Here is a 57,671-nt window from a genome sequence, read left to right as displayed (position 1 = left end):
CGACGAACGGGACGGCGACGCCCTGGCGATCGGTACCCTGCGTCGGGACGACGGCGGCATGGACCGCTTCCTCGCCTCGGCGGGCGAACTGTTCACCCACGGTGTCGACGTCGACGTCACGCCCCTGCTGGCAGGCGGTCGCCAGGTCGACCTGCCGACCTACGCATTCCAACGTGAACGCTATTGGCTCCAGACGCCCAAGGGCTTCGCCGGTGATCTGGCCTCGATCGGGCAACAGGACGCGGGCCATCCGCTGGTGGGCGCCTCGGTCTCGATGGCCGACTCCGACGGCGTCGTGCTCACCGGACAGGTGTCGATCGAGACGCATCCGTGGCTGGCCGAGCACGCCGTCGCCGGCACCGTGCTGCTGCCGGGCACCGCCTTCGTCGAACTCGCCGTCCACGCAGGCGACCAGGTCGGCTGCAGTCGCGTCGCGGAGCTGACGCTGGCGGCCCCGGTCATCCTCCCGCCCCACGGCGGGGTCGCCGTGCAGGTACTGGTCGGAGCGCCGGACGAGTCCGGGCTGCGGCCGGTGAGTGTGTACTCGCGGCGCGCCGATGCCGAGAACGACGCATGGACGTGTCATGCGTTCGGGCAGCTCGGGGTCGACCAGCCGAGCCGCGACCTCGGCCTGACGGCGTGGCCGCCTGCGGCGACGGTCGTGCCGCTGGCCGGCGTGTACGAACGACTGTACGACCAGGGTTACCAGTACGGGCCGATGTTCCAGGGTCTGCGGGCGATGTGGCGGACCGAGGAGGAGATCTACGCCGAGGTCATGCTGCCCGCCGAGGCGACGACCGGGGCGACCGCCTTCGGCCTGCATCCCGCGCTGCTCGACGCCGCGCTGCATCCGGCCGGAGCGGTCGCGCAGACCGAGGAGGTCCGGCTCCCGTTCAGCTGGTCCGGCGTCTCGATACATGCCGCAGGCGCGCGCGTGCTGCGTGTCCGGCTGACGATGCGGGGCGAGGGCGTGGTCTCCCTCGACGCCGCCGACCAGACCGGCGCTCCCGTGGTCTCGGTGGACTCGCTCGCCCTGCGCCCGGTGACACCCGACCAGCTCGCCGTCGCCTCGACGGACTCGCTCTACCACCTCGACTGGACCGGACCGCAGGCACTCGCGACGGTCGGCGGCACCTCGGTAGCCTGGATCGGCCGAGACCTGGACCTGGACTCGCAGGCGGCGGACGGCTCCACGCCGGCCGTCGTGCTGCTGGACGCCGCCTGCGCAGGCAGCCAGGACGCGCCCACGCGGGCCCGCCGGGTCGTCGGCGCCGTGTTGGACGTCGTCCGCGCCTGGCTCGCCGACCAGCGCTTCGCCGACACCCGCCTGGCGGTGGTCACGAGAGGCGCGGTGCGTGCGGTCGACGGCGACGTGCCGGATCCGGCGTCGGCGGCCGTCTGGGGTCTGGTGCGGTCCGCGCAGTCCGAGAACCCGGACCGACTGATACTGCTGGACGCCGAGGAGCACACCGGTGACGCGGAGCTGTCGGCGGCGGCGGCCTGCGGCGAGCAGCAGATCGCCGTCCGAGCCGGGCAGCTGTTCATACCGCAGCTGGCGCGCAGCAGGACCACCGAGTCGGCGGCGCCCTCCTGGGACCCGGCAGGCGTCGTCCTGATCACCGGCGGGACCGGCACGCTGGGTGCCGCCGTGGCCCGACATCTGGTGCGGCGGCACGGGGTCCGCAACCTGGTGCTGGCCAGTCGTCGTGGACTGGACGCCCCCGGTGCCGTCGCGCTGCGCGAGGAGCTGACCGGGTGGGACGCCGAGGTCGCCGTGGTGGCCTGCGACCTGTCCGACCGTGCCGCCGTGGCCGCGCTGCTCGCTGCGCACCCGATCACCACGGTGGTGCACAGCGCAGGCGCCCTCGACGACGGGGTGGTCTCCGCGCTGACGCCGGAGCGGGTGGACACGGTGTTCCGCCCGAAGGTCGACGCGGCCTGGCACCTGCACGAACTCGCAGGCGACCTGTCGGCCTTCGTGATGTTCTCTTCGGCGTCCGGCGTGTTCGGGACAGCAGGACAGTCCAACTACGCGGCGGCCAACACCTTCCTGGATGCGCTCGCCGAGCACCGCAGGGCGCACGGCCTGCCTGCGCACTCGCTCGCCTGGGGCTGGTGGGAGTCGACCAGCGAGATGACCGCCCGACTCGGCGCCGCAGACCGATCGAGGATGACGCGGCGCGGCGTGGTGCCGCTGTCGACCGACGAGGGACTGGCCTTGTTCGACACCGCCGTGGCGGGACCACGACCCGTGGTGCTGCCGGTGCGACTCGACCTCCGGGCCACGCTGCCCGCCGTGTGCCGAGCACTGCAGCGGACCACGCGCCGCACCGCCGCCGCACCCGCAGCAGGCGAGGCGACCTTGGTCGACCGCCTGGTGCGTCTCGATCCGCCGGACCGTGCGGCAGCCCTGTTGACCCTCGTCCGATCGGCAGGCGCCGAGGTGCTCGGACACGCGACCGTCGGCGAGGTCCGGCCCACGCGGGCGTTCAAGGAGCTGGGCTTCGACTCGCTCATGGCCGTGGAGCTGCGCAACCGACTCCACCGCGAGACCGGCCTGCGCCTGCCCGCGACGCTGGTGTTCGACTACCCGACCCCGCAGGCGATCGTCGGACTCCTGGACGTGGAGCTGTTCGGCGCCGCCGTCCCCGAGTCTCCCGCATCCCCCGTGCTGGCCGACCTCGACCGGCTGGAAGCAGGCCTGACCGGCGATCTCGACGACGAGACGCGGTCGGCGGTCACCGACCGGCTGAAGGCCCTTCTCACCAGGTGGACCGGCGATGCGGCACACGGCTCCTTCGCCGACCAGCTCGACTCGGCGTCCGACGACGAGATCTTCACCCTGATCGACAACAGGCTCGGCCGATCCTGATCACACGCCTTGGGGGTTTCCTCTAGATGTCGAACGAAGCGAAACTGCGCGAGTATCTCAAGCGGGTGACGGCCGAGCTGCACGACACGAGCGACCGCCTGTACCGGCTGGAGGAGACGGCCAAGGAGCCGATCGCGATCGTCGGCATGGCGTGTCGATTCCCCGGTGGCATCGAGTCTCCCGAGGACCTGTGGCAGGTGCTCTCGACGGGCGGCGACGTGATCTCGGGCTTCCCCACCGACCGAGGCTGGGACGTCGAGAGCCGCTACGACCCCGGATCCGACCGGTCCGGCACCATCCACGCCCGCGAGGGCGGCTTCCTGCACGACGCGGCCGAGTTCGACGCTGAGTTCTTCGGGATCTCGCCGCGCGAGGCGCTGGCGATGGACCCGCAGCAGCGCCTGCTGCTGGAGACCTCCTGGGAGGTCATCGAGCGCGCGGGCATCGACGCGGAGTCTCTGCGTGGCAGTGCGACCGGGGTGTTCGTGGGTCTGATGCACCACGACTACGCGGCACGCCTGCCCGGACTGCCCGAGGACCTGGAAGGGTACGTCGGCAACGGCAACGCGGGCAGCGTGGCGTCCGGGCGGATCGCCTACACACTGGGCCTGGAAGGTCCTGCCGTCACCGTGGACACGGCGTGCTCCTCCTCGCTGGTCGCGCTACATCTGGCAGTGCAGGCCGTGCGGGCGGGCGAGTGCTCGACGGCGCTCGCGGGCGGCGTCTCGGTGATGTTCACCCCGGACGTCTTCGCCGAGTTCTCGCGGCAGGGCGGGCTTGCCCCGGACGGCCGCTGCAAGCCCTTCGCCGCCCGCTCCGACGGGGCGGGCTTCTCCGAGGGCGTGGGTCTCGTCCTGGTGGAGCGGCTGTCCGACGCACGGCGGCTGGGGCATTCGGTACTGGCGGTGGTGCGAGGTTCCGCGATCAATCAGGACGGCGCCTCCAACGGCCTGACCGCGCCGAATGGTCCCGCGCAGCAGCGGGTGATCCGGCAGGCCCTTGCCTCGGCCGGGTTGTCTCCTGCCGACGTCGACGTGGTGGAGGCGCACGGCACCGGCACGCGGCTCGGTGACCCGATCGAGGCACAGGCGGTCATCGCGACCTACGGCCAGGACCGCTCGCGGCCGTTGCTGCTGGGCTCGGTGAAGTCGAACCTCGGGCACACCCAGGCCGCCGCAGGCGTCGCCGGGGTGATCAAGATGGTGCTCGGCATGCGACACGGGATCGTGCCACAGACCCTGCACGTCGACGTGCCGACTCCGCAGGTCGACTGGTCGGCGGGTGCCGTGGAGGTGGCGTCTGCTGCCGTCGATTGGGAGTCGACGGGGGTACGGCGGGCAGGCGTGTCGTCCTTCGGAATCTCGGGCACCAACGCCCACGTGATCCTGGAGGAGGCACCGGCCGCCGACGCTGAACCGGCCCTGCCTGCTACGGAAGCCCCCCAGCCTCCCGCGACGTCGTTCTCCGGCGGAGCGACTCCCTGGCTGATCTCCGCGAAGTCGGCGGCCGTGCTGCGCGCCCAGAGCGGCAGGCTGCTGGCCCACGTCACCGCACGGCCCGAACTGCGGACCTCGGACGTCGCGTATTCGCTGCTGACGACGCGGTCGAGGTTCGAGCACCGGGCGGTGGCGATCGGCCGCGACCGCGCGGAGCTCGTCGAGGGACTCGACGCACTCCGGCAGGGCAGGCCCGCGCCGGGTGTGGTCACGGGCGTGGCCGACATCGAGGGCAGAACGGTCTTCATCTTCCCCGGCCAGGGCGCGCAGTGGTCGGGCATGGGCGTCGAGCTGCTCGACTCCGCACCGGTCTTCCGCGCCGCGGTCGCGGAATGCGAACGGGCCCTCGCACCCTTGGTGGACTGGTCGCTCACCGACGTGCTGCGGGGTGCGCCCGGCGCACCCGGCTACGAGCGGATCGAGGTCGTGCAGCCCGCGCTGTTCTCGGTGATGGTCTCGCTCGCCGAGATGTGGCGGGCGCACGGCGTGCAGCCTGCGGCGGTGGTCGGTCACAGCCAGGGCGAGATCGCCGCCGCGTACGTGGCGGGCGCGCTGTCCCTGGACGACGCGATGCGGGTCGTGGTGCTGCGCAGCAGGCTGTTCGCCGAGCGGCTCGTCGGCAACGGCGCGGTGGCCTCGGTGGCGATGCCCTCGGCCGACCTGCGGCTGCGGCTGGAGCGGTGGGACGGACGCCTGGCGCTCTCCGGCATGAACGGACCCCGGTCCTCGGCCGTCGCAGGCGCGGTCGACGCGCTTGACGAGCTGGTGGCGGAGCTGGTCGCCGAGGGCGTGCGGGCCCGCGTCGTGCCCGCCACCGTGGCCTCGCACTGCGCACAGGTGGACCCGCTGCACGACACGCTGCTCGAGCTGCTCGACGGGATCACCCCGCGCTCCAGCGCCGTCCCGTTCTTCTCGACGGTGACGGGCGGACTGCTGGACACCGCCGAGCTGACGCCCGAGTACTGGTACCGGAACGCTCGGATGCCGATCGACTTCGTCGGGGCGCTCGGCGAGCTGTTCGCCACGGGACACGAGACGTTCATCGAGGCCAGCTCCCACCCCGTGCTCATCGCCGGTGTCCAGGAGACCGCGCAGGACACCGAGACTCCCGTGCTGACCGTCGGCACCCTGCGGCGTGACGACGGCGGCCGGCGGCGATTCCTCACCTCGCTGGCCGAGGCGTATGTACGCGGGGTGGCCGTCGACTGGACCGTCGACGGTGACGCGCGACCGGTGGACCTGCCGACCTACGCCTTCGGGCGCGAACGATTCTGGCTCGACGCCGCCGCGCCGGAGCAGGCAGGCGGGGAGTTCGACTCCGAGTTCTGGGCGGCAGTGGAGAACGGCGACCTTCCCGCGCTGTCGACGTCGCTCGACGTCGCCGAGGGCCAGCTCGCCGCCGTCCTGCCCGCCCTCGCGACCTGGCGCAGGCGTGATCGCGAGGGCCGCGCCGCCCGGGAGTGGCGCTACGACATCGATTGGGTACCGCTGGCCGCCACCGGCTCGGACGTGCCCCCCGGTCAGGACGTGCTCACCGGCAGCTGGGTGCTCCTCACCGGGCCGCAGGGCGAGCCCGCTGCCGAGGCGTTGGCGCGGCGCGGCGCCGAGGTGACGGTGGTCCGCGTCGACGCCGCCGCCTCGGACCGGGCGTCGTTGGCGGAACAGCTGCACGCCGTGGCCGGTGGGCGGGTGGACCTCGCAGGCGTGGTGTCCTTTCTGGCCCAGGACGAACGGCCGCACCCCGTGCTGCCCGGCGTGTCCTGCGGCCTCACCGCCTCCGTCGCGCTCGTCCAGGCCATGGGAGACCTGGCCTCCGACGCCGTCATGTGGTGGGTCACCACGGGCGCCGTCGCTGCCGTCGACGGCCCGCCGCCCTCCCCGGTGCAGGCCGCCGCGTGGGGACTCGGTCGCGTCGTGGCACTCGAGCATCCCCGGCGCTGGGGCGGATTGATCGACCTTCCAGAGCAGGTGGACGACCGGGTCGCGGCGCGGTTCGTCCAGTCGCTCACCCGCACCGACGGCGAGGATCAGCTCGCGGTGCGCCGGTCCGGGGTGTTCGCGCGCAGGCTCCGCCATGCACGGCGCCCCGCGACTCGCCGGGTCTGGCGGCCCGAGGGCACCGTGCTGGTCACCGGCGGCACCGGCGGGGTCGGCGCCCACGTGGCGCGCTGGCTGGTCACCATCGGGGCGGATCACGTCCTGTTGACCAGCCGACGGGGCGAGCAGGCCCCTGGAGCGGCGGAACTCCGCGCCGAACTCGAGGGGCTCGGCGGCCGGGTCACGATCGCCGCCTGCGACGTCGCCGACCGCGAGGCGCTGGCGGCCCTGCTCACGGAGCAGCCCGTGTCGGCGGTCTTCCACACGGCGGGCATCGGCGACACGGGGTCGATCGAGGACATCACCCCCGCCCACCTCGCGGACCTCCTGCGCGCCAAGGTGACCGGCGCACTGAACCTCGACGAACTCACCCTCGGGCAGCAGCTCTCGGCCTTCGTGTTGTTCTCCTCCGGCGCCGGGGTCTGGGGCGGCAGCAATCAGGGTGCCTACGCGGCGGCGAATGCCTTCCTCGACGCGCTCGCCGAGCGCAGGCATGCCGAGGGACGCCTGGCGACCTCCGTCGCCTGGGGCTTCTGGGGCGGCGCAGGCATGGCCGAGGGCGAGGCAGGCGAACTTCTCAGCAGGTGGGGTTTCCGGCCGCTTCGGCCGGACCTCGCCGTGTCGGCCCTGCACACGGCACTCGACGGCGACGAGACGACGGTGACCGTCGCCGACGTCGACTGGGCGCGGTTCGCGCCCCAGTTCACCATCGCGCGGCCCAGCCCGCTGCTGGCGGATCTGCCGGAACTGCACACGACCGAGCCTGCCGACGACTCCGTGCCCGCCGGGCTGGCGGCGACGCTGACCGGGATGGGAGCCGCCGAACGGCGCGCTGCGGTGCGGGATCTCGTCCTCGCGCAGACGGCCGCCGTCCTCGGCCACCGCTCCGCCGATGCGGTCGCACCGTCGCGGGCGTTCAAGGAGCTCGGATTCGACTCGCTCACGGCGGTCGAGCTGCGCAATCAGCTGACCTCGGCCACCGGCCTGCCGCTGCCGACGACGGTGGTGTTCGACCATCCGAACGCCACGGCGCTGGCCGATCACGTCCTGGCGATGCTGTTCGGCGCCGAGGAGGCGGACCCTGCCGGGACGATTCAGGCGGCCGGACCCTCGGGGACCTTCGTGGCCGACGACCCCGTCGTGATCGTCGGCATGACGTGCCGGTTCCCCGGTGACGTCGACTCCCCGGACGATTTGTGGCGGCTGCTGCTCGACGAGGCCGACGTGATGTCGGAGTTCCCGACCGATCGAGGCTGGGACCTCGCGCGTCTACACGACCCGGACCCCGACCGCCTCGGCACGACGGTCGCCCGCCGGGGCGGGTTCCTGCGCGATGCGGCGCACTTCGACGCCGCGTTCTTCGGGATCTCGCCGCGCGAGGCGACGGGCATGGACCCGCAGCAGCGTCAGCTGCTGGAGACCTCGTGGGAACTGTTCGAACGGGCGGGCATCGACCCGGCGGCGATGCGCGGCTCGGACACCGGCGTGTTCATCGGCAACAACGGTCAGGACTACACGGTCGGCCTCCGCGACATCCCCGAGGAGGTCTCCGGTCATCTGCTGATCGGCAACGCGGGCAGCGTCGTCTCGGGACGCGTGGCCTATGCCTTCGGGCTGGAGGGCCCCGCGATCACCGTGGACACCGCCTGTTCCTCCTCGCTCGTGGCGATGCACAACGCGATCCGTGCGCTCCGCGACGGCGACTGCTCCCTCGCGGTCACGGGCGGCGTGACGGCGATGTTCACGCCTCGGGCGTTCGTCGAGTTCTCCAAGCAGGGCGGACTCGCTCCCGACGGCCGCTGCAAGTCCTTCGCCGCCGACGCCGACGGCACGGTCTGGTCCGAGGGCACCGCGCTGGTGCTGTTGGAACGGCTGTCCGACGCCCGGCGTCGCGGGCACACCGTGCTGGCCGTGGTGCGCGGCTCCGCCCTCAACCAGGACGGCGCGTCCAACGGGCTGTCCGCACCGAGCGGCCCCGCTCAACAGCGGGTCATCCGCCGGGCCCTGGCCGACGCGGGACTGTCCACATCGGACGTCGACGTGGTGGAGGCGCACGGCACGGGCACCCGCCTCGGCGATCCGATCGAGGCCTCCGCCCTGCTGGCCACCTACGGGCAGCACCGTTCACAGCCCCTGCTGCTCGGCTCGGTGAAGTCGAACCTCGGACACACCCAGGCCCCCGGCGGGGTGGCGAGCGTGATCAAGATGGTGCTGGCGATGCGCCATGGGGTGGTGCCCAAGACGTTGCACGTCGACGAGCCGACCCCGCACGTCGACTGGTCGGCGGGTGCGGTCGAGCTGGTGACCGAGTCGGTGGAGTGGCCTGCCACGGGCAGGCCGCGTCGGGGCGGCGTGTCGTCCTTCGGGGTGAGCGGGACGAATGCGCACGTAATCCTGGAGGAGGCGCCCGCTCTGGCATCGCCTGCCGACGGCGTCGCCGGGGCCGAGCCCGACGAGTCGACGTCCGCCGGGTCCGCCGCGGTCGTCCCGTGGGTGCTGTCGGCGCGATCGGACGCCGCGTTGCGCGCGCAGGCCGCCCGGCTGTCGGACTTCCTGCGGGATCGGCCCGAGCTGTCCCCGGTGGACGTGGGCCGGTCGCTGGCCTCGCGGTCGCTGTTCGAGCATCGAGCACTGGTCGTCGGTTCCGGGGTGGCCGATCTCCTGCCGGGCCTGTCGGCGGTCGCCGCCGGTGCGGTGGATTCGGGGCGGCGGGCCTCGGGCGGCGTGGCGCTCGTGTTTCCGGGTCAGGGTTCGCAGTGGGTGGGGATGGCGGCGGGTTTGTTGGGGTCGTCTCCTGTTTTCGCGGGTCGGATGGGCGAGTGTGCGGCGGCGTTGTCGGAGTTCGTCGGGTGGTCGTTGTTTGACGTTCTGGGTGATGAGCAGGCGTTGGGGCGGGTTGATGTTGTTCAGCCGGTGTTGTTTGCGGTGATGGTGTCGTTGGCGGAGTTGTGGTGTTCGGTGGGTGTGGTTCCGTCGGCGGTGGTGGGTCATTCGCAGGGTGAGATTGCGGCGGCGGTGGTGTCGGGTGGGTTGAGTCTGCGTGATGGTGTGCGGGTGGTGGTTCAGCGGAGCCGTTTGATCGCTGGTCTTGGTGGTGGCGGGGGAATGGTGTCGGTGGCGTTGCCTGCGTCCGAGGTGACGGAGCTGCTTCCTGACGGTGTGTCGTTGGCGGCGGTGAACGGTCCGTCGTCGGTGGTGGTGTCGGGTTCGGTCTCGGGTCTTGAGCGAGTGGTGGCCGATTGTGAGTCGCGGGGTGTTCGGGCGCGGTGGGTTCCGGTGGATTACGCCTCGCATTCGGTGTTGATGGATGCGCTGCGGGACGAGCTGGTCGAGAGCCTGGCGGATGTCGAGCCTCGGTCGTCGGAGATCCCGTTTTATTCGTCGGTGACGGGATCGGTGGTCGACACGGCGTCGTTGGATGCGCAGTACTGGTTCACGAATCTGCGGGAGACGGTGCGGTTCGATCGTGCGGTGGAATCGTTGCTGGTCGATGGTTTCGGTGTGTTCGTGGAGTCCAGTGCGCATCCGGTGACGACCTACGGCATTCAGGAGGTCATCGACGAACGGGACGGCGACGCCCTGGCGATCGGCACCCTGCGTCGGGACGACGGCGGCATGGACCGCTTCCTCGCCTCGGCGGGCGAACTGTTCTCCCACGGCGTCGACGTCGACGTCACCCCGTTCCTGGCAGGCGGCCGACGAGTCGAGCTGCCCACCTACCCCTTCCAACGCGAACGCTACTGGCTGGCGGCGTTGGACGGGTCGCTCGACGTGGCCTCGGCCGGAGTGGACACCGCCCATCACCCGCTGCTGAGCGCCGTGGTGCCGCTCGCCGACTCCGACGGCGTCCTGCTCACCGGACAGGTGTCGATCGAGACGCATCCGTGGCTGGCCGAGCACGCCGTCGCGGGCACCGTGCTGCTGCCGGGCACCGCCTTCGTCGAACTCGCGATCCGCGCGGGCGACGAGGTCGGCACCGGGACCGTCGACGAACTCACGCTGCACGCGCCGCTGATCGTGCCCGAGCGGGGCGGCGTGCAGCTCCAGGTCTCGGTGAGCGAGCCCGACGAGGCCGGGGTCCGACCGGTCGCCGTGCACTCGCGCGGTGCGGGAGGCCTCGCCTGGACGTGCCACGCGACGGGACACCTGCGGCCGATCGGCACCCGCGCGGTGTCGGGCCTCCTTCAGTGGCCGCCCGCCGCTGCGGAGCCGGTCGACGTGTCCGACTTCTACGCAGGCCTGGCCGAAAGGGGCTACGAGTACGGCGCGACGTTCCGAGGGCTGCGGCGGGCCTGGCGACAAGGCGACGAACTCTTCGCCGAGGTCGAACTGCCGACCGGTGAGGACGGCAGCGCGGGCCGGTTCGGCCTGCACCCGGCATTGCTCGATGCGGCACTGCACGTCGCAGGACTGCGCCCCCGAACGGACGCCGAGGTCCAGCTGCCGTTCACCTGGAGCGGCGTGTCCCTGTACGCGGCTGGCGCCTCGGCCCTGCGCGTGCGACTGCGGGCGACCGACGAGAACGAGATGTCGATCGACATCGCCGACCCGACCGGGGCACCCGTCGCGGTCGTGGACTCGCTGCGGCTACGGGCCGTCCGCACCGAACTGCTGACCGGGGCGGAGCGGCGCGAGGGACTCTTCCGGCTCGACTGGCGACCCGTCACGGTCGACGTCGACGCCCGCTGCGGACGGTGGGGGGTCCTCGGCGGCGCCGAGGCCAAGCCGCTCGCCGCCGTCGCGGGCGTCACCGCACACGCCGACCTCGCCGCACTGGCCGCTGCCCCGGACGAGGCGGCACCCGACACGATCGTGTTGTCCTGCCTGCCGAACCGGCTCGCGGACGAGAACCAGACTCCCGCCTCCGCGCGGGAGGCGGTGCTGCGGGTGCTCGCCGTCCTCCAGGAGTGGTCGGCCGCCGAGCGATGGGCGGCGACTCGGCTCGTCGTGGTGACGCGAGGCGCCGTCGAGGCGGGCGAGGATCTGGCGGGCGCCGCCGTCTGGGGGCTGGTGCGCTCGGCGCAGACCGAGCACCCGGACCGGATCGTGCTCGTCGACTTGGACGAGGACGCCGAACCGCCTGCACTGCTGCCCGCCGTCCTCGCCACCGACGAGTCGCAGGTGAGTGTGCGGGCCGGGCGGGTGCTGACCGCCCGGCTCGTCGCCGCGTCCACGCCGCAGGCCGTCGCAGGTACGGCGGAGTCCAAAGCACCGGAACCCGGCGAGCGGGGACCGTGGGACGCCTCGGGAACCACGCTGATCACCGGCGGGACGGGCATGCTCGGGGCGGCGGTGGCTCGGCATCTCGCCGGGGTGCACGGGGTACGGCGGCTGGTGTTGACCAGTCGTCGCGGGCAGGCCGCGCCGGGCGCGGCGGCGCTGTGTGACGAGCTGATCGGACTGGGCGCGGACCCGGTCGTGGTGGCGTGTGACGTCTCGGATCGTGCACAGGTCGCAGCCCTGCTGGCCGAACATCCGGTGACCTCCGTGGTCCACGCCGCCGGGGTCCTCGACGACGGCGTCATCTCGTCCCTCACCCCCGAGCGGGTGCGCACCGTGTTCGCCCCCAAGGTCGATGCGGCCTGGCACCTGCATGAACTGGTGGGCGAGGTGACCGCCTTCGTGTCGTTCTCCTCGGCGTCCGGGGTGTTCGGGGCGGCGGGGCAGGGGAACTACGCCTCGGCGAACACGTTCCTGGACGCTCTGGCCCAGCACCGCAGGGCGCGCGGACTCCCTGCTCAGTGCCTCGCCTGGGGGCACTGGGCGCAGCCGAGCGAGTTGACGAGCGGCCTGGACGGCGCCGACCTGTCACGGCTGGCTCGCGGCGGCGTCGTCCCGATGTCCGTCGAGGACGGCCTCGCGCTGCTGGACGCGGCGGTCGGCACCGACCACCCGACCCTCGTGACGGCGCAACTCGATCTGCGCACCGTGTCGGAACCGGTCCCGCAGCTGTTGCGCGACCTCGTGCCCGCCGCTCGCCGCCGGGCGGCCGCCGGGCGAGGCCCGGCGAACGGCGTACCGATCGCGGAGCGGCTCGCAGGCCTGTCGCCGGAGACACAGGCGCAGGAGCTGATCACCCTGGTGCGGACCACCACCGCGGCCGTCCTCGGACACCGGTCCGCCGACGTGATCGCGGTGGACAAGGCGTTCAAGGAACTGGGCTTCGACTCGCTCACCGCCGTGGAGCTGCGCAACAGGATGAATCGGGAGACGCGGCTGCGGCTTCCCGCGACGCTCGTCTTCGACCATCCGACCCCCGCCGCGCTGGCCGAGCACTTACGGGACCTGCTGCTGCCCGACGGGGCCGGGCCGTCGCTCGACCCGGAGGAGGTCGAGATCAAGAACATCCTGTCCGCCATTCCGGCGGCACGACTGCGACAGGCAGGCCTGCTCGACGTCTTGCGGAAACTCGCCGACGGCGAGGACCAGGCCGCCGAGACGCTCGGCTCGATTGACGAGCTGGACACGGAGGAACTGCTGCGGATGGCTCAGTTCGGCGGTGAAGCATGACGGACACCAACGGCAAGCTCGTCGAGGCGCTGCGCTCCTCGCTGAAGGAGGTGGAACGCCTCCGCGAACAGAGCAGGACGCTGGTCGCGGCCGCCACGGAGCCGATCGCGATCGTCGGGATGGCGTGCCGCTTCCCCGGCGGCGTGCGGTCCCCGGAAGACCTCTGGCGCCTGCTGCGCGACGGCGGCGAGGTGCTCGGCGGCTTCCCGACAGACCGAGGCTGGGACCTCGACCACGTCTATGACCAGGTCGATGGTTCGGGAATGCGCTCAGGGGGATTCCTGCCGGACGCGGCCGACTTCGACGCAGGCTTCTTCGGGATCTCGCCTCGCGAGGCGTTGGCGATGGATCCGCAGCAGCGGCTGCTGCTGGAGACGTCGTGGGAGGTGCTGGAACGCGCGGGCATCGACCCGTCGTCGTTGCACGGCAGCCGGACCGGGGTGTTCACCGGCCTGATGTACAGCGACTACTCCTCGCGGCTTGCCTCGGTGCCGCCGGAGCTCGCAGGTTTCGTCGGCAACGGCAGCGCAGCCAGCGTGGCATCCGGGCGGGTGGCGTATTCGCTGGGTCTGGAGGGGCCGGCGGTCACTGTCGACACCGCCTGTTCCTCCTCGCTGGTGGCCCTGCACTGGGCGATCCAGGCGCTGCGCTCCGGCGACGCCGATCTGGCGATCGCAGGCGGTGCCACGGTGATGTTCACCCCCGGCGTCTTCGTCGAGTTCGCCCGGCAGCAGGGCCTGGCAGGCGACGGCCGATGCAAGTCCTTCGCCGCCTCGGCCGACGGCACGGGCTTCGCCGAGGGTGTCGGGTTGCTGTTGGTGGAGCGGTTGTCGGATGCGCGTCGGTTGGGTCATTCGGTGTTGGCGGTGGTGCGGGGTTCGGCGGTGAATCAGGATGGTGCGTCGAATGGGTTGACGGCGCCGAATGGTCCGTCGCAGCAGCGGGTGATTCGGCAGGCGTTGGCGAATGCGGGTCTGTCCACCGGGGACGTGGATGTGGTGGAGGCGCATGGCACGGGTACTCGGTTGGGTGATCCGATCGAGGCGCAGGCGTTGATCGCGACGTATGGGCAGGACCGGGATCGGCCGTTGCTGTTGGGTTCGGTGAAGTCGAATCTCGGGCACACCCAGGCCGCAGCGGGGGCCGCCGGGGTGATCAAGATGGTGTTGGCGATGCAGCACGGGGTGGTGCCCGAGACGTTGCACGTCGACGAGCCGACGCCGCAGGTGGACTGGTCGGCCGGTGCGGTGGAACTGGCCGCCGAGTCCGTCCCCTGGCCGGACGCCGGCCGACTACGCCGCGCGGGCGTGTCGTCCTTCGGTGCCAGCGGTACCAACGCCCACGTCATCGTGGAGGAGGCGCCCGCGCCGGAGTCGTCAGAATCGGACCGAGCGCAGGGGGCACGGATTCCCGCCGCCGGGATTCCCTGGCCGGTGTCCGCCCGGTCCCCGGAATCGCTGCGTGCTCAGCTCGACCAGGTAGCCTCGCTGTCCGGCGATCCCGTCGACGTCGGTCACTCACTCGCGACCACCCGCGCCGCCCTGGAGCATCGCGCCGTCGTGGTGGATGGTGTGGAGGTTGCTCGGGGGCGGGTGGTGGATCGTGATCTGGTGTTGTTGTTTTCGGGTCAGGGTTCGCAGTTTTTGGGTATGGGTCGTGAGTTGTATGGTTGTTTTCCGGTTTTTGCTGAGGCGTTGGATTCGGTGTTGGGTTGTTTGGGTTCTGGTGTGCGTGGGGTGATGTGGGGGGGTGATGTTGATGTGTTGAGTTTGACGGGGTGGGCGCAGCCTGCGGTGTTTGCGGTGGAGGTTGCGTTGTTTCGTTTGTTGGAGTGGTGTGGTGTTCGGCCGGGTGTGGTGGTGGGGCATTCGGTGGGGGAGGTTGCTGCGGCGCATGTGGCGGGTGTTCTCTCGTTGGAGGATGCGTGTGTGTTGGTGTCGGAGCGGGCGCGGTTGATGCAGGCGTTGCCGGTGGGTGGGGTGATGGTTGCGGTGGAGGCGTCGGAGTCTGAGGTGGTGCCGTGGTTGACGGCGGGGGTGTCTGTTGCTGCGGTGAATGGTGTTGGTTCGGTGGTGTTGTCGGGGGTGGAGTCTGAGGTTGCGGGGGTGGTGTCTCGTTTTGGTGGTCGGCGGTCGTCGCGGTTGCGGGTGTCGCATGCTTTTCATTCGTCGTTGATGGATCCGATGTTGGCTGATTTTCGGTTGGCGATTGGTGGGTTGTCTTTTTCGGAGCCGCGGGTTCGGTTGGTGGCTGGTGGGGAGGTGGCTTCGGTTGATTATTGGGTTCGGCATGTTCGGGAGACGGTGCGTTTTCATGATTATGTGAGTGGGTTGGGGGATTGTTTTTTTCTTGAGGTGGGGCCGGGTGGTGCTTTGTCTGCGTTGGTGGCTGGTGCGGTTCCGGTGTTGCGGCGTGATCGGTCGGAGGTGTCGTCTTTTGTGGAGGCGTTGGCTCGGTTGCACGTCGCGGGTGGCGAGGTCGACTTCGCTGCGTTCCACACCGGTGGCAGGCGCGTGGACCTCCCCACCTACCCCTTCCAACGACAGCGCTACTGGCTTGACGCTCGACCGCGTGACGAATCACGGCATTCTGCCGACGTGCTGCGGTACCACGTCACCTGGTCTCCCTGGAACGTTCCGCCTGCGACGACCGCAGGCAGCCTGCTCATCGTGACGTCGCCGCAGGGCGACTCCGAGACCCTCGGCGCCTCGGTGCGCCGCCGGGGCGGTGCGGCGCGCACGATCGAGGCGGCCGAGCCGGACCGCGCGGTGCTCGCCGATCAACTCCGAGCAGCGCTGGGCGAGGACACCGTGTCCGGTGTGGTCTCGATGCTGGGCCTGTCCGGCACCGTCGCACTAGTCCAGGCGCTGGGCGACGCGGGCGTGGCAGCGCCGCTCTGGTGCGTCACCACGGCGGCGGTCGCGGTGGAGCCGGGGGAGACCCCCGACCCGGAGCAGGCGGCGGTGTGGGGCTTCGGTCGCGTCGCGGCACTGGAGCACCCCGAACGGTGGGGCGGCCTCGTCGACCTGCCCGCCGTCACAGGCGAACGCGGCCTCGGTCTCCTGCTGGACGTGCTCGCCTCAGGCGATGAGGACCAGGTCGCCATCCGCGCAGGCGGCGTGTTCGTGCGCAGGCTGGACCACGCGCCCGCGCCCGTCCCGGCCGGATCGTGGCGTCCCTCGGGCACCGTGCTCGTCACGGGCGGAGCGGGGGCGCTCGGCGCCCACGTCGCGCGCTGGCTGGTCGCCTCCGGTGCCGAGCATCTCGTCCTCGCGAGTCGCCGAGGAGATCGCGCTCCCGGCGCCGCCGAGCTGCGGGAGGAACTCCGGGCCGCCGGTGCTCAGGTGACGCTGGCCGCCTGTGACGTCGCGGATCGCGACGCGCTGGCCGCGCTGCTCGACGAGTATCCCGTCGACGCGGTCTTCCACGCCGCAGGACGGCTCGACGACGGGGTCGTCGATGCGCTGACCCCCGACCGGCTCGACGCGGTGTTCGCGGCCAAAGCCACGGCTGCCGCATACCTCGACGAGCTGACGCGTTCGCGCGAGCTGTCGGCCTTCGTGCTGTTCTCCTCGGGCGCCGCGGTGTGGGGCAGTGGCGGCCAGTCCGCCTACGCGGCGGCGAACTCATCCCTCCACGCGCTCGCCGTGCGCCGTCGGGCGGCCGGACTGCCCGCCACCGCCGTGGCCTGGGGCCCCTGGGCGGGCGGTGGCATGGCGGGCGGCATCGAACCGGACCAGCTGGAGCGCCTCGGCCTGCGCGGGATGGCGCCGGAGCGGGCGATCGTCGCCCTGCAACGGGTGCTCGATCTCGACGAGACGGACGTCGTCGTGGCCGAGGTGGACTGGACGCGGTTCGGGCCCGCCTTCACGGTGGCGCGGGGCAGCAGGCTGCTGGAACGGCTGGTGCCTGCCGAGGGCATCGTGGACATCCCCGACTACGCCGCGCTCCCCCCGGCCGAGAGCGTCCGTGCGTTGCAGGATCTCGTGCGCAGACACACCGCCCAGGTGCTCGGTCACCGGTCCGTCGACGAGATCCGGCCGGATCAGGCGTTCAAGGACCTCGGCTTCGACTCGTTGACCGCGCTGGAACTGCGCAACCGGCTCGGGGCGGCCACCGGGCTCACCATGCCCGCGACGGCCGTGTTCGACCATCCGACGTCGGCGACACTCGCGGCCCACCTCCACAGCGAGCTCACGGGGCACACGAAGCCGGTGTTCGACGAACTCGATCTCCTCGAATCCGCGCTGTCCGAAGCGGACCTGGACAGCAGGGCGCGGTCGGCCGTCGCCGCCCGGCTGCGGCGGCTGCTCGACACGTGCGCCGACGACGGCGGCCTCGGCATCGCCGATCAGTTGGAGGACGCCTCCGACGAGGCCGTCTTCGAGCTGCTCGGCAAAGAGTTCGGCATTTCCTGATCTTCTTCTCTCTGGGGGTTCACACGATGACCGGTGAGGACAACCTCCGGTACTTCCTCAAGCGGGTCACTGCGCAGCTGCACGACACGCGCGAGCGCCTCCGCCAGGCCGAACAGGCGAGCCGCGAGCTGATCGCGATCGTCGGCATGTCCTGTCGGTTCCCCGGCGGCATCGCCTCGCCCGAGGATCTGTGGCGCGTGCTGACCGACGGCCGCGACGTCCTGACGGGATTCCCGGCGGACCGAGGCTGGGACCTCGACCGCCTGCACGCCACGGGCAGGCCGGGCTCCAGCACGACGCACCGAGGCGGCTTCGTCGAGCGCGTCGCGGACTTCGATGCGGAGTTCTTCGGGATCTCGCCCCGGGAGGCGACGGCGATGGATCCCCAGCAGCGCCTGCTGCTCGAAGCGTCGTGGGAGGCGATCGAACGGGCCGGACTCGACCCGGTGTCGCTGCGGGGCGGCAACACGGGCGTCTTCGTCGGCACCAACGGCCAGGACTACGTCAGCGGCCTGCGTCAGGTGCCTGCGGCGGCCGCCGACCACCTGTTGATCGGCAACGCCGCCAGCGTCGTGTCCGGTCGCATCGCCTACACGCTGGGCCTGGAGGGTCCTGCGGTGACGATCGACACCGCCTGTTCCTCCTCGCTGGTGGCCCTGCACTGGGCAATCCAGGCGCTGCGCTCCGGCGAGTGCGATCTGGCCCTGGCAGGCGGTGCCACCGTGATGTCCACCCCGGCCGCGTTCGTCGAGTTCTCCCGGCAGGGCGGGCTCGCCCCGGACGGCCGGTGCAAGGCCTTCGCCGCCTCGGCCGACGGCACCGGGTGGTCCGAGGGCGTCGGACTGCTGCTGGTGGAACGACTGTCGGATGCCCGGCGGCGGGGCCACCCGGTGCTGGCCGTCGTGCGCGGCTCGGCGGTCAACCAGGACGGCGCCTCCAACGGGTTGACGGCGCCGAACGGTCCCTCGCAGCAGCGCGTCATCCAGCAGGCGCTCGCCTCGGCGGACCTGTCCACCTCGGACGTCGACGTCGTCGAGGCGCACGGCACCGGAACCAGGCTCGGCGATCCGATCGAGGCGCAGGCCCTGATCGCGACGTACGGGCAGGGCCGCTCGCGGCCCCTGCTGCTCGGCTCGGTGAAGTCGAACCTGGGGCACACCCAGGCGGCAGCCGGTGTCGCGGGCGTCATCAAGATGGTGCTCGCCCTTCGGCACGGGATCGTGCCCCAGACGCTGCACGTCGACGAACCCTCGCCCTATGTGACGTGGTCGGCGGGCGCCGTCGAGCTCGCGACCAGCGCCGTGTCCTGGCCCGTGTCGGATCGGACTCGGCGGGCCGCCGTCTCGTCCTTCGGGGTCAGCGGCACGAACGCCCACGTGATCCTTGAGGCGGCGATCGATTCGGAGTCCGCTGCCGAACCCGTTCCCGAGCGGGGCAGTGACCCCGAAGCAGCTGCCGCGCGGGCCACGGCCGCCGCGCTGCCGACCCCGTGGGTGGTCTCGGCGAAGTCCTCGGCCGCCCTGGACGAGCAGATCGAGCGGCTGCGCGCGAACGACGACGATGCTCTCGACGTCGCCTGCTCGCTGGCGACGACCCGGTCCCGATTCGAGCATCGCGCCGTCGTGGTGGATGGTGTGGAGGTTGCTCGGGGGCGGGTGGTGGATCGTGATCTGGTGTTGTTGTTTTCGGGTCAGGGTTCGCAGTTTTTGGGTATGGGTCGTGAGTTGTATGGTTGTTTTCCGGTTTTTGCTGAGGCGTTGGATTCGGTGTTGGGTTGTTTGGGTTCTGGTGTGCGTGGGGTGATGTGGGGGGGTGATGTTGATGTGTTGAGTTTGACGGGGTGGGCGCAGCCTGCGGTGTTTGCGGTGGAGGTTGCGTTGTTTCGTTTGTTGGAGTGGTGTGGTGTTCGGCCGGGTGTGGTGGTGGGGCATTCGGTGGGGGAGGTTGCTGCGGCGCATGTGGCGGGTGTTCTCTCGTTGGAGGATGCGTGTGTGTTGGTGTCGGAGCGGGCGCGGTTGATGCAGGCGTTGCCGGTGGGTGGGGTGATGGTTGCGGTGGAGGCGTCGGAGTCTGAGGTGGTGCCGTGGTTGACGGCGGGGGTGTCTGTTGCTGCGGTGAATGGTGTTGGTTCGGTGGTGTTGTCGGGGGTGGAGTCTGAGGTTGCGGGGGTGGTGTCTCGTTTTGGTGGTCGGCGGTCGTCGCGGTTGCGGGTGTCGCATGCTTTTCATTCGTCGTTGATGGATCCGATGTTGGCTGATTTTCGGTTGGCGATTGGTGGGTTGTCTTTTTCGGAGCCGCGGGTTCGGTTGGTGGCTGGTGGGGAGGTGGCTTCGGTTGATTATTGGGTTCGGCATGTTCGGGAGACGGTGCGTTTTCATGATTATGTGAGTGGGTTGGGGGATTGTTTTTTTCTTGAGGTGGGGCCGGGTGGTGCTTTGTCTGCGTTGGTGGCTGGTGCGGTTCCGGTGTTGCGGCGTGATCGGTCGGAGGTGTCGTCTTTTGTGGAGGCGTTGGCTCGGTTGCACGTCGCGGGTGGCGAGGTCGACTTCGCTGCGTTCCACACCGGTGGCAGGCGCGTGGACCTCCCCACCTACCCCTTCCAACGACAGCGGCACTGGCTCGACATCCCCGAATCGTCCGCCGACGTCGCCGCCGCCGGGCTGATCGCCGCCGGACATCCGCTGCTCGGCGCCGCCGTCATGCTCGCCGACTCGGACGGCGTGGTGTTCTCCGGCAGGCTTTCCTTGCGGTCACACCCGTGGCTCGCCGAACACCTCGTCGGCGACGTGGTGCTGCTGCCGGGCACCGGTTTCGTGGAACTGGCGTTACGGGCCGGTGACGAGGTCGGGTGCAGTCGGCTGCACGAGCTGACGATCCAGGCACCCCTGGTGCTGCGCACCGACGAGGCCGTGCAGGTGCAGCTCGCGATCGACGAACCAGACGAGTCCGGTCTGCGCCGCGTACGCGTCTACTCCCGCGTGGAGAGCGACACCTCGGACGAGCCGTGGACGTGCCACGCCGACGGAATCCTCTCGCCCGCCCGGCCCCAGCCTGCGCCCGCCCTCGAACGATCGCTCTCCGACGAGACGCCGATCAGCGTTGACGGGTTCTACGAGGAGCTGACCGACCGAGGTCTGCCGTATGGGCAGACCTTCCGCGGGCTGCGCGCCGCATGGCGGCGGGGCGAGGAGATCCTCGCCGAGGTGGCCCTGCCCGAGGACTCCCGGCGCGATGCGGAGCGGTTCGGCCTGCACCCGGCGCTGCTGGACGCCGCGTTGCACGCGAGCGCGTTCGTCGGCGCCGAGGACGACGCGGTCCGGCTGCCCTTCGCCTTCTCCGGGGTCACCCTCCACGCGAGCGGTGCCTCGACACTGCTGGTCAGGTTGCGCCCGACGGGGCCCGACGCGATGGCGCTGGAGCTGTTCGACCCGTCGGGACAGCCGGTGGCCTCGGTCGAGACGCTGCGGCTGCGCCCCGTCGCCCTCGACCGGGTGGCAGCGCGGCGGGTGGACGTCCGTGATGCGCTCTTCAGACTCGACTGGGTGCCCGTGCCGGCCGGCGAATCCGGCGTCCCGGTCCACACGGTGGACTGCACGGACCTGGGCACCGACCCGGTGGCGGCGGCCAGGAGCGGCATCGCGCGCGCCCTGGTCGCCGTGCAGTCCGACCAGCGGCTCGTCGTGCTGACACGAGGAGCGGTCGTGGTGTCCCCCGGCGAGGCCCCCGACCCCGCCGCTGCTGCCGTCTGGGGACTGGTGCGGTCGGCCCAGACCGAACGTCCAGGGCAGTTCGTGCTGGTGGACGCCGACACCGCGGTCGACGCGGAGCGCTTGGCAGGGCTCGGCGAGCCGCAGCTGGCGGTGCGGGGTGATCAGGTGTTCGCCGCGCGACTGAAGCGCGCGGCCGCCGAGGCGGCTCGAACCGACTGGGCTGCGTCGCAGCAGACACTGATCACCGGGGGAACGGGCACACTCGGCGCGGCGGTCGCGCGCCACCTCGTCACCGTCCACGGTGTCCGGCACCTGGTCTTGACGAGCCGCCGTGGGCTGACTGCGCCGGGCGCGGTGGAGCTGCGCGACGAACTCGCGGACCTCGGCGCCGCCGTCACGCTGGTGGCCTGTGACGTGTCGGATCGCGAGCAGGTCGCGGCCCTGCTGGCCGAACACCCGGTCGACGCCGTGGTCCACACGGCGGGCGTGCTCGACGACGGCGTGATCCAGTCGATGACGCCGGAACGGGTGGACACCGTGTTCGCCCCGAAGGCGGCCGCCGCGTGGCACCTTCACGAGCTGGCGGGCGACGTCTCGACGTTCGTGCTGTTCTCCTCCGCCGCCGGGGTGGTCGGCAGCGCCGGGCAGGGCAACTATGCGGCGGCGAACGCCTTCCTGGACGCGGTGGCCGAGCTCCGCCGGGCCAGGGGACTTCCCGCGCAGTCACTGGCCTGGGGACTGTGGGCCGAGGCCAGCGGCATCACCGGAGAACTCGGCACGGCGGACCACAGCCGCATGTCGCGTGGCGGCGTCCTCCCACTGAGCACGGCGGACGGGCTCGCGCTGCTCGACGTCGCCTCGGGAGTGGACTCGGCGGTCGTCGTCCCGGTCCGGCTCGACCTGTCGGTGCTTGCCGCGCAGGAGGTGCCCCCGCTGTGGTCCGGTCTCGTGCGAAGCCCGCGAAAGGCGCCGAGAACGGGTGACACGCAGTACGCAGCGCCCGAGGAACTGCTCGAACTCGTCCGCAGCCGCACGGCGGCCGTGCTCGGCTACGGATCCGGCGACGACATCGAGCCGACCAAGGCCTTCCACGAGCTGGGCTTCGACTCGCTGACCGCCGTCGAGCTGCGTAACGAACTCAACGCTGCCACCGGTCTGCAACTGCCGTCGACCCTGATCTTCGACTATCCGTCGCCGTCAGTGCTGGCCGCGCACCTGTACGCGGAGCGACACGGCGGGCCTGCGACGGTCGTCCCCGCCACGCCGACCGCCGCCGTGTCCGACGATCCGATCGTGATCGTCGGCATGGCGTGTCGATACCCTGACGGGGTCGCGTCCCCCGACGACCTCTGGGACCTCGTGGCGAGCGGCCGCGACGCCGTCGGCGGATTCCCGGCGGACCGAGGCTGGGACCTGGACGCCCTGTACGACCCGGACCCCGAACACCTAGGCACGAGCTACACCCGCAACGGCGGCTTCCTCCACGACGCAGGGTTGTTCGACGCCGCCTTCTTCGGGATCTCCCCGCGCGAGGCGTTGGCGATGGATCCGCAGCAGCGGCTGCTGCTGGAGACCGCCTGGGAGACGCTCGACGGCGCGGGCATCGATGCGCAGTCGTTGCGCGGCAGCAGGACCGGGGTGTTCACCGGACTGATGTACCACGATTACCTCGGCAGGCTGCACCAGGTGCCTGCGGATCTCGAAGGGCACCTGGGCAACGGCAACGCGGGCAGCGTCGCCTCCGGTCGCATCGCCTACGCGCTGGGCCTGGAGGGGCCCGCGATGACCGTGGACACGGCGTGCTCCTCCTCGTTGGTCGCGCTGCACCTGGCGGCGCAGGCCCTGCGCTCTGGCGAGTGCGATCTGGCGCTCGCGGGCGGCGTCGCGGTGATGGCCACCCCCGGGGTGTTCGTGGAGTTCTCGCGGCAGCGTGGGCTTTCCGCCGATGGTCGGTGCAGGTCGTTCTCGGCCTCGGCGGATGGGACGGGGTGGTCTGAGGGTGTGGGTCTGGTGTTGGTGGAGCGGTTGTCGGATGCGCGTCGGTTGGGTCATTCGGTGTTGGCGGTGGTGCGGGGTTCGGCGGTGAATCAGGATGGTGCGTCGAATGGGTTGACGGCGCCGAATGGTCCGTCGCAGCAGCGGGTGATTCGGCAGGCGTTGGCGAATGCGGGTCTGTCCACCGGGGACGTGGATGTGGTGGAGGCGCATGGCACGGGTACTCGGTTGGGTGATCCGATCGAGGCGCAGGCGTTGATCGCGACGTATGGGCAGGACCGGGATCGGCCGTTGCTGTTGGGTTCGGTGAAGTCGAATCTCGGGCACACCCAGGCCGCAGCGGGGGCCGCCGGGGTGATCAAGATGGTGTTGGCGATGCAGCACGGGGTGGTGCCCAAGACCTTGCACGTCGACGAGCCGACGCCGCACGTGGACTGGTCTGCGGGCGCGGTGGAACTCGTGACGGAGCCGGTCGCCTGGCCCGCGACGGCTCGGCCTCGCCGCGCGGGAGTGTCTTCCTTCGGCGTCAGCGGGACGAACGCCCATGTGGTCCTGGAGGACCCCTCCGGGCTGGCCGGGCCGGAATCGCCCGGCGAACTGGCCACGGTCCAGGGCGGTGCGGCGAACGACACACGGAGGTCGACTTCCGCCGCCGGGGTCGTTCCCTGGGTCGTCTCCGCGAAATCCGATGCCGCGCTGCGTGCACAGGCCGCCCGACTGTCGGCTTTCCTTGCCTCCCGATCCGAACTGGACATCCGGGATGTGGGTTTCACCCTGACATCGCGATCCTCGTTTGATCGACGGGTGCTGGTGTCGGGTTCCGGCATCGACGATTTCCGGGCCGGGCTGGGGGAAGTCGTCTCAGGCCGCGTGGTTCCCGGTGATCGTGCCGCCGGTTCTGGTGTGGTGTTGGTGTTTCCGGGTCAGGGTTCGCAGTGGGTGGGGATGGCTGTGGATTTGTTGGCGTCGTCATCTGTTTTTGCTGAACGGATGGCTGAGTGTGCGGTGGTGTTGTCGGAGTTTGTTGGGTGGTCGTTGTTGGATGTTTTGGGTGATGAGGGGGTGTTGGGGCGGGTTGATGTTGTTCAGCCGGTGTTGTTTGCGGTGATGGTGTCGTTGGCGGAGTTGTGGTGTTCGGTGGGTGTGGTTCCGTCGGCGGTGGTGGGTCATTCGCAGGGTGAGATTGCGGCGGCGGTGGTGTCGGGTGGGTTGAGTCTGCGTGATGGTGTGCGGGTGGTGGTGGAGCGGAGCCGTTTGATCGCGGGTCTGGGTGGTGGTGGTGGGATGGTGTCGGTGGCGTTGCCGGTGTCTGAGGTGGTGGGTCTGCTCTCCGATGGTGTCTCCTTGGCGGCGGTGAACGGTCCGTCGTCGGTGGTGGTGTCGGGTTCGGTCTCGGGTCTTGAGCGGGTCGTGGCAGCGTGTGAGTCGCGGGGTGTTCGGGCGCGGTGGGTTCCGGTGGATTACGCCTCGCATTCGGTGTTGATGGATGCGCTGCGGGATGAGTTGATCGAGAGTCTGGCGGGGGTGGAGCCTCGGTCGTCGGGGGTGCCGTTTTATTCGTCGGTGACGGGCACGGTGGTCGATACCGCATCGCTGGACGCGCAGTACTGGTTCACGAATCTGCGGGAGACGGTGCGGTTCGACCGTGCGGTGGAATCGTTGCTGGACGACGGTGTCGGCGTGTTTGTGGAGTGCAGTGCGCATCCGGTGCTGACCTACGGCGTTCAGGAGGTCCTCGACGGCCGTGACCGCGAGGGTGCTCTGGTGGTCGGCACGCTGCGCCGGGACGACGGCGGCATGGACCGCTTTCTGGCCTCGGCGGGGGAACTGTTCACCCACGGCATCGACATCGATCTGACGGCGTTCCTTGACGGCGGTCGCCGGATCGCACTGCCTGCCTACGCCTTCCAACACGAACGCTACTGGCTCGACGCCCCCGACTCGGCCGGAGACGTCAGCTCCGCAGGCCTGACCGCCGCAGACCACCCGCTGCTCGGCGCGGCGGTGGCGCTGCCGGCGGACGCTGGGGTCGTGTTCACCGGCAGGTTGTCTCTCCGCACCCACCCGTGGCTGGCCGATCACGCCGTCGCGGGCACCGTGCTGCTGCCCGGGACCGCTTTCGTCGAACTCGCCGTCCGCGCAGGCGACGAGGTCGGGTACGGAGCGGTCGAGGAACTCACCCTCCAGGCTCCGCTCGTGCTCACGGAGAACGCCGCCGCCGAGGTGCGGGTGTCGGTCGGCGCGCCCGACGATGCCGGTCTCCGACCGGTGAACATCCACTCCCGCATCGGCGACACCTGGACCACGCACGCGACCGGTGCGCTGGCCGAGCCCGGCGACAGCCTCGTCGCCGACGCCATGGAATGGCAGCCTGCGAATGCCGAGACGGTCGACCTGGCAGGCTTCTACGACGAGCTGGCGATGCGGGGATACGACTACGGCCCCGTCTTCCAGGGGCTGCACACGGCATGGCGTCGAGGCGACGAGCTGTTCGCCGAGGTCGCGGTGTCGGAGGAGGAGCGGGCGGCCGCCGCACGGTTCGGCCTGCATCCGGCGTTGCTCGACGCGGCACTGCACACGATCGGATTGAGCGCCGACGGCGGCGAGGGCATCGGACTTCCCTTCAGCTGGTCGGGGGTGCGGCTGCACGCGTCCGGAGCGACGACGATGCGGGTACGGATCACGAAGGGCCCGGACGGGTCCGTGTCGCTGCACGGCGTCGATGACACGGGAGCGCCCGTGGTGTCGGTCCGATCGATCACCGTCCGACCGATGACCAGGGCAGCCTCGACCGACTCGTTGTATCGCGTCGAGTGGGTTCCGACTCGTCCGACCGGCGAACGGGCAGTCGTGTCGGTGTTCGAATGCCCGCAGCACACCCCGCGCGCCGCAGTCGGTGCGGTGCTGTCGCACCTTCAGGAGTGGCTGCGGGGAACGGACGACCGACTGGTGGTGGTGACGCGGGGCGCGGTCGCGGTCTCGTCGGACGAGGTGCCCGACCTGGCAGGCGCCGCCGTCTGGGGGCTGGTGCGGTCCGCCCAGTCGGAGCATCCGGACCGGATCGTGCTGGTCGACGGCACCGCCGACGACGAACTGGACGTCGAACTCCTCGCAGCGACGGGCGAGCCGCAGCTCGTGGTGCGCGGCCGCGACGTCTTCGCGGCGCGGCTCCAGCGCGTGTCCGCTGTCGACGGCGGCGGCTGGGATGCGCGGGGAACGACACTGATCACCGGCGGCACCGGGACGCTCGGGGCGGCGCTGGCGAGACATCTCGTCGCCGAACACGGCGTCGAGCGGCTCGTACTCACCAGCCGCCGGGGTCTCGATGCGCCCGGCGCCGCCGAACTACGTGCCGAGCTGGAGGAGATGGGCGCGGAGGTCGCCGTCGTCGTGTGCGACGTCGCCGAGCGAGAGCAGGTCGTTGCGCTCCTGGCGGCGCACGCCGTCACCGCCGTGGTGCACGCCGCAGGAGTGCTCGACGACGGCGTCATCGAGTCGCTGACACCGCAACAGCTCGACACGGTGTTCGCCCCGAAGGTCGACGCGGCCGTGCACCTGCACGAGCTCACCGAGGATCTCACCGCATTCGTGCTGTTCTCCTCGACCTCCGGACTCTTCGGCGCGCCGGGGCAGGGCAACTACGCCTCGGCGAACACGTTCCTGGACGCACTCGCCCAGCACCGCAGAGCCATCGGCCTGCGCGCGCAGTCACTGGCCTGGGGTCTCTGGTCCGAGACCAGCACGATGACGGCGGCCGTGACCCGGTCGCGCGGCGTCTCCGCACTCTCCATCGCGGACGGACTGGCACTCTTCGATGCGGCACTGGCCAGTGCCGAGCCCGTTCTTGCTCCGGTGCGGCTCGACATGCGCGACGCGGGCCGGGTGCCGCCACTGTTCACGGGCCTCGTGAGGGCACGACGCCGCCCGGCCGCAGGGCGGCACGACCTGAAGGACAGGCTCGTCGGGCTGGACCCTGAAGCACGGGAACGTCTGCTGCTGGAGCTCGTCCTCGCCGAGACCGCCTCGGTGCTGGGGCATCGTTCGGCCGAGGACGTCGTGGCCGACCGAGGGTTCCTGGAGTCGGGCTTCGACTCGCTCGCCGCCGTCGAGTTGCGCAACGCGATCACTCGGGCGACCGGCCTGCGGCTGCCCGCCACGGCGGTGTTCGACCACCGGACGCCCGCCGGGCTCGCCCGGCATCTGCGGCAGGCGTCGGCGGCCTCCCAGCCTGCGAACGACGCCGCAGACACGCTGAGCGCGTTGTTCCGCCACGCCGTGACGACCGATCAGCGCGACCGGGGCTTCGAACTGCTCAATGCCGTCGCCGACCTGCGCCCGTCGTTCCACGACGCGGACGGGCCCGCGACCGCGCCCGCGGTGGCCGAACTGGCCTCGGGCCCCGGGCCGAAGCTGATCTGCGTGCCGTCGCCGATGGGTATGGGTGGGGCGCACCAGTTCATCCGGCTGGCCGCCGCGTTCGACGGCAGGCGGGCCGTGTCCGCGTTGACCGTGCCGGGCTTCGCGGCGGGCGAGTCGCTGCCCGCCACGATCGAGGCGGCCGTCGGGCTGCTCGCCCGGTCTGTGCGGGAGACGACGGGGGACGAGCCGTTCGTCCTCCTCGGCTACTCGGCAGGCGGACTCCTTGCCCAGGCCGCGGCCCGACAACTGCAGGACAGCGGTCACGCGCCCGCCGCACTCGTCCTGCTCGACACCTACCTGCCCGACAGCAAGGCGATGGAGGGGTTCGCGACGCACATGCTGGCTGGCCTGTTCTCCCGGGAGGAGTCCTTCGGGCCGTACACCGCAGACCGGCTCTCCGCCATGGGCCGCTATGTCCGGCTGTTGGAGGAGTGCGTGGTGCGCGACATCACCGCGCCCACGCTGTTCGTGCGTCCCGGATCGCTGGGCGACGACCAGTCGCACGACGTGCAGTGGCGCGCCTCCTGGGATTCGGCCGAGGCCGTCGCCGAGGTGCCCGGCGACCACTTCACGATGCTCGAACACCATGCCGTCGACACCGCGCACGCCGTCGAGGACTGGCTCCGCACCGGCACGGAGGTCTAGCCGGGTCCGTCCGGCCGCCGCGACCGGGGCGGGCCAGGCCCGCCCCGGCGTGGTCGATCCTGCGTCGGCGCGGCGTCGGGCGGCAGACTGGTCGACACCGTCCGATGCCCGGTGGTCCAGACAAAGGGGATCTTTCGCCGGGACGGCTGCGTCAATGATCGCGATGTCCTTTCCGTATCACGAAGTGATGTCACTCTCGGTATCTCGGATTTGCGATAAGCGGACCGAATGGTGGCTCTCGGTGACAGTATCTCGAAGACTGTCTTGACAACGACCGTACTTCTCGGGCGCAGTCATTCGCGAGATTGCGGCGGTCCGGCGGTCCGTCGGCCGTCACGCCTTGTCGATCGATCAGCTGGACCCGTGACGGCACGTGACTACTTGCTCCCGCTCGGCGATCCGTGTCATAATCGAGACTGTGCTGAAACCTTACGGTCCGGGTCGAACCAGATCGGTGGTAAACGGTTGATCGGGCTTCAGTGAGGGTCGGGCTGGCTCGACTCTGCGGCTGAAGAAGTTGCGCCGGGGGGCTGTGTAAGGGTGATTGCGGGCGCGGATGTCGGGACAGGACGCTGGCGGGAAGACGTCGCCGTCACCGCTTTCTTCGAATGTCATCTGCACGTGCAGGAATCAGCTGTCCATCGCTGTCCGGGCTCTTCTTGTCCGGCGCCGAATGCGGGCACGCCAGCCGGATTCCGCTCGGTGTGGCGGTGGCACGGGCGCTGCGGCTCGGCCGTCCCCGGCCCGGCGTCGCGCGGTACTGCGGGTCATGGCGCAGTGATGTCTCGCCGGTCCCGACGGCGCCGTATCGACCTCCTGCGCGCGCGTCGAGGATCGCCTGCTTCGGTACGGCCGATCCACGTCTGGGCCCCGGGGCGTGATCATCGAGTTCGTCGCACGGTGTGTCGGGCAGGCGGCAGTGCGGCCGCCGCGGCGAGACCTGGGCCGACTCCCGGCTGTTCTCCCGGCGAGTCGGTCGGCGGCGGGCGCGTGGGGCGAAAGCCCTGACCCTGCTGCGGCAACGGTGCTGTTCGACGGATTCGGGCGGGCGGCTGCGGCCGAACGAATTCGGCGATCGCCCGATTCGGCGCGGTGAATTCAGGGCCAAGGTCGACGCCATAAATTCGAAGTCGGCAGGCGCCGATCATTCTCGGCTATTTTGTCGACGCCAATTCATCGGCGGGATGCCTGGAATGAACGCACGCTGATGCTGTAATCATCGGCAGGTCGCCTTGTCTGGTTGATTCTATTGCCTTGACTGGTCGTCGTTCGTCCGGTTAGCCTGATGTTTGATCATCAGGGATGGCTGATGGCTGAACGCTTCTAGTCGTGATGTCAATCGAATGATGATGAGTCGACGCGGGCGAATCGACGAGGAGAGACTGCTGCCCGCATTGGATTCTGAGGTCGTCTGGGGAGTTTCCATGGATACGCAGTGCTGCACGGAGTTTCAGGACCAGTTCGAGGCGCTGCGGTCACAGTATGCCGCAGTCACAAGCGGCTTCGGCCGGGTCATGATGCTGGACGGGCCGATCGGCAGCGGCAATGTGAAGCTGCTGCGAGATTTCTGTGATCACGCTGCGGCCGAGGGCGCGCTCGTCCTCGCGGCGAAGTGCTCACGGGCGGAGCAGGCGCTGCCGTTCGGAGTGGTGAGCCAGCTCTTCCACAACGACGCCCTGCCCGCGGGGGTGGCGGCGGAGGCCAACGAGCTCCTCGGCCCGCACATGCTCGATGTGGACGCCGCCGTGTCGGATCCCGCGCAGGGGCCGGTCATCGTCCAGCAGTTCCATGCCCGCCTCGTGCACAACCTGGTGACCCTGCTGCTCGGGCTGGCGCAGAGCAGACCGCTGGTCATCGAGATCGACGACCTCCAGTACGCCGACCGGCCCTCGCTGGGCGCCGTGTCGTACCTGCAGCGGCGGCTGCGCTCGACCAGGACGATGCTGGTACTGAGCGGATGGACCTCGCCGCGCCCGGCCCATCCGCTCTTCGACGCCGAGCTGTTCCGCCAGTCCTACTCCCACCGCATCCGGCTGGACACCCTCGACCTGGCACAGATCGCCGACGTCGCCCGCACGGTGCTCGGCTCCTGCCCGGCGGGCTTCGCCGAGTCCTGTCTAGCGGTCACCGGCGGAAGCTCACTGCTCGTCGACAGTCTTCTCGCAGACACCCTCGCCACGACGCACGCCGGACAGGGCCTCGACCCCGCGCGGCCCGGTCCGACGGCTCCCGTGGCCGGGCACACCTTCAGCCGCTCGGTGGTCACCTGCCTCCACTCCGGGGAACCCGCCCTTGCCGAGATCGCCTCCGGAATCGCCGTCCTGGGACCGCTCTCGTCGGCGCGACGGCTCGTCGAGCTGTCGAACCTCGGCATCCAGGCCGTGGACGAGGCGCTCACCGCCCTGGTGGACTCCGGCCTCGTCGCGGGAGCCCGGTTCAGGGCGTCGGTGCTGCGCGACATCGTCATCGAGAGCACAGCGCCCCGACGGCGGATGGAGCTGAACCTGCGCGCCGCGCGGCTGCTCAACCAGGAGGGCGCCGAGACGGACGTCGTCGCCGGGCACCTGCTCGCGGCAGGCGACATCGTGCCGGACGAGCCGTGGGCGATCGACGTCTTCTCCGACTCCGCAGAGCAGGCCCTGCTCAATGATCAGGTGCACCACGCGATCGAATGCCTGACGGTGGCCCGTGCAGTCTGCGGTGATCGGCGTCGGCGTGCGTCGATCACCGGTCGTCTCATCCACCTGGTCTGGCGGGTCAACCCCTCCGCCGCAGCCCAGCACCTCGCCTCGTCCTATCACGGCGGCGAGATCGGGCACCTCCTCGACAACGACGTGACGACGCTGGTCGGCTATCTGATCTGGCACGGTCGGTTCGACGAGGTGACCGAGCTGCTGGAACTGGTCGACGAACACGCCCCCCAGCTCGCCGCGCAGATCACGGCGGAGCTGAGCATCGGCTGTCCGTGGCTGCTGACCGCGCGGCCGGACCGGGTCGAGGTCCTGCCCACGGCGGGGCGGTTCCTCGACGATCAGCCCATCACCCGCGCGATCACGGCGCTGACGGCGGTGCTCAAGAACAGCGACGACGACGCCGCGGCGCAGACCGCCCAACAGGTGATCCAGGGTTGCAGGCTCGATCACACCACCGTCACGCCCGTCGCGATCTCCCTGGCCGCGCTGGTCATCGGCGACCGGCTGGAGGAGGCGTCCCGCTGGTGCACGGTCCTGTGGCGTGAGGCGGGCGAGCAGAGCGCGTCGACCTGGCAGGCACAGCTCGAGGTCACAACGGCCCTGATCTCCCTGCGCCGGGGCGACCTGGCCGACGTCGAACGCCAGGCGCAGACCGCGATGGCGCGGATGTCGCCGCAGAGCTGGGGCATGTTGATCGGGGCTCCGCTGAGTCTGCGACTGCTCGCCACGACCACGGCCGGGCGCTACCACCAGGCCGAGGAACTGCTGTGTCAGGCCGTGCCGCAGTCGATGTTCGACACGACGTGGGGCCTGTTGTACCTGTATGCCCGGGGCTCCTACCATCTGGCGACCGGCCACGTGTACACCGCGATCGACGATCTCCTCGAATGCGGGGAGAAGCTCATCCGATGGCGGCTGGACTTCCCCGCCCTCATCCCGTGGCGCAGTGCCGCAGCGCAGGCCAATCTCGCCCTCGGCAGGCGCGATCACGCCAGACAGCTCGCCGAAGAGCAGTTGCGGCTCGTCGGGCCGGGACCGTCCCGGATCCGGGGGATCTCGCTGCGCACCCTCGCGAGTGTGAGCGACCTCGTCCGGCGTCCCAGCCTGCTCCGGAGCAGCAGCGAGATGCTGCAACGGTGTGGGGACAAGCTGGAGCTGGCACACACGCACAACGAACTCAGCCGGACCTACCGGGCACTCGGCGACGTCGACAAGGCCGAGACCTTCGCCAGGCGGGCAGGCGAGCTGTTCGATCTGTGCGGCGTCCGGCGGGCGGTGCGGGAGACCAGCCTGCCGCAGCCGGTGCCGGGTGAGGAGTTCAGCTCGTTGAGCAACGCCGAGCGCCGGGTCGCCAGTCTCGCCGCCCAGGGCCACACCAACCGCGAGATCAGTCAGCAGCTCTTCATCACGGTCAGCACGGTCGAACAGCACCTGACACGCGTCTACCGCAAGTTGAACGTCCACCGACGGGCACACCTGCCCGCCGAGCTGGTGTGCTGACGTGCCGGATTCCGCCTGAGCGGTGTACCCGACGCGAGAGGCGGGGCCACGCAGCGGGCCCGATCGCGGAGCGCTGATCGGCGGCGGGCGTCTGCACCGCGATCGTCGGGAACCGTGGGGGAGACGCCGCAGCGGCGGTGGGGCCTTGCCGCTCGCGTCGACCGCGCGGATCGCCGTTCTCTCATCGCGTCGTCGTAGGAGAAGCGGTCCGTGGTCTACGGCCTCCGCCGCAGACTTCTTCTCGAAGAATCGTGGCGGATGTCGCCCTCGTGAGCAGGCTGTGATCTTCGGTGTCGCGAAGTCGACAATCGAATCTCCCGAAAGCAGACGTGATCAGCCGGTATTCGGACGGATGCGGTGATCACGATGGCGCGGCAGGGTTCGAATCCGTCGTGCGATCACGGCATTCGATTCGGTGCCGCCAGTCGGCCCGGTGCCGAGCTGGAATTCGAACGCGAGTCAGCCTGGTCGCCCGGATCTCGGCCGGTCCGGGGGGCTGCGTGCGTCCAGGCGGTGGCACCGCACCATCAATCCTTCGCGGGGGCGAGCCATTGTCGCGGGTCAACCGGTCGGGCGGCGATTGCGACGAACCGCGACCGGTGTGATCGGGAACCTGGCGGGATCGTTCTTCGCGGCGGCGGCGGCGCAGTCCGCGCCCGCAGTTGTGGACCGACCCCTGAAGTCGCGTTCGAGACAAGTGGACAGACTAGGGGTACCTACTCGGAATTCTCGTCGATAGAGTGCGGCGACGGCGAGATGTCCGGACCGAAGGCGGCGGAAAATGATTGACATTCTTGATGCTGTCCTGTCTGAAGACGGGACAGGCGCCGATGTGTCCGCGCTGCCCGTGCCGGAAAGCTATCGGGGCGCCGTCCTGCTGGCGGAGGAGACGACCATGTTCGAGGGTGTCGCCTCCGCGGACAAGGATCCCGGGAAGTCGCTGCACGTGATGGACGTGCCGACTCCCGAGCCGGGACCGGGCGAGGCGCTGATCGCCGTCATGGCCAGCGCCGTCAACTACAACACGGTGTGGAGCGCGATCTTCGAGCCGCTGCCGACGTTCTCCTTCCTGAAACGTTACGGCCGCGCGAGCGCCTCCGCAGCCCGCCACGATCTGCCATACCACGTCCTCGGCTCCGACCTCTCCGGCGTCGTGCTGCGGACCGGCGACGGCGTCACCGCCTGGAAGCCGGGTGACCGGGTCGTCGCGCACTGCCTGTCGGTCGATCTCCAGTCGCCCCGAGGGCACGACGACACGATGCTCGACCCGGAACAACGGATCTGGGGGTTCGAGACGAACTTCGGCGGGCTCGCCGAGCTGGCGCTGGTGAATGCCAACCAGCTCATGCCCAAGCCCGCGCATCTGACGTGGGAGGAGTCGGCAGGCTCAGGACTGGTCAACTCGACCGCCTACCGGCAACTGGTCTCCCGTAACGGAGCCAGGATGAAGCAGGGCGACACCGTCCTGATCTGGGGTGCGGCAGGCGGACTCGGTTCGTACGCCACCCAGCTCGTCCGCAACGGCGGGGCCGTCCCGATCTGCGTCGTCTCCGACGAGCACAAGGCCGAACTGGTGCGGTCGTCGGGGGCAGAGCTGGTCATCGACCGGTCTGCGGAGAACTACCGGTTCTGGAAGGACGAACACGAGCCCGATCCGCGCGAATGGGCCCGCTTCGGCCGGAAGATCCGCGAGCTGACCGGCGGGGAGGACCCCGACATCGTCTTCGAGCATCCGGGCCGGGAGACCTTCGGCGCGAGCGTCTTCGTCGCGGCCCGGGGCGGCACCATCGTGACGTGCGCGTCCACCTCCGGATACCAGCACGTGTTCGACAACCGCTATCTGTGGATGTCGCTCAAGCGGATCATCGGCACCCACTTCGCGAATTATCGCGAGGCATGGGAGGCGAACCGGCTGATCTGCCGGGGCATGATCCATCCGACGCTGTCGATCAGCTATCCGCTCGACGAGGTCGGCGACGCCACGCGCAGTGTCCATCTCAACCAGCACACCGGAAAGGTCGGCATCCGCTGCCTTGCACCGCGCGAGGGCCTCGGCGTGTCCGATCCTGAGATGCGGGCCCGGCATCTCCCGGCGATCAACAGATTCCGTCCCGCGACGACCGAGGAGTAGTCGACCGGGTCCGACCGACCGAATTACCAGTCGACCGCCGTGCTCTTCCGTGCGGCGATCTACCGTGAACTCGTCGGTACGTGCCGGGACCGGCGGAATTTCGCCGCCAGTCCGGTGATCGGGGTTCGATCAAGGGGCTGTCCGGGCCGAATTAAGGGGTTCTCGTCGAGCCCCGGTCGTCCATAAGATCAGAATATCATCGGAAGGCTACGGGGGAGTCCACAAGATGGATGCGAAGTCTGATCATGCCGTCTCCGTAGGCAGAGTGAAGCCCTGCCATATCGTGGAACTCCCCGAGTTCGTCGATCCACGCGGCAGCCTCTCCGTCGTCGAGGCGGGCAAGGACGTGGACTTCGAGATCAGACGCGTCTACTACCTCTATGACCTGCCGACCACCGCCATTCGCGGCGCACACGGTCATCACCACCTGGAACAGCTCATCATCGCGGTTCACGGGCATTTCGAAGTCGCCGTGGACGACGGATTCCGAAGGCGTCGGTTCAGCCTGACCTCGCCCCGACAGGGCCTCTACATCGGTCCGGTGATCTGGCGAAACCTCATCAACTTCTCGTCCGGGGCGGTCGGGCTGGTGCTGGCCTCCAACCACTATGACGAGTCCGACTACTTCCGGGAGTATGCGGACTTCTTGACAGCAGCCAGGGAATACGCATGACGGTACCGTTCCTCGATCCGGGCGCGGCCTATGTCGAACTCCAGGACGACATCGATGCCGCCGTGCATCGAGTGCTGGCCTCCGGCCGATATCTGCTCGGGCCTGAGATCGAGGCGTTCGAGTCCGAGTACGCCGCCTACTGTGGAGCCCGGCACTGCGTGGCCGTCGGCAGCGGATGCGATGCGTTGGAACTGGCCCTGCGCGCCATGGACGTCGGGCAGGGGCACGAGGTCCTCGTGCCCGCGCACACCTTCATCGCCACCTGGCTCGCCGTCTCCGCGACCGGCGCCGTGCCGGTGGCCGTCGAACCCGACGAGCGCACCTACAACCTCGACCCCGATCGCCTCGAAGACGCGATCACGCCGAGGACGAGGGCGATCATCCCGGTGCACCTGTACGGGCAGCCTGCGGACATGGACGCCGTTCTGGCCGTTGCCCGGCGACACGACCTGCACGTCCTGGAAGACGCGGCGCAGGCCCACGGCGCGCGGCACCGGGGCGTGCGGGTCGGATCGGGTTCCACGGCGACGGCGTTCAGCTTCTATCCCGGCAAGAACCTCGGTGCGATGGGCGACGGCGGCGCGGTGATCACCGGAGACGACGCGGTGGCCGATCGCCTGCGGCTGCTGCGCAACTACGGCTCCACCGTGAAGTACCGCCACGAGATCAAGGGCACCAACTCGCGGCTGGACGAGGTCCAGGCCGCCGTGCTCCGGGTGAAGCTGACGCATCTCGACGCCTGGAACTCCCGGCGTGCCGACGTCGCGCAGCGCTATCTGACCGAGTGCGGTGATCTGCCCGGGGTGACCATGCCCTACGTCATGCCGTGGGCCGACCCGGTCTGGCACCTCTTCGTCGTGCGCAGTGCGCGTCGGGATCGGCTTGCGCAGCAGCTCGACGCCGCCGGGATCGGGACGCTCATCCACTATCCGACGCCCGTGCACCTGTCGCCCGCCTATGCCGGACCACGGTGGCCCGCAGGCACGTTCCCGCGTGCCGAGCGGCTTTCCGACCAGGTGTTGAGCCTCCCGATCGGGCCGCATCTGTCCGAAGAGGACGTCACCACCGTCATCGCCGCTCTCCGTGCCGCGGCCGGTGAGCAGACCGACGATGCCCGTCTGCACCGGGGCCTGGCCGAGGACAGGGACGTTCGTCCGCCCGCCGACGCCGGAGGTGTGGGCGAGCGTCCGTCTGCACCGGCCTGACCGCGAAAGGGGTGCGACAGACGGGTGATCATCAACGCCAACCGCGAACGGCAGAGGAGCGTCAGGATGCCCACCACCGACGAGGTGGATCGAAGCAGGGTCGCGTATCGAGCGGATCTTCACCTCGGCACCAGGAGGTTCTTCCACCCGCGTAGCACGGCGTGCCCGTGGTGCGGCTCCGCCGACCTGCGGCTGCGCCTGCGAACCACCGACCTCCTCCAGCACAAGCCGGGGCGGTTCACGCTCGACGAGTGCGGCGGCTGCGGGCACGTCTTCCAGAATCCCCGTCTCACCGCGGAGGGCCTGGAGTTCTACTACCGGGACTTCTACGACGGGCTCGCCGCCGAACAGATGGACCGCCAGCTGGAGAAGGAGGCAGGCTCACACCGTGCTCGCGCCGAGGTGGTCCTGCCCCATGCCGATCCGAAGTCCTGGCTGGACGTCGGAACCTCGCACGGGCACTTCTGCTCTGCGGCGGCCCAGCTGTTCCCCGACACCGAGTTCGACGGACTCGACCTGGGTGCAGGCGTGGAGCTCGGCAGGCAGCAGGGACGGATCAAGCGCGCTTACCAGGGACAGTTCGTCGACCTCGCCGACGAGTTGACGGACCGCTACGACGTGGTCAGCATGTTCCACTACCTGGAGCACAGCGCGGAGCCCAAGCCGGAACTGCGTGCGGCGCAGCGTGTCCTGCGATCCGGCGGCCACCTGCTGATCGACGTGCCCGATCCGGAGTGTCGGTTCGCCCGACTGCTCGGGCGCTGGTGGATCGGGTGGACCCAGCCGCAACACCTGCACTTCATCCCGCTGGCGAACCTGCGTGCGGAGCTGGGTCGGTCCGGCTTCGACGTCGTCGCGGTGCAACGCGCCGAGGCCCACCTGCCGTACGACCTCGCGGCGGCGACCTGGCTGTTCGTCAACCATCTGGCGCCGAGACAGGATCGGCCGTGGCTGTTCGATCGGCCCGGCCTCGGTCGCCGGGCGGGCAGGCTCGCGGCGCTGATCGCGGGGGCCCCGCTGATGCTCGCAGGGATGCTCCTCGATCGTGTCGCCCAGCCCGTGGCGGACCGGCTGCGCCTCACCAACTCGTATCGGGTGCTCGCCGTACGGCGGTGAGTCGCCCGGGAACCGCCACTGCCACCGGCGGGCCGAGCGACGTCCTCAGCCGACGCCGACGAAGAGCCCTCGTCCGGACGGCCCGCCCGGCAGGTACTCCACGGCCAGTCCCGCCCGCTCGAAGGCCTGCTCGTACTCCTGCCTGGTGAACAGCGTGATGACATGGGAGGCGGCGAAGTGCTCGGCGCCGGATTCGGCGTCCGCGACGATGAAATGCACCTGCATGTGTGTCGCACCGCCCTCGCGCACCGAATGCGAGACCCGCGCGATGGTTCTGCCGCCGCTCGTCACCACGTCTCCTGCGACGTAACCGGAGAGGAACGTCTCGGGAAACCACCAGGGTTCGATGACCAGGACACCGCCGGGAGTCAGGTGACCGGCCAGACTGCGCATCGTCTCGTCGAGTTCGGTCGTGGATCGAAGGTATCCGACCGAGCTGAACATGCTGGTGATCGCGTCGAAGCCACGGCCGAGATCGACCTTGCGCATGTCGCCTTGGTGAAGTCGTACGCCCGGCAGCTTGGTACGGGCGTAAGCGAGCATGTCCGCCGAGAGATCCATGCCCTCGACGTCGTCGAACAGTGCGGCGAAGCGTTGGAGATGAGACGCGGTTCCGCAGGCGACGTCGAGCAGTGAGGTCGCATCCGGCGCGCGCTTTCGAATCTCCCGCGCGATATCGGCGGCCTCGGCCGCATAGTCCTTGCCCCGAGCCTCGTAGAAGGCGTCGTAGACGGCGGCGAGATCGGCTTCGTACACGAGAGGACTCCTTGGAGTGCTGGGGTGGTCGCCACTGCGTCCGGAGTCGTCGATATCCGGACTCCCGCCGAACGGACGTCGCCGGGTGGAGATTGCGGCGGGCATTGCTGTGAGACGCTGCCGCGAGGCATTGTCGAGACCAGGTCGGACGGAACTGCGGAGATCTCCGCAGGGCGTGCGCGGTTCCGGCGCGCGGGACCTCAGGCCCGAACGGCGTACACCATGTGATTCTTCGATCCCGACAGGCCGTCCGCGGCCTCGTCGACGACTGAGAAGCCCTTCTCCTGCAACAGCGTGCAGAACGCCGAGAGGCGCCCGTGGAAGTCCTCGACCTCGGCGACCACCTGGCGGATCCTCGGCCAGTCTGCGTCGTCGATGCCGCGCAGCACGTCCAGCTCCGCGCCCTCGACGTCGATCTTGAGCAGGTCGACCTGACGAGTGCTCCCGTGCCTGCGGAGCACCGTCGACAGCCGCGCGATCGGGACCGTGATCTCGCTGCCCGTGTAGATTCGACTAGCGGCCTCGGCACCCATGAGGCCGGTCATCAAATGCCGACTGAGCTCCTTGTCCGCTGGGTATCTGGTCGAATTGCTGGGGAGCGACGGATAATAGGTGAAACTTACCTCTCCGTCCGTGTCGCCCAGTCCGATCGGAAAGGAGGACACCGATTCGAGGGCCTGTAGTTCGATGTTCCGGGTCAAGGCCTCGAAGATCTCCGGAATCGGCTCGAAGGCCAGGATCTCGGCGCGCGGGAACTCCTGTTTCATGAAGAGCGCGAAGATTCCGATGTTCGCGCCTGCGTCGATGATGAGGGCGTCGGCAGGCAGGGTGACCTGATTCTTCAGATACGAGCGGTTCTCGAAGATCTCTGAGTAGATGTACATCGCCTCATGAGGCCCGTACTCCGGGTGCTGGGACGGCGTATAACTGCCGAGATCCTCGGTGAACTGCACGAAATGAAGTTCGGTCATGCTCGATTCCTCCTGGTCGACGCGCCACCCGCTGCGAAGTGGGGCGAGCTGATAGCTCGCGACAGCGATAGGTTATCCCGGCATCGCCATGGCAGGCAAGAAACTAGGGGTCGATCGGTAGGGGTTGCTCGCGGATTATTGGCTCCGGTAGCGTCCGACCGGGGTCGGCGTTCTCAAATGATCGAATCAAGGGCGCTGTGGTCGCGAAGGGGAATTGATGGAGGTCATCGGGAACGGGTTCATTGCGCGACATCTACGCACCTACTTTTTTGATCACCATCCGGACACGACCATTATTGCGGCAGGCGTGTCCCGCACCACGGCGAACAGCGTTGCGGAGTTCGCTCGGGAACTGACTCTCGTCGAGGAGGTCACTCGACGCTGTCGGGCCGAGAACCGGACGGTGGTCTTCCTGTCCACAGCAGCCTCCGGTCTGTACGGCAGCGAGGGCGGACCGCACGCCGAGGACGACCCGATCTCGCCGATCTCGCCCTACGGACGACACAAGTTCGACCTCGAGTCGATGATCGCGGTCTCCGGAGCGAACTGGCTGACCCTGCGGCTCAGCTCCCTGGTCGGTGACGGGCAGCCCCCGCATCAGCTGGTGCCCTCCCTGACGGCGCAGATCACCTCGGGCGTGGTGACCGTGTACCAGGGCAGTCATCGTGATCTGCTCGACGTGAGCCACCTGATGGAGATCCTGGACCGCCTGCTGGCCGCGAAGGTGTGCCGCACCGTGGTCAACGTCGCCTCCGGGACTCCGCAGCCGGTCGACCGCATCGTCGCCGGCATCGAGGCGCGGCTGAACAGATCCGCGCGCTGGGACTTCGTGACCGGGTCCGCAGGCGGAGCAGCCGTGTCGATCGCCCGGCTGCGCGAGCTGGTTCCCGAGGTCGCCACCTACGGCTTCGGCCCTGGATACCTCGAACGGCTGATTCATCGGTACGTTGCGCCGATCGCGGACGAGGCCTCGCGCACACCTGCCCGGTTGCGAGCGGAGGAGCACCATGACGGAACGACGATCCGAACCGGATTCGACGACGGCTCCAGGGCATGACCGCAGGCACATCGCCTGCATGCTCTATCCGGCGCACGGGCACACCATGCCTGCGGTGGAGGTCGTGGCCGAACTGGTGCGCAGGGGGAATCGGGTCACCTGTTTCGTCGGAGACCTCGGCGCCGACGACATCGCGGCGACCGGGGCCGAGATCGTGCGCTACGACGTCCCGTTGAGCGTGGAGCCGCCGTTGGTCGACCCGACCGTCGACGAGATCGCCGAGGCGAGCCTGCGGCTCGTGGTCGAGACATCGGCGGCGTGTGACGTGGTCGCTGCCCGCTTGTCCGATGACGTCCCCGACGTCCTGCTGTGCGACATCATCTTCTACCTGCCCGGCGGCGTCCTGGCGCAGAAGTGGGACCGGCCCGTGGCGAGGCTGCTGCCCGTCTTCGCCTCCAATGAGCACTTCTCGCTCCAGGAGCGGCTGTCCGTCGGCGTCGATCAGATCGACTTCGCTCATCCGGCGATGCAGGAGGTCGACACCCGGCTCGCGGAGTTCCGCGCCTCGCACGGTCTGACCACCGACGATCAGACGGGCTTCTTCCCCGGCGACACCGAACTGAGCCTGGTGTTCATCCCTCGGGAGTTCCAGTTCCAGGGCGAGACATTCGGTGCTGACCACGCCTTCGTCGGTCCCTGTCGCCCACGGACGAGCCTGCTTCCCCAGGAGTCGCGGTGGAGTCCGCCCGGCGACGGCCTACCCGTCGTGCTGATCTCGCTGGGCACGGTGGACAACGATCGTCCCGATTTCTTCCGCGTCTGTGCTACCGCGTTCGAAGACCTGCCGTGGCATGTCGTGATGACCATCGGGGACAAGGTCGGCGAGGCGGCGGTCGGACCGTTGCCGCCGAACGTCGAGGTGCACCCGTGGATCCCGCAGGCCGAGGTCCTGGCCCATGCGGCGGTGTTCGTCTGTCCCGGCGGTATGGGGTCGATCATGGGATCGCTTTCCTTCGGCGTCCCGCTGGTCGTCGTGCCCCGGCATCCGGAGCAGTACGCCAACGCCGAGCGAGTCGCCGAACTAGGACTCGGCCGCCTCCTGCCCTCGGACGACGTGACCGGGGAGACCCTGCGGACGGCGGTCCTGGCGGTGTCGGACAGCGCGTCGGTGCGGGATCGACTGCGAGACATGCAGGCTGACATCGAGCGGGCCGGGGGCGCCCGCCTGGCGGCCGACCACGTCGAGGAGCTGCTCCGCGCCCGGGGCGCGCGGCCGGTCTGAGGCCGCCGACGTCGGCGGTCCCGAGGTGGGCGATGCGGACGTCGACGAGGGCGTCTCGGTGCGGGCGGTCCTGTCGGCAGAGTGGTGCGGCGGCTGCGGGCGATGACGCGCGATGACCGCCGTCGCCCGCGACGTCACGGTGAGGCAGAGAAGTCCTGCCGTGGTGAAGGGAGTCGGTGTCCTGCGGTGCGGCGGCGTGTGGGAGGCGATCTCGAGGAGGACCGACAGAGCGATCCCGTGCGGGATGACGGAGTCCGGACGTTCCGGCCGGGGGAGGCACGAGGGCTCAGCGGAAGGAGGAAGGACGATCTCCGATTCCGGCCGACGTCGGCCGCTGAGGAATCGACGGATGGACGCTTCGGGAGACAGGAACCGACGGTCGCACAGACCCACGCAGACGCCATGGTCGAGAGCGCAGAGATCCACTGCGGTATAGTGCCGGATGAAGAGGCACAAAAATCCTATAATGATCCTAGTGGATGTGAGGCAAGTTGTCAACCTTCGAGTTCGCGGCCGAGCTGGCGGCGGAACGCGAGTACGTCGCGTCCCTCTACGAGAAGCTCGACGAGGAGAGGCGAAAGGCGGAGCAGGAGCTTGAACGGAACCTGCGTGACAGCACCGCGACCAGCCCGCAGGCGCGCTGGCAGCAGCAGGCCTCGGTGGACCACCTCACGACCCGGATCCACGCGCTGAAGGTCGCGGACTCCGGCCTGTGCTTCGGTCGGATCGACGACACCGACGGCGAGACCACCTACATCGGCCGGATCGGGCTGTTCGACGAAGAGGACGACTACGAGCCGCTGGTGATCGACTGGCGGGCGCCTGCCAGCAGGCCGTTCTACTGTGCCACCGTCGCGAAGCCCGAGGGTCTGGTGCGGCGCCGTCACTTCCGCTCGCGCGGGCACGAGATCGTCGACTTTCACGACGACGTGCTCGACCTCGACGTCGCCGAGGGCGGGGGAGACGCCGACAGCGCGCTCCTCGCGGCGCTCAACGCCCCGCGCGAAGGGCAGATGCGCGATATCGTCGCCACGATCCAGTCCGAACAGGACGAGATCATCCGCCTCGGCCACGGCGGGGTCGTGGTGATCCAGGGCGGCCCCGGCACCGGGAAGACCGCCGTGGCCCTGCACCGCGTCGCGCACCTGCTCTACAACCACCGGGACCGGCTCGCCAGGCGAGGCGTGCTGGTGGTCGGCCCGAACGAGGGCTTCCTCGACTACGTCGGCAACGTCCTGCCGTCGCTCGGCGAGACCAGCGTCGTGTTCGCCACGACGGGAATGCTGATGCCGGGTGTCGTGGCCACCAGGGAGGAAGGCCCGGACGCCAAGCGCGTCAAGGGATCTCTGGCCATGGTCGACGTGCTGAAGGCCGCCGTCGCCGATCGTCAGGAGCTGCCGGACGCGCCGATCTCGATCGACCTGGACCACGTCGACGACCTCAAGGTCGACGCCAAGCTGGCCGAGCGGGCCCGGCAGTACACCCGCGACACCGGCCTGCTGCACAACGACGCGCGCGAGGTCTTCCACCAGCACCTCGTCGAGGGCTTGGTGACGCGGGCGGTGAATCAGATCGGCAAGGGATGGCTGGACAAGCGTGACACCGTGCTGCGGGCCGAGCTCGCCGCCGACACCGCCGCCGCGCTGAAGGGCAGTGACGACGTCGTCCGGGCCGTGAATCGGTTGTGGCCGTTCCTGACGCCGCAACGACTGCTCGCCGACCTGTTCAGCGACCGTGGGCGTATCGAGGCGGCCGCGTCGGCACTGTCCGATGCGGACAGAATGAGCCTGTACCGCGAGGCGGGCGACGCCTGGACGGTCTCCGACGCCCCACTGCTCGACGAGGCGGTGGAGTTCCTCGGCGTCGACCACAGCGCGGAGAAGCGGGCCGAGCGGGAGCGGCTGGAGCACGTCCAATACACCAAGGGCGTGCTCCAGGTGCTGGACACCGACGAGGACCTCGACGGCGAGACGCTGCGGGCAGTCGACGTCGTGGACGCCGAGACTCTCGCCGACCGGAACCAGGAGCGCGACGGTCGCGACATCGCCACGCGGGCGTCGAGCGACCGCGAGTGGACCTATGGGCACGTCGTGGTCGACGAGGCGCAAGAACTGTCCGAGATGGACTGGCGAGTCCTCATGCGTCGCTGCCCGACCAAGTCGATGACGATCGTCGGTGACCTGTCGCAGCGGCAGTCCACGGCGGGCGCGCGTACCTGGGGCGCGATGCTCGACGAGTACGTGCCGCAGCGGTGGATCTTCCGGGAGCTGACGATCAACTACCGGACGCCCTCGGAGATCATGGAGGTGGCGAGCAAGGTCCTCGCCGAACTGGACCCGTCTCTTGCGACCCCGGAGTCGATTCGCAGCAACGGCATCCGGCCGCAGGCCCGCGAGACGAGTTCTGCCGAACTGGCTGCTGCCGTGGCCGAGGCGATCCGCACGGCTCCGGAGGAGGGCGCGGCGGTGGTGATCGTGCCGGAGGGCCTGACCCTCGAACTCGGGAAGTTCGGAGTCGACGCGGCCGTCATCACTCCGCAGGCGTCCAAGGGGCTGGAGTTCGACCTGGTCGTGGTCGTCGAGCCGCACCAGATCCTGGCCAACCCGCTGCACGGCGCGGCGGAACTCTATGTCGCGCTCACCAGGGCCACCCAGAAACTGATCGTGGTCCACTCCGCGCCCCTGCCCGCCGTCCTCGAAGGCCTGGAGGTCGCTGCGGCCGGTGCTCCCCTGAGCTGATCGGTCGGCGGCCGGTGGGGGACGGCGGCCCCCGTCTCTCACCGGCCCACGGCGATGGACGGGTATGCATCGGCCGGCAGGCGCCCCTTGAGACGTCATGGCGGGGAAATCGATCCGCATGACGAAGTCGATTTCTCGTGGAGTTCCGTTACCCTCAACCGGAGACCACGAACAGCCTGACCGTGACGTCGATTGATTTCCGGCCTGGGGAGGATTCATGCGCGTCCTGTTCACCACGTTCTCGGCGAGAACTCACCTGTATCCGATGGTTCCGTTGGCATGGGCTTTTCGGGTGGCAGGCCACGAGGTCGTGGTCGCCAGTCAGCCGATACTGACCGACGTGATCACCGAGGCGGGGCTGCCCGCCGTGTCGGTCGGCGCCGACTTCAGCACAGCCGAGATCGTTGCGAACGCCGACGACGACATCGCGAAGCCTGTCGAGATCTTCGGCCTCGAACCCGAGTCGCTCGACTGGGAGGAGCTCACCAGGGGCTACCGGTCGTTCCTCAAGGCCGGGGTCATCCCCTTCAACGACTCGATGGTGGACGATCTGGTCGATTTTGCCGTCGACTGGCGTCCTGACCTGGTCATCTGGGAGCCGATCACGTTCGCGGGCGCGGTGGCGGCGCGGGTGACCGGCGCGGCACACGCGCGGCTGCTCTGGGGTCAGGACGTCTGGACGCGCACTCGCGAGCACTTCGTCGCGCTGCGGGACGGGCGCCCAGCCGGGGAGCAGACCGACCTGCAGGCCGAGTGGCTGACCGATGTTCTCCAGCGCCACGGCGCGACCTTTCACGAGGACGTGGTGAACGGGCAGTGGACGATCGACCCGATGCCCGCCGCCACGAGGCTCGCCGCCGCGACGCCGTCGGTGCCTATGCAATACGTTCCTTATAACGGCCGATCGCCTATTCCGAATTGGCTGCGGGAACCGTCGACGCGGCCACGTATCTGTGTCACGATCGGTATCAGTCAACGCGAATACGAACACGTGCCGGGCCCCGGGCAACAGGACATCGGCATGATTCTCGACGCGATCGCGGACCTCGATGCCGAGGTGGTCGTCACCCTCACCGAGCGGCAGCAGGCGGCGTTGGCGGACTCGTTACGCCATCCGAACGTGCGAGCCGTCGAGTTCGTGCCGCTCCATGCCCTGCTGCCCACCTGTGCGGCGGTGGTCCACCATGGCGGGGCGGGAACCTACTCGACCGCGCTGGCCGCAGGAGTGCCGCAGCTCATCATCCCGAACATGTTCGACACGGTGCTCAAGGCACGGCAGCTGACGGACCTCGGTGCAGGCCTGCACATCCACTCGGCAGATCTCACCGGTGCCGAGGTCAGGGCCGGTCTGGTACGGATGCTGACGGAGCCCTCCTTCCAGGAGAGCGCCGCCCGGCTGCGACAGGAGAGCCTGGCGGACCCGACGCCCGGCGAGCTGGTCCCGATCCTGGAGAGCATGACGATGAAGTACCGCACCGAGGGCTGAACCCGACCGAGCCGGCCGTGGTGCCTGGGGATCGCTCTCCAGCGTTTCGGCAGCCCTGCCCTCGGCCGGCTCGTCAGGGCTCGACCGCGAGTTCTCCCTCGCCTGCTACCAGGTGACCGGGAGCCTGCGCAGCCCATAGATGGTCATGTCGTCCCGCATCGGCACCTCCGCAGGTTCGACGGCGAGCCGCAGCGTCGGGAATCGCCTGATGAGCGCGGTGTATCCGACGCGCATCTGCATGCGGGCGAGCTGCTGACCGAGACACTGATGCACACCGTGGCCGAAGGCGAGGTGACCGCCTGCCGCCTGCGTGACGTCGAACCGATCCGGATCGGCGAACTTCTCCGGGTCGCGGTCGGCGGCGCTGAGCGAGAGAGTGACCGTGTCGCCTGCCTTGATCAGGTGGCCGTCCAGCTCGACGTCGGCCAATGCGGTCCGCGAGGGTCCGATGTGGAAGATGGTGAGGTAGCGCAGCAGCTCCTCCACGGCGTCGTCGATCAACGCCGGGTCGGTGCGCAGCCGTTCGAGCTGCTCCGGATGGCACAGCAGGGTGTAGGTGCCCAGCGACAGCATGTTCGCGGTCGTCTCGTGCCCGGCGGCCAGCAGGAGGAAGGCGATGTTGGTCAGCTCCTCGTCGGACAGGTCGTTCTCGGCCATCAGCCTGCCGAGGATGTCGTCGGTCGGCTCCCGGCGCTTGCTGAGCACGAGCCTGCGCACGAACTCGTTCACGCTGACGGCCGCCTCCTGGATCTGATCGATCGTCGAGGTCAGGGTCAGCAGCACCGCCGTGTGATGCTGAAACTCGTCGAGTTCGGAGTACGGGGCGCCGAGCAGCTCGCAGATCACCATCGAGGCGATGGGCAGGGAGAAGCTCCGCACCAGGTCGGTCGGGGCCTCCTGACGCTCCATCTCGTCGAGCAGACCCTCGACGATGTGCTCCACCCTCGGCTGGAGGCTGCGCATGCGACGCATGGTGAACTGTCCCGCGAGCAGCTGCCGGTACCTGGTGTGGTCGGGCGGGTCCAGCCGGATGAAGTTCCCCGGATCGGCGGGCGTCTGCGGCTCCTGCGCGACGATGTGCGGGAGCGAGGCGCGCATCAGGTCCTGTCGAGAGCTGAAGCGACGGTCGGCGAGTATCGCTCGCGCGGCGGCGTGGCTGGTCACCAGCCAGCCCAGATGTCCGTCCGGGTAGGTCATCCTGGCGATGGGCTGTCGCTCACGCAGCCGGGCCAGCTCGTCGGGAGGATCCAACGGGCGCTCGCGCAGCGTGGGCAGCAGCGTTACCTCGGAATGGCCTGTTGTCATACCGCGATCTCCTTCTGGCGGTCGAATGTCGAGCTGCTCCGTTTCGGTGTCGGCGAGCGGATCTCCCGTCATCGCGGGAGATCGCAGTCAGCCGATGTGTATCGAGTGGACCAGGTCCGTCGACTGCCAGGAGAAGGGCGATGTCCCATGCTCTCGGCGGCGCCGTCGCAGCGATACGAGGAATCAGGGTTCGCCTGCGGCGAGCCGAATGATCCGGCGGCCGAGCCGGTCGTCTTCCGCCGTCGTCAGTCGCACCTCGTGATGGGTGCCGACGACTGCCGGTGCCAGATCGCGGGACTCGGCATGGCCGCGATGTCGGCCGAGTATCGTGCCTGCGTCGAGCACTCTGCGTACTGTCGGGCGGCAACGCGGCATCCGAGTGATCATGATCTCGCGGTCCCCTGTCGAGACCGGTGTCGAGCTCGGCCGGTGTGTGTCTACTCGGCCGGTCGCCGGAATCAGCGGCCGCGGAATGGTGTGTCTGGTCGCTCGCCCTCGCTCGCCGCCGCCCTCGGCGGTAATGACTTCCTCCATCGCCAACCACCTGTTCGGGCAAGTCGCGGCCGCTCGTCCGAATGGATGCTACGTGGCGCCATCGAGGCGCTCCAGCATCCTTCGTGGGAATAGGGGTCACCGCACCGGAGAGACAGGGGGTCAGGTGTTCGCCGGGCCGCTGGGTGCTGCTGACTCGTGGTGCCGGGCTCGCGTCGGGAGGCCCGACGGCTGCGGTGCGGGGTGTGGAAGCGGGTGCCGACGGGTAAGACTCGGGGCGGCGGATCGTCCTGATGCCGGGTCTGTGATCGGCTGTCGGCTGTCGTCGGGGCGCGCGATCCCGGACGAGCATTCGCCGACGGCGTCGCCTGCGTCCCGCGCGGGGTCCTTTCCGCCGCACGGGAGACGAGCATCGTCGGCCTCGCCTTGGCCGACGAAGAATAGATACGAGAACACGGCGCAGTCCCCTCGGGCCAGGCACAGCCCGGCGATGTCCGCGTCCTCGACGGCGCGACGCGGGGCGCCGCCGGTGGCCAGCGGCGTGTAGCGCAGCAGTTCGTCGACGGACTGGGGGATCAGCTCCGGCCGGTCGCGGAGTTCGTTCCAGACGTCCGGATGGGACAGCAGAGCCAGGGAGGCATTGGTGAGGAAGCCGACTGTGCTCTCGTGACCGGCGGCCCACAGCATCCCCGCGATCTCGGCCAGCTCGTGCGGGGAGAGCATGCCCTCGGCAGCGCGCTGGAACCGGGCCATGAGGTGATCGCCGGTCAGGTGCACAGGGTTGGCGTACCAGTCGGTGAACGACCGGTGGTAGTCGAGCCAGGCCGTCTCGATGTCGTCACGCGAGTAGGCGGCGCCGTTGAGGCCGATGAGGGCGTCGGCGTGGAGCCTGCGCCGCAGCCGTGGTGAGAGATCGCCCAGCAGCGCGCGGCCGCTCATCTCGAACGGCAGCGGAAGTGCGATGGCGGTGTGCAGGTCCATGGGCGGACCCTGGCGGCGCAGGCGGCTCAGGAACCGTTGTGCGGCCTCGGCGGCATGCTGTCGCTGGGCGTCGGCGGCCTGCGAACTCAACGCCTGTCGGAACAGCCTGCGCAGCTCCGGCCGCTCCAGCACGGGTGTGGCGTCACCTCGGGTGCCCGGTGGTCGGAACCGCACGGCCTCCTGCCTCGGGGAGTCGTCTGCGCTCGCGGCCCGGAGGCTCATCCGAGGGTCGGCCAGACAGGCGCGGGCGACCTCGGCCTGAGTGACCAGCCAGACCGTGTCGCCGTTGCGGGTGCGTACCCGGTATCCCGGCTCGGCGGTGTCCCGCAGCCGGGTCGTCCAGGCGGGCAGTCGGTGGTCCCACCCCCTCGAAGGGCCAGATCGGAATGTCGTCGATCGGCAACATCGCCGTTCCTTTCTCCTGCTCAGCTCAGCCGGGCAGGGTGGTCGCGGCGGAGGCGGAGCTCTCCGCCGCAGTCGTCGCCGGGCGGATCAGCGCACATCCCGGGGAGGGGACGGGGCGCAGCGGGCCGCGTGCGGCGACCACCTCGCGGATGAATTCGGCGGCTCGGTGATAGAAGCTCACCGACGACGGCACACCGAGGATGCCGGCGGTGTCGACGACGAATGGCAGCTCAGCCACGACGTACCGGGCACCCTGTTCGATCTGCTCGTCGGTGAACGGGACGCTCGGCCGCCGGGACTCCAGCACGACGCGGCTGGTGTGCAGGCAGGCCCGTCGCAGTGGCGACGGTTGTGCGACCGCTGCCTCCGCCTGGCTCAGCAGGGCCCGATAGCGCGGGCATTCGGCGAACTCCGAGAGCAGGTGCCAGCGCTCGGGGGCACGTTCCAGCCCGATCTGATCCCAGGCCCGCACCACCCGGTTGCACTCTTCCCGGCTCCGCTCCTGGGTTTCCTTCTCCGAATGTCCCAATTCGAGTTGGGTGTGCACCAAAGTCGTGTCGGGAATGACGACGTCGACCTCCGCGAACCTCCGGTGTGCCCATCCCAGCAGTCGAGTCAGCAGCGCCACGCTGAGGTAGCTGCCCCGGACTGACGCTGACCAGAAGATGTTCCGTCCGTTCGCACACCCGTCGGCAGTTATCACTATTGGGTTGAACGGTGAAGTCAGAAACAGTGTGTCCTGCGGCATCCTCGGGCCTGTCGTCGCTCGCGGTGGTCGAGGTCGAGCACATTGATCTTTCCCTTCGGCTCCAGGGGAACCCGCTGCTGGGAACTCGCCGGTCAAGGATGCACCGGAATTCGAGAGTCGCAGCGATATCGATCCTTATCGCACTCGTTAGAGGCGCCATGACAGGGTGAATTGGTCGCCGGTCGGTTCTTCTGGTCGCAATGATTCGGACTGATTTCCGGAGCTTCCTTTCCTGGAAAGTGAAGTCGATCTTTATTCATGGTCGAGTCTTACGTTCGACGCGGAATGAGCCCTCCTCGGGTTCGCTGCGCGCCGGCGCCGGAATTCCTCCGACCGGCGATGCGGCCCGTCCCGATGCACGGTGGATGCCGGGTCGTCGGTCTCCTCATGGCATGTCGAGGCCGGTGCCCGCCGGGGCCCGTCCGGGTGTCTGACGTGGGCGCCCATCGAGCTACAGCGCCGCGATGCGCCTATTCCCCCGGTCGGGACGGCGGTCGAGCGTCGCAGGTGGGGGATTGACGAGTCGCAGGGCGAGCATGACGCTGAGCAACGGTCCCGCGCGGTGGCGATGTGGCGGGCGTGCTTCCCGCGGGCCTGGGCACGCCATGGCTGGGAAAGCGCTTTCTCGAGACCGGAAGGGATGATCCGCCGTCCGGTGTGGACCGGCGATGTCTGCCTGCCACCCCCTTGTGCACCGCGCCTGCCGAGAAGAACGACAAGTCGACGATGACGAGGAGATCTTCATGCACCGCAGACACCGATGGCGTCCGGGACGGCGACTGACCACCGTCTCGACAGCCCTGACCGCAGCCGTCGCTCTGATCTTCGGCCTCACCACGATGGGCGCCGCCGCTCCCGTGCCTGCGGCCGAGCCGCCCGGCGACGAGGCGTCGCCGACGGGGTCGTCTTCGGTGACGGGACCACCCACCGCGAGCAGGACGACGTCCGCCAGTCGATCGCCGTGCTCGACGGCGAGACCGGCGCGCTTCGGACCGCCGCCCCGGTGCCTGCCGACTACCTCGCAGACGGCCCGATGTACGCGCGCTTCGGCGTCGGCCACCTCGACGGCGTCACCCCGAGTCTGGTGGCGTACCTGAAGAACCGGGTGGGCAACGGTGGCTTCAACCTCGCCATCGGTGCCTGGCAGTTCGACGGCGAGGACCTGACGCAGGAGTGGAGATGGCTGCGCGGAGATCAGGACGCGCCGGACGGGCACAACACCCGCATCATCGACGTCGACGGTGACGGGAAGGACGAGATCGTCGAGATCGGATTCGTCCTCAATGGCGACGGCACCCTGCGCTACTCGCTGGCCGACGCGGGCATCGTCCACGGCGACCGCTTTCACATCGCCGACATCGATCCGCAACGGCCCGGTCTGGAGGGCTACGGCGTGCAGCAGGACAACCCCAGCGGCCTGCGCGAGTACTACTACGACGCCGCCGACGGCGAGATGATCTGGCAGCACTTCGGTGACGGCGTCGCCGACGTCGGGCGGGGCATGGTCGGCGACATCGACCCCCGCTTCCCCGGCATGGAGGTCTGGTCCTTCTCCGGCCTCTACAACGCCTCCACCGACGAGCTCACCGAACCCGACACCGGGCTGGCGCCGTGGCCGCAGCTGGGGTTGTGGTGGGACGGCGATCTCACCATGGAACTGCTCAACGACGGCAAGTTCGAGAAGTGGGACCCCGAGAACCCGAGGCCGAGCAACAGCCTGCGCCGGCTGCTGCGGAACTCCGACTACGGGGCGGTCAACGCGCACGGGGTGAACCCCGCACTCGTCGGTGACATCCTGGGCGACTGGCGCGAAGAGGTCGTCTACACCAACGCCGACCGCGACGAGCTGATCGTCTTCACGACCGACCAGCCCACCGACACGCGGCTCTACACCCTGGCCCACAACCCGGCCTACCGCAATGCCATGACCCTGCACGGTTATCTGCAGTCACATCACGTCGACTACTTCCTCGGTCACGGGATGAGCACGCCCCCGAGGCCTGCCATCTCCTACGTCGGGGAGTGACGACGACTTTGAGCGGCCGAGCCGAGCGGGATGCCCGGCCTGCTCGGTTGGTGCGCGATCCGGGGTCGTTCGAGGCGGAGCGCGCTCAGCCCGGCGGTCTCGGATCATGCCTCGTCCTGCCCCGGTCCGCAGACCTCGTGCCCTGCGGGCCTGCTCGCCGCCGCCGACGAGCGGGCGCCGAGAACGTCGCGTCATCCCTCGGAGCAGAGACCCCGGACGCTCGCCGGGACGGGCTCCGGGGTGATTCCTCGACGTCGTCGTGCGTCCGAGGCCGCCTCCATCGTCCGGACGCCGACGCAGGCCACCGCGTCCGGGACGGTGCTCAGCGCAGGCAGCGCCGCCGAGACGGCCTGCCCGTCCGATCGATCGAGGCCGTCAGACAGCCTCCGGCCGCGCTGCTGACGTCGGCAGGCGCGGCAGACCAGGCGGCCTGGAGGTCGGGATCGGGCAGCGGGAGGTAGTCGTCGGCTCGCTCGGGCAGCTCGATCAGATCGGTGCAGGCCGGCCGCATCGTCGTGATCTCGGCACGGCCCTGGGCGTCGATGCTGCGGAGCAGGTCCCCGATGCCCTGGTGATAAGGCGCCGCGAACGGGGCCTAATTCGCCCGCGACCGGCGGTGTCAGGAGAGCCCGTCGCGGATCCGGCTGATCAGCACCGCTGCCGGGCGGTTGGCGGACGCCGCCCAGGCCGCCTCGTCGTCGTCGAGTTCGGCAGCGGCGATGATCTCGTCGAGTTCGAGGTCGTGGTCCTTCGCGACGGCGGAGACGACGTCGACCAGGCCGTCTGCGGCGTCGCAGTTCGACACCGCTTCGCCCAGGTCCTCTCCGTAGGCCTGGGTAACGGCGGCCACGACTGCTTCGAGGTCGAACATGGGATCGTTCCTCCGGGTCCAGAGTTCGTGTCGTCGATGATCCGACCCTGAGCCGGGGCGGGCCGGGTCGAGGTGCCGACCCCCGGCCGGCGAGCAGCGGCTCGTGGACGGGGCGCGGCGGTGCGGGAGGCATGGGGGAGGCTCGGTCGTCGAGGCCGAGAACTCGATCATCGCGATCGTCGCACACGATGTCGACGAGCGGGAGCGTCGACGCGGTCCGGATCGTGATCCCGGCCGTGTGTCCACGATGCCGACCAGGTCCGGTGCCTGCCGGACCTACCCGCCGTCCTGCCCGTGTCTCGCCGGGGGACGGCCTGCCGGACGCCGCTGGAGCCGAAGGGACGCCGCTGGAGCCGCCGGACGCCGACTGCGCGGCGGCGCCGTCGGCGAGTCCGGGGCCGCCACGGCGCTCGGCTACGGCCGGGGTTCGGCGCTTCCCGGCCCGACGTCGACGCTCGAGAAGCGCCGCAGCCGCAGGCTGTTGCTCACCACCAGCAGCGAGGACAGCGACATGGCCGCGCCGGCGATCAACGGGTTGAGCAGGCCGAATGCCGCCAGCGGAATTCCCGCCAGGTTGTAGACGAACGCCCAGCCGAGATTGCCGTGAATGGTGCGCAGCGTCTGATGGGAGAGCAGGATCGCGTCCGCGACCACGCGGAGGTCGTCCCGCACCAGGATGACGTCGGCCGAACGCAGGGCGATGTCGGTGCCGCGCGCCATGGCCAGACCCAGGTCCGCCGTGGCCAGCGCCGGGGCGTCGTTGACGCCGTCGCCCACCATGGCCACCCGACGGCCCGCGCCCTGCAGCTCCGCGACGGCGGCCGCCTTCTCGGCGGGCAGCACGCCTGCCGACACCTCGGTGATGCCCACCTCGTCGGCGACGGCTCTCGCCGTGATCTCGGTGTCTCCGCTCAACAACAGGGTGCGCAGGCCGAGTCGGTGCAGGTGCGCGACGGCCTCGCGCGCACCCGGCCTGACCTCGTCACGAACCACCAGCAGCCCCACGACGATCTCGTCGACCGCCACGACGACGGCCGTCGCTCCGGTCCGTTGTGCGTCGGCGAGTCGCTCCGCAATAGCGGCGTCGATCGAGATGTCCTCGTCGGCGAGCAGCGACGCCCGGCCGATGAGGACTGCCCGGCCCTCGACCTCGCCGCGCGCGCCGAGACCGGGCGAGGCCGTGAAACGGTCCACCTCGGGCAGGTCGCCGAGTTCGGCGTGGGCCCGCGCCGTCACGGCCGCCGCGATCGGGTGTTCCGAGGCGCTCTCCACCGCCGCCGCGAGCCGGAGGACCTGGTCTGCCGGGAGGCTCCCGACGGGAACGATCTCGGTGAGCGTCATCCGTCCGGTGGTCACCGTCCCGGTCTTGTCCAGCACGACCGTGTCGATGCGCCTGCTGGTCTCCAGGGCCTCCGGACCCTTGATGAGGATGCCGAGCTGTGCGCCTCGTCCGACGCCCACCATCAACGCGGTCGGTGTCGCGAGCCCCAGCGCGCAGGGGCAGGCGATGATCAGCACCGACACGGCGGCCCGGAACGCCTCCGTCGTGGCATGGCCGGTGAGCAGCCAGCTGGCGAAGGTGATCGCCGTGATCACCAGCACCACGGGGACGAAGATCGCGCAGATCCGGTCGGCCAGCCGTTGGATGCGGGCCTTGCCCGCCTGCGCGCGCTCGGCGAGCGCACTCATCTGCGCGAGCTGCGACCGGGCACCGACCGCGGTGGCCTGCACCACGAGCCGCCCGCTGAGATTGATGGTCCCGCCGACCACCCTCGTCTCGGGGCCGACCTCGGCGGGCACCGACTCGCCGGTGATCGCACTGGTGTCCACAGTGGACAGGCCGCGTTCCACCCGGCCGTCGGCGGCGATCTTCTCGCCGGGGCGCACGATGAACAGGTCGCCGACGGCGAGCGCGCCGATCGGGACGACGGTCTCCACTCCCGCGCGCAGCACGCGGACGTCCTTGGCGGCGAGCCCGTCCAGCGCAGTCAGCAGGTCGACCGCACGGTGGCGGGACCGCATCTCGAAGTAGCGACCGGCCAGCAGGAACGTCGTCACCCCGGCCGCGACCTCCAGGTACACCGCGTCCGCACCGGCGGCCGTGGTGCCGAAGCCGAGCCAGTAGCCCGGTTCGGCGGAGCCGCCCAGCAGCAGCGAGAAGACCGACCAGCCGTAGGAGGCGAGCACGCCGAGGGACACCAGCGTGTCCATCGTCGACGAACCGTGCCGCAGCGCTTGCAGGGCAGCGCGGTGGAACGGCGCCGCAGACCAGAAGACGACCGGGGTGGCGAGCAGCAGGCACAGCAGCTCCCAGTAGGGAAACCGCAGCTCGGGCACCAGCGCGAGTGTGATGGCGATGTTCCCGAGCGGCACCGCGAGCAACGCCGCCACCGCCAGCCGCCGCCGAAGCTCCCTGATCTGCCGGGCCCGGGACTGCCGCTGTTCGGCATCGCCCGGCGCCTGCCGCACCGTCGCCTGGTAGCCCGCGCGTTCGACCACGGCGAGGAGTCCCTCGGGCGTCACCGCCGACGTGTGGTGCACCACCGCACGCTCGGTCGCGAAGTTTACCGAGGCGCGGGCACCGTCGACCTTGTTCAGGGCTCGTTCCACGCGGGCGGCGCAGGCTGCGCAGGTCATCCCGCCGAGGATCAGCTCGACGCGCTGCTCGGCGGTGTCGGGGGGTCTGGTGTGGGCGGACATGGCTCTCCGTCATTCCGGTGGCTGCTGTCGGTGGTGACGGCGACAGGACCGGACCGAGAATGCGCTCGCACAGTACGCCGCCTGCCGCGCGCCGGAAGCAGCCCCTGCCGGTCGGACTCCTCGGGAACCGGGCGGCCTCGCCGTCCGACTACCTGCACGGTGACGGTGACAGCCGCCGGTGACGGCGTGGATCGACGAGGAGGTGAGGCAGGCGGCGGACGGCGGCCTTCGCGCCGGTGTGAGGCTGCGCCCGAGGGCATGGGCCGTGACGGCGACCGCCCCGGTGATGACCGCCGCAGTACTGACCGACTCGCTGACGGCCGACTCGCTGACGGCCCCGAGCTGCGGGCTCGCGCCGCGACGGCTGTTTCCGACGACACCGCGTGGAATCGCCGGTGACGAAGGAGCCCGCCGTCGGCCGCACCGCCGCACTGATTCTGGCGGCGGCCGAGACGTCCGCCGCCGTGATCACCCGACTTCCCTGGATCGGCCCGCACCGGGCGGCTCGCTGGAATCGGGACTGCGGCGGACACCCGATTCGACCACGCCGCAGCCCACTCCCGACGGAGACGAGTCCGGCGGCCCGCGTCGCGGCGCCGGGATCGTGGAGGTGCCGGGCCGAGATGACCGGGCCCGACCACGGCCACCTGGGCCGTCCCGAGGGTCACCAGCGCCGTTCACTGGGGCAGGGCTCGGGCGATCGGGGCGGCCTAGGCGTCCGTCGTGGACAGTCGACCGGCCGAGTTCCCCTGCGGCGCAGAGTTCTCCGCTTCCCGCCGGGTGAGCACCAGCGGGGCGCCCTCGGTGACGGCCACCGTGTGCTCGGAGTGAGCCGTGCGCGAGCCGTCCGCCGACCGGATGGTCCAGCCGTCGGGGTCGTAGACGATCCGGTCGGTCGTCCTGGCGAACCAGGGTTCGAGGGCGAGGGTCAGCCCCGGCCGGAGCTTCATGCCTCGGCCCGCCCGGCCCTTGTTGGCGACGTGGAGATCCTCGTGCATGGTGCGGCCGATGCCGTGACCACCGAACTCGGTGTTGACCGGATAGCCGTGGGCGGCTGCCACCGCCCCGATCGCCGCCGAGATGTCGCCCAGGCGGTTGCCCGGCCGCGCCGCCTCGATCGCCGCCGCCAACGCCTCCTCGGTGGCGCGGATGAGTCGCAGGTCCTCCTCGGCTGCGGTTCCGACGATGATCGTGCGCGCCGAGTCCGCCGCCCAGCCGTCGATGGTGACCGCGAGATCCGCACTGAGCACGTCCCCGTCGCGCAGGGTGTAGTCGTGGGGCAGGCCGTGCAGGACGGCGTCGTTGACGGACAGGCAGATGACGTTGCGGAACGGGCCCTTGCCGAAGGACGGGGTGTAGTCCCAGTAGCACGACTCCGCCCCGCGCCGGGTGATCATGCCGCGCACGTGGTGCTCTAGGTCCAGGAGGTTGACGCCCACGTCGGCGAGCCTGGCGACCTCGGAGAGCACCTCGGCGACGAAACGCCCGGCCACCTGCATGCGTCCGATCTCCGCAGGCGTCTTCAGTTCGATCACGATTGCCTCACGTCACAGGGTATTGGTATTATTATACCGGCACCCTAGCACCTACCGGTATAATAATACCAACCATATCCTGGGGGCATGGTCCGTCAACCGCTCACGTCCGAGCAGCTCGAAGCAGGCAGACGTCTCGGCGCCCTGCTGCGCCGCGCGCGAGCGGGACGGGACCTGGCGGAAGTCGCACAGGCGGCGGGCATCTCGCCGGAGACCCTGCGCAAGATCGAGACCGGCCGGCTGCCGTCCCCGGGATTCGGCACGATCGTCTGCCTGGGCGAGGCGCTCGACGTGCCGGTTCAGGACCTGGCGGCGACCTGGCGCGGCACCGACCTGCCGTTGGAGGCCGTCTCGTAGTCGCCGTCTCTGCCGCCCGCGATGCCGCCGCCCCCGTCGCACGGCCGGCGCGATGCCAGTGCCGCCGCCATGGTCCGGCCGTGCCCGGGACGCCGGTCAGTCTCGTCGGTCGGCCAGCGCCGCGAGCATCGCGTTGTAGGAGTCCAGGTTGTTCCCGTCGCCGCGCGCCGCACCCTCCCGACGATCGTGTCGACGCGAGTCCTGCTCGTCTTGTCGGGACCACTGGACGAGCAGGGCGATGAGCACGAGCACCATCGGCACCTCGCCCGCGACCCAGGCGATCGCCCCACCGAGATGCTGATCGGCGAGCAGGTCGGGCACCCAGCCCACGTCGAGAGAGCGGTAGTACATCTCGCCGATCAGCGTCGGCCTGCTCATCAGCAGCACCCCGAAGAACGCGTGGAACGGCATCGCGGCGAACAGCATGCCCAGCCTGGCCAGATGCGGCAGTGGCCGAGGCGGCCGGTCCACGCCGATGACCAGCCAGTAGAAGACGTAGCCGGACACCAGGAAGTGGACGGTCATCAGCTGGTGCGCCCAG

The 57,671-nt window shown here is 69.8% G+C and carries 25 protein-coding genes and 1 pseudogene (2 of these 26 cut by a window edge); 15 read left to right on the top strand and 11 right to left on the bottom strand.

What is annotated here, in order from left to right; all coding sequences use genetic code 11:
• The 9 genes and pseudogenes from UA74_RS33685 to UA74_RS17320 form a co-directional block, all read left to right on the top strand.
• Positions 1–2,872, top strand: partial view of a type I polyketide synthase gene (locus tag UA74_RS33685; RefSeq protein ID WP_232237300.1) — the final stretch only. The gene continues 13,604 nt to the left of window position 1, outside the view; only the last 2,872 of its 16,476 coding nucleotides appear in the window; its start codon lies beyond the left edge, outside the window; its stop codon occupies positions 2,870–2,872.
• Positions 2,873–2,898: 26 nt separating this feature from the next.
• Complete coding sequence (locus UA74_RS17355; protein ID WP_075764913.1) at positions 2,899–12,975, top strand: type I polyketide synthase; 10,077 nt, start codon at positions 2,899–2,901, stop codon at positions 12,973–12,975.
• Between the two features lie 29 nt (positions 12,976–13,004).
• Positions 13,005–17,393, top strand: coding sequence for a type I polyketide synthase (locus UA74_RS17350; RefSeq protein WP_404799995.1), 4,389 nt, complete (start codon positions 13,005–13,007; stop codon positions 17,391–17,393).
• Positions 17,394–17,419: 26 nt separating this feature from the next.
• A complete protein-coding gene (locus UA74_RS17345; protein WP_075764911.1) occupies positions 17,420–28,162 on the top strand; it encodes a type I polyketide synthase in 10,743 nt (3,580 codons plus the stop codon).
• Positions 28,163–29,586: 1,424 nt separating this feature from the next.
• On the top strand, positions 29,587–32,355 hold the full coding sequence (locus UA74_RS17340; protein WP_075764909.1) for an ATP-binding protein: 2,769 nt from the start codon (positions 29,587–29,589) through the stop codon (positions 32,353–32,355).
• Positions 32,356–33,136: 781 nt separating this feature from the next.
• Positions 33,137–34,486 (top strand): crotonyl-CoA carboxylase/reductase, encoded by a 1,350-nt coding sequence (gene ccrA, locus UA74_RS17335; protein ID WP_075741204.1) that lies wholly within the window; start codon positions 33,137–33,139, stop codon positions 34,484–34,486.
• A 226-nt stretch (positions 34,487–34,712) separates the two neighbouring features.
• The gene (locus UA74_RS17330) at positions 34,713–35,159 is read left to right on the top strand and encodes a sugar 3,4-ketoisomerase (protein WP_075741203.1); all 447 of its coding nucleotides are present in this window, start codon (positions 34,713–34,715) and stop codon (positions 35,157–35,159) included.
• Positions 35,156–36,253, top strand: a pseudogene (locus UA74_RS17325) (DegT/DnrJ/EryC1/StrS family aminotransferase); the annotation flags it as partial. The gene UA74_RS17330 and the pseudogene UA74_RS17325, both read left to right, overlap by 4 nt.
• Before the next feature lie 177 nt (positions 36,254–36,430).
• Positions 36,431–37,480 carry a class I SAM-dependent methyltransferase gene (locus UA74_RS17320; protein WP_075743927.1) on the top strand — a complete coding sequence of 350 codons (1,050 nt, stop codon included), beginning with the start codon at positions 36,431–36,433 and terminating at the stop codon, positions 37,478–37,480.
• A 45-nt stretch (positions 37,481–37,525) separates the two neighbouring features.
• Here the strand turns inward: UA74_RS17320 and UA74_RS17315 are convergent, their stop codons facing one another.
• Both UA74_RS17315 and UA74_RS17310 read right to left on the bottom strand, forming a co-directional pair.
• On the bottom strand, positions 37,526–38,236 hold the full coding sequence (locus UA74_RS17315; protein WP_075764907.1) for a class I SAM-dependent DNA methyltransferase: 711 nt from the start codon (positions 38,234–38,236) through the stop codon (positions 37,526–37,528).
• Positions 38,237–38,436: 200 nt separating this feature from the next.
• Positions 38,437–39,207 (bottom strand): FkbM family methyltransferase, encoded by a 771-nt coding sequence (locus UA74_RS17310; protein ID WP_075741200.1) that lies wholly within the window; start codon positions 39,205–39,207, stop codon positions 38,437–38,439.
• Positions 39,208–39,424: 217 nt separating this feature from the next.
• Here UA74_RS17310 and UA74_RS17305 point away from each other — a divergent pair, with 217 nt between their 5' ends.
• The 4 genes from UA74_RS17305 (at position 39,425) to UA74_RS17290 (ending at position 45,710) form a co-directional block, all read left to right on the top strand.
• Complete coding sequence (locus tag UA74_RS17305; RefSeq protein ID WP_075741199.1) at positions 39,425–40,264, top strand: NAD-dependent epimerase/dehydratase family protein; 840 nt, start codon at positions 39,425–39,427, stop codon at positions 40,262–40,264.
• Positions 40,215–41,486, top strand: a complete 1,272-nt coding sequence (locus UA74_RS17300; protein ID WP_083683284.1) for a macrolide family glycosyltransferase — start codon at positions 40,215–40,217, stop codon at positions 41,484–41,486. The genes UA74_RS17305 and UA74_RS17300 overlap by 50 nt, the downstream gene beginning before the upstream one ends.
• A 491-nt stretch (positions 41,487–41,977) precedes the next feature.
• Positions 41,978–44,224: an ATP-binding domain-containing protein gene (locus UA74_RS17295; protein ID WP_232237299.1), complete on the top strand. Its 2,247-nt coding sequence runs from the start codon at positions 41,978–41,980 to the stop codon at positions 44,222–44,224.
• A 217-nt stretch (positions 44,225–44,441) separates the two neighbouring features.
• Complete coding sequence (locus UA74_RS17290) at positions 44,442–45,710, top strand: activator-dependent family glycosyltransferase (protein WP_075741197.1); 1,269 nt, start codon at positions 44,442–44,444, stop codon at positions 45,708–45,710.
• Between the two features lie 105 nt (positions 45,711–45,815).
• Here the strand turns inward: UA74_RS17290 and UA74_RS17285 are convergent, their stop codons facing one another.
• The 4 genes from UA74_RS17285 to UA74_RS17275 all read right to left on the bottom strand — a co-directional run bounded on the left by UA74_RS17285 (position 45,816) and on the right by UA74_RS17275 (position 49,641).
• Positions 45,816–47,015 (bottom strand): cytochrome P450, encoded by a 1,200-nt coding sequence (locus UA74_RS17285; protein WP_075743925.1) that lies wholly within the window; start codon positions 47,013–47,015, stop codon positions 45,816–45,818.
• A gap of 183 nt (positions 47,016–47,198) precedes the next feature.
• A complete protein-coding gene (locus UA74_RS32025; RefSeq protein ID WP_157434268.1) occupies positions 47,199–47,360 on the bottom strand; it encodes a hypothetical protein in 162 nt (53 codons plus the stop codon).
• A 309-nt stretch (positions 47,361–47,669) separates the two neighbouring features.
• Positions 47,670–48,662, bottom strand: coding sequence for a cytochrome P450 family protein (locus UA74_RS17280; RefSeq protein ID WP_157434267.1), 993 nt, complete (start codon positions 48,660–48,662; stop codon positions 47,670–47,672).
• 256 nt (positions 48,663–48,918) lie between these two features.
• A complete protein-coding gene (locus tag UA74_RS17275; RefSeq protein ID WP_083683283.1) occupies positions 48,919–49,641 on the bottom strand; it encodes a tRNA-dependent cyclodipeptide synthase in 723 nt (240 codons plus the stop codon).
• Positions 49,642–50,602: 961 nt separating this feature from the next.
• On the opposite strand from UA74_RS17275, the gene UA74_RS17270 reads away from it, so the two are divergent.
• Entirely contained in the window at positions 50,603–51,667 is a 1,065-nt protein-coding gene (locus UA74_RS17270) for a rhamnogalacturonan lyase family protein (RefSeq protein ID WP_198042755.1), read from the top strand.
• Positions 51,668–51,989: 322 nt separating this feature from the next.
• Here the strand turns inward: UA74_RS17270 and UA74_RS17265 are convergent, their stop codons facing one another.
• From UA74_RS17265 to map, 4 genes are all read right to left on the bottom strand, one after another.
• Positions 51,990–52,178 carry a hypothetical protein gene (locus tag UA74_RS17265; RefSeq protein WP_075741193.1) on the bottom strand — a complete coding sequence of 63 codons (189 nt, stop codon included), beginning with the start codon at positions 52,176–52,178 and terminating at the stop codon, positions 51,990–51,992.
• 108 nt (positions 52,179–52,286) lie between these two features.
• Positions 52,287–52,538 carry a hypothetical protein gene (locus UA74_RS17260; RefSeq protein ID WP_075741192.1) on the bottom strand — a complete coding sequence of 84 codons (252 nt, stop codon included), beginning with the start codon at positions 52,536–52,538 and terminating at the stop codon, positions 52,287–52,289.
• Between the two features lie 414 nt (positions 52,539–52,952).
• Positions 52,953–55,238 carry a heavy metal translocating P-type ATPase gene (locus UA74_RS17255; protein ID WP_075741191.1) on the bottom strand — a complete coding sequence of 762 codons (2,286 nt, stop codon included), beginning with the start codon at positions 55,236–55,238 and terminating at the stop codon, positions 52,953–52,955.
• A gap of 710 nt (positions 55,239–55,948) precedes the next feature.
• On the bottom strand, positions 55,949–56,773 hold the full coding sequence (map, locus tag UA74_RS17250; RefSeq protein WP_075741190.1) for a type I methionyl aminopeptidase: 825 nt from the start codon (positions 56,771–56,773) through the stop codon (positions 55,949–55,951).
• Positions 56,774–56,860: 87 nt separating this feature from the next.
• On the opposite strand from map, the gene UA74_RS17245 reads away from it, so the two are divergent.
• Positions 56,861–57,130 carry a helix-turn-helix domain-containing protein gene (locus UA74_RS17245; RefSeq protein WP_075764903.1) on the top strand — a complete coding sequence of 90 codons (270 nt, stop codon included), beginning with the start codon at positions 56,861–56,863 and terminating at the stop codon, positions 57,128–57,130.
• Positions 57,131–57,226: 96 nt separating this feature from the next.
• Here the strand turns inward: UA74_RS17245 and UA74_RS17240 are convergent, their stop codons facing one another.
• Positions 57,227–57,671: the 3' portion of a bifunctional copper resistance protein CopD/cytochrome c oxidase assembly protein gene (locus UA74_RS17240; protein ID WP_232237298.1), read on the bottom strand. Its footprint extends 1,487 nt past the window's final position; 445 of the gene's 1,932 nt are visible here — the last part of the coding sequence; its start codon lies off the right edge, out of view — the gene reads right to left on this strand; its stop codon occupies positions 57,227–57,229.

The sequence above is a fragment of the Actinoalloteichus fjordicus genome, from assembly GCF_001941625.1.
Classification (GTDB): domain Bacteria; phylum Actinomycetota; class Actinomycetes; order Mycobacteriales; family Pseudonocardiaceae; genus Actinoalloteichus_A; species Actinoalloteichus_A fjordicus.
The sequence above is the reverse complement of the archived record's forward strand: the minus strand, read 5'-3'. Positions and strand labels throughout refer to the sequence as shown.

Excerpts from the sequence above, each read along its gene's own strand:
- UA74_RS17355 (WP_075764913.1), top strand. The coding sequence starts at position 2,899 with ATGTCGAACGAAGCGAAACTGCGCGAGTATCTCAAGCGGGTGACGGCC.
- UA74_RS17345 (WP_075764911.1), top strand. The coding sequence starts at position 17,420 with ATGACCGGTGAGGACAACCTCCGGTACTTCCTCAAGCGGGTCACTGCG.
- UA74_RS17340 (WP_075764909.1), top strand. The coding sequence starts at position 29,587 with ATGGATACGCAGTGCTGCACGGAGTTTCAGGACCAGTTCGAGGCGCTG.
- ccrA (WP_075741204.1), top strand. The coding sequence starts at position 33,137 with ATGATTGACATTCTTGATGCTGTCCTGTCTGAAGACGGGACAGGCGCC.
- UA74_RS17330 (WP_075741203.1), top strand. The coding sequence starts at position 34,713 with ATGGATGCGAAGTCTGATCATGCCGTCTCCGTAGGCAGAGTGAAGCCC.
- UA74_RS17320 (WP_075743927.1), top strand. The coding sequence starts at position 36,431 with ATGCCCACCACCGACGAGGTGGATCGAAGCAGGGTCGCGTATCGAGCG.
- UA74_RS17310 (WP_075741200.1), bottom strand. The coding sequence starts at position 39,207 with ATGACCGAACTTCATTTCGTGCAGTTCACCGAGGATCTCGGCAGTTAT.
- UA74_RS17305 (WP_075741199.1), top strand. The coding sequence starts at position 39,425 with ATGGAGGTCATCGGGAACGGGTTCATTGCGCGACATCTACGCACCTAC.
- UA74_RS17300 (WP_083683284.1), top strand. The coding sequence starts at position 40,215 with ATGACGGAACGACGATCCGAACCGGATTCGACGACGGCTCCAGGGCAT.
- UA74_RS17290 (WP_075741197.1), top strand. The coding sequence starts at position 44,442 with ATGCGCGTCCTGTTCACCACGTTCTCGGCGAGAACTCACCTGTATCCG.
- UA74_RS17285 (WP_075743925.1), bottom strand. The coding sequence starts at position 47,015 with ATGACAACAGGCCATTCCGAGGTAACGCTGCTGCCCACGCTGCGCGAG.
- UA74_RS17275 (WP_083683283.1), bottom strand. The coding sequence starts at position 49,641 with ATGCCGCAGGACACACTGTTTCTGACTTCACCGTTCAACCCAATAGTG.
- UA74_RS17265 (WP_075741193.1), bottom strand. The coding sequence starts at position 52,178 with ATGCGGCCGGCCTGCACCGATCTGATCGAGCTGCCCGAGCGAGCCGAC.
- UA74_RS17260 (WP_075741192.1), bottom strand. The coding sequence starts at position 52,538 with ATGTTCGACCTCGAAGCAGTCGTGGCCGCCGTTACCCAGGCCTACGGA.
- UA74_RS17255 (WP_075741191.1), bottom strand. The coding sequence starts at position 55,238 with ATGTCCGCCCACACCAGACCCCCCGACACCGCCGAGCAGCGCGTCGAG.
- UA74_RS17245 (WP_075764903.1), top strand. The coding sequence starts at position 56,861 with ATGGTCCGTCAACCGCTCACGTCCGAGCAGCTCGAAGCAGGCAGACGT.